Source organism: Streptomyces sp. NPDC047000, assembly GCF_040644295.1.
Taxonomy (GTDB): domain Bacteria; phylum Actinomycetota; class Actinomycetes; order Streptomycetales; family Streptomycetaceae; genus Streptomyces.
The window spans coordinates 54,086-109,510 of the sequence record NZ_JBEYWE010000003.1 but is presented as its reverse complement, the minus strand read 5'-3'; the positions used below and the strand labels follow the sequence as shown (position 1 = coordinate 109,510).

At 71.2% G+C, this 55,425-nt stretch carries 61 protein-coding genes and 2 tRNA genes (2 of these 63 only partly in view); 42 read left to right on the top strand and 21 right to left on the bottom strand.

All coding sequences use genetic code 11. The features are described 5' to 3' along the window. A protein-coding gene (locus ABZ862_RS06920) for a DUF5819 family protein (protein ID WP_360953499.1) crosses the window boundary here: on the bottom strand, window positions 1-254 show its 5' portion. 583 nt of this gene lie to the left of the window's left edge; only the first 254 of its 837 coding nucleotides appear in the window; its start codon is at window positions 252-254; its stop codon lies off the left edge, out of view. A gap of 433 nt (window positions 255-687) precedes the next feature. On the opposite strand from ABZ862_RS06920, the gene paaA reads away from it, so the two are divergent. From paaA to ABZ862_RS06890, 6 genes are all read left to right on the top strand, one after another. Beyond that, window positions 688-1,722, top strand: coding sequence for a 1,2-phenylacetyl-CoA epoxidase subunit PaaA (paaA, locus tag ABZ862_RS06915; protein ID WP_360953496.1), 1,035 nt, complete (start codon window positions 688-690; stop codon window positions 1,720-1,722). Further along, window positions 1,719-2,006 (top strand): 1,2-phenylacetyl-CoA epoxidase subunit PaaB, encoded by a 288-nt coding sequence (gene paaB / locus ABZ862_RS06910; RefSeq protein WP_360953493.1) that lies wholly within the window; start codon window positions 1,719-1,721, stop codon window positions 2,004-2,006. The genes paaA and paaB overlap by 4 nt, the downstream gene beginning before the upstream one ends. A 122-nt stretch (window positions 2,007-2,128) precedes the next feature. Continuing rightward, a complete protein-coding gene (gene paaC, locus ABZ862_RS06905; RefSeq protein ID WP_360954485.1) occupies window positions 2,129-2,791 on the top strand; it encodes a 1,2-phenylacetyl-CoA epoxidase subunit PaaC in 663 nt (220 codons plus the stop codon). After that, the gene (paaD, locus tag ABZ862_RS06900) at window positions 2,788-3,363 is read left to right on the top strand and encodes a 1,2-phenylacetyl-CoA epoxidase subunit PaaD (RefSeq protein ID WP_360954482.1); all 576 of its coding nucleotides are present in this window, start codon (window positions 2,788-2,790) and stop codon (window positions 3,361-3,363) included. Before paaC ends, paaD begins: the two co-directional genes overlap by 4 nt. Continuing rightward, window positions 3,363-4,427: a 2Fe-2S iron-sulfur cluster-binding protein gene (locus ABZ862_RS06895; RefSeq protein WP_360953490.1), complete on the top strand. Its 1,065-nt coding sequence runs from the start codon at window positions 3,363-3,365 to the stop codon at window positions 4,425-4,427. The genes paaD and ABZ862_RS06895 overlap by 1 nt, the downstream gene beginning before the upstream one ends. 151 nt (window positions 4,428-4,578) lie before the next feature. Then, the gene (locus tag ABZ862_RS06890; RefSeq protein WP_360953487.1) at window positions 4,579-5,763 is read left to right on the top strand and encodes an acyl-CoA dehydrogenase family protein; all 1,185 of its coding nucleotides are present in this window, start codon (window positions 4,579-4,581) and stop codon (window positions 5,761-5,763) included. 149 nt (window positions 5,764-5,912) lie between these two features. Here ABZ862_RS06890 and ABZ862_RS06885 read toward each other — a convergent pair whose 3' ends face one another. The 4 genes from ABZ862_RS06885 to ABZ862_RS06870 form a co-directional block, all read right to left on the bottom strand. Beyond that, window positions 5,913-6,260 (bottom strand): rhodanese-like domain-containing protein, encoded by a 348-nt coding sequence (locus ABZ862_RS06885; protein ID WP_360953484.1) that lies wholly within the window; start codon window positions 6,258-6,260, stop codon window positions 5,913-5,915. A gap of 101 nt (window positions 6,261-6,361) precedes the next feature. After that, entirely contained in the window at window positions 6,362-7,180 is an 819-nt protein-coding gene (locus tag ABZ862_RS06880; RefSeq protein ID WP_360953481.1) for a J domain-containing protein, read from the bottom strand. 120 nt (window positions 7,181-7,300) lie between these two features. After that, the gene (locus tag ABZ862_RS06875) at window positions 7,301-8,755 is read right to left on the bottom strand and encodes a DUF2252 domain-containing protein (protein ID WP_360953478.1); all 1,455 of its coding nucleotides are present in this window, start codon (window positions 8,753-8,755) and stop codon (window positions 7,301-7,303) included. A 294-nt stretch (window positions 8,756-9,049) separates the two neighbouring features. Further along, a tRNA-Leu gene (locus ABZ862_RS06870) sits at window positions 9,050-9,136 on the bottom strand. 480 nt (window positions 9,137-9,616) lie between these two features. On the opposite strand from ABZ862_RS06870, the gene ABZ862_RS06865 reads away from it, so the two are divergent. From ABZ862_RS06865 to ABZ862_RS06835, 7 genes are all read left to right on the top strand, one after another. Next, the gene (locus tag ABZ862_RS06865) at window positions 9,617-10,486 is read left to right on the top strand and encodes a DUF3662 and FHA domain-containing protein (RefSeq protein WP_360953475.1); all 870 of its coding nucleotides are present in this window, start codon (window positions 9,617-9,619) and stop codon (window positions 10,484-10,486) included. A 10-nt stretch (window positions 10,487-10,496) separates the two neighbouring features. Further along, window positions 10,497-11,018 carry an FHA domain-containing protein gene (locus tag ABZ862_RS06860; protein ID WP_360953472.1) on the top strand — a complete coding sequence of 174 codons (522 nt, stop codon included), beginning with the start codon at window positions 10,497-10,499 and terminating at the stop codon, window positions 11,016-11,018. A 131-nt stretch (window positions 11,019-11,149) separates the two neighbouring features. After that, window positions 11,150-12,697, top strand: coding sequence for a Stp1/IreP family PP2C-type Ser/Thr phosphatase (locus tag ABZ862_RS06855; protein ID WP_360953469.1), 1,548 nt, complete (start codon window positions 11,150-11,152; stop codon window positions 12,695-12,697). Between the two features lie 27 nt (window positions 12,698-12,724). After that, complete coding sequence (locus ABZ862_RS06850) at window positions 12,725-14,164, top strand: FtsW/RodA/SpoVE family cell cycle protein (protein ID WP_360953466.1); 1,440 nt, start codon at window positions 12,725-12,727, stop codon at window positions 14,162-14,164. Next, a complete protein-coding gene (locus ABZ862_RS06845) occupies window positions 14,161-15,645 on the top strand; it encodes a penicillin-binding protein 2 (protein WP_360953463.1) in 1,485 nt (494 codons plus the stop codon). The genes ABZ862_RS06850 and ABZ862_RS06845 overlap by 4 nt, the downstream gene beginning before the upstream one ends. Window positions 15,646-15,816: 171 nt before the next feature. Continuing rightward, a complete protein-coding gene (gene pknB / locus ABZ862_RS06840; protein WP_360953460.1) occupies window positions 15,817-17,796 on the top strand; it encodes a Stk1 family PASTA domain-containing Ser/Thr kinase in 1,980 nt (659 codons plus the stop codon). 219 nt (window positions 17,797-18,015) lie between these two features. Further along, window positions 18,016-19,083: a restriction endonuclease gene (locus tag ABZ862_RS06835; RefSeq protein WP_360953457.1), complete on the top strand. Its 1,068-nt coding sequence runs from the start codon at window positions 18,016-18,018 to the stop codon at window positions 19,081-19,083. 85 nt (window positions 19,084-19,168) lie between these two features. Here ABZ862_RS06835 and ABZ862_RS06830 read toward each other — a convergent pair whose 3' ends face one another. The 6 genes from ABZ862_RS06830 to ABZ862_RS06805 form a co-directional block, all read right to left on the bottom strand. Then, the gene (locus ABZ862_RS06830) at window positions 19,169-19,933 is read right to left on the bottom strand and encodes a class E sortase (protein WP_360953454.1); all 765 of its coding nucleotides are present in this window, start codon (window positions 19,931-19,933) and stop codon (window positions 19,169-19,171) included. Between the two features lie 6 nt (window positions 19,934-19,939). After that, window positions 19,940-21,061: a class E sortase gene (locus ABZ862_RS06825; RefSeq protein ID WP_360953451.1), complete on the bottom strand. Its 1,122-nt coding sequence runs from the start codon at window positions 21,059-21,061 to the stop codon at window positions 19,940-19,942. Then, window positions 21,058-21,732 (bottom strand): aminodeoxychorismate/anthranilate synthase component II, encoded by a 675-nt coding sequence (locus tag ABZ862_RS06820; protein WP_360953448.1) that lies wholly within the window; start codon window positions 21,730-21,732, stop codon window positions 21,058-21,060. The genes ABZ862_RS06825 and ABZ862_RS06820 overlap by 4 nt, the downstream gene beginning before the upstream one ends. Continuing rightward, entirely contained in the window at window positions 21,729-21,890 is a 162-nt protein-coding gene (locus ABZ862_RS06815; RefSeq protein ID WP_171060312.1) for a hypothetical protein, read from the bottom strand. The genes ABZ862_RS06820 and ABZ862_RS06815 overlap by 4 nt, the downstream gene beginning before the upstream one ends. 52 nt (window positions 21,891-21,942) lie before the next feature. Then, window positions 21,943-22,656, bottom strand: coding sequence for a class E sortase (locus tag ABZ862_RS06810; protein ID WP_360953445.1), 714 nt, complete (start codon window positions 22,654-22,656; stop codon window positions 21,943-21,945). A gap of 78 nt (window positions 22,657-22,734) precedes the next feature. Continuing rightward, a complete protein-coding gene (locus tag ABZ862_RS06805; RefSeq protein WP_360953442.1) occupies window positions 22,735-23,517 on the bottom strand; it encodes a DUF881 domain-containing protein in 783 nt (260 codons plus the stop codon). Window positions 23,518-23,659: 142 nt separating this feature from the next. On the opposite strand from ABZ862_RS06805, the gene crgA reads away from it, so the two are divergent. Next, window positions 23,660-23,914 (top strand): cell division protein CrgA, encoded by a 255-nt coding sequence (gene crgA, locus ABZ862_RS06800; protein WP_360953439.1) that lies wholly within the window; start codon window positions 23,660-23,662, stop codon window positions 23,912-23,914. Between the two features lie 267 nt (window positions 23,915-24,181). Here crgA and ABZ862_RS06795 read toward each other — a convergent pair whose 3' ends face one another. Both ABZ862_RS06795 and ABZ862_RS06790 read right to left on the bottom strand, forming a co-directional pair. Then, on the bottom strand, window positions 24,182-25,108 hold the full coding sequence (locus tag ABZ862_RS06795) for a rhomboid family intramembrane serine protease (protein WP_360953436.1): 927 nt from the start codon (window positions 25,106-25,108) through the stop codon (window positions 24,182-24,184). Between the two features lie 154 nt (window positions 25,109-25,262). Next, window positions 25,263-25,808 (bottom strand): peptidylprolyl isomerase, encoded by a 546-nt coding sequence (locus ABZ862_RS06790; protein ID WP_360953433.1) that lies wholly within the window; start codon window positions 25,806-25,808, stop codon window positions 25,263-25,265. A gap of 348 nt (window positions 25,809-26,156) precedes the next feature. Between ABZ862_RS06790 and ABZ862_RS06785 the strand changes: the two genes are divergently transcribed. Then, window positions 26,157-26,861: a DUF5324 family protein gene (locus ABZ862_RS06785; RefSeq protein WP_360953430.1), complete on the top strand. Its 705-nt coding sequence runs from the start codon at window positions 26,157-26,159 to the stop codon at window positions 26,859-26,861. Between the two features lie 303 nt (window positions 26,862-27,164). Here ABZ862_RS06785 and ABZ862_RS06780 read toward each other — a convergent pair. Then, window positions 27,165-27,237 (bottom strand) — tRNA-Ala (locus tag ABZ862_RS06780). Between the two features lie 180 nt (window positions 27,238-27,417). Between ABZ862_RS06780 and ABZ862_RS06775 the strand changes: the two genes are divergently transcribed. Both ABZ862_RS06775 and ABZ862_RS06770 read left to right on the top strand, forming a co-directional pair. After that, window positions 27,418-27,966 (top strand): DNA-binding protein, encoded by a 549-nt coding sequence (locus ABZ862_RS06775; protein WP_360953427.1) that lies wholly within the window; start codon window positions 27,418-27,420, stop codon window positions 27,964-27,966. Between the two features lie 132 nt (window positions 27,967-28,098). Next, window positions 28,099-29,790, top strand: a complete 1,692-nt coding sequence (locus ABZ862_RS06770) for a protein kinase (RefSeq protein WP_360953424.1) — start codon at window positions 28,099-28,101, stop codon at window positions 29,788-29,790. On the opposite strand, the gene ABZ862_RS06765 is transcribed toward ABZ862_RS06770, so the two are convergent. Beyond that, window positions 29,787-31,169, bottom strand: a complete 1,383-nt coding sequence (locus ABZ862_RS06765; RefSeq protein WP_360953422.1) for a hypothetical protein — start codon at window positions 31,167-31,169, stop codon at window positions 29,787-29,789. The two genes, ABZ862_RS06770 and ABZ862_RS06765, sit on opposite strands and share 4 nt — an antisense overlap. A gap of 316 nt (window positions 31,170-31,485) precedes the next feature. Next, a complete protein-coding gene (locus ABZ862_RS06760; RefSeq protein ID WP_003999697.1) occupies window positions 31,486-31,614 on the bottom strand; it encodes a DLW-39 family protein in 129 nt (42 codons plus the stop codon). 371 nt (window positions 31,615-31,985) lie between these two features. Here ABZ862_RS06760 and ABZ862_RS06755 point away from each other — a divergent pair, with 371 nt between their 5' ends. Then, window positions 31,986-32,354, top strand: a complete 369-nt coding sequence (locus ABZ862_RS06755) for a DUF6344 domain-containing protein (RefSeq protein ID WP_360953420.1) — start codon at window positions 31,986-31,988, stop codon at window positions 32,352-32,354. 316 nt (window positions 32,355-32,670) lie between these two features. Beyond that, on the top strand, window positions 32,671-33,450 hold the full coding sequence (locus tag ABZ862_RS06750; RefSeq protein ID WP_360953418.1) for a glycosyltransferase: 780 nt from the start codon (window positions 32,671-32,673) through the stop codon (window positions 33,448-33,450). Window positions 33,451-33,454: 4 nt separating this feature from the next. On the opposite strand, the gene ABZ862_RS06745 is transcribed toward ABZ862_RS06750, so the two are convergent. Further along, window positions 33,455-34,330 (bottom strand): FkbM family methyltransferase, encoded by an 876-nt coding sequence (locus ABZ862_RS06745; RefSeq protein ID WP_360954479.1) that lies wholly within the window; start codon window positions 34,328-34,330, stop codon window positions 33,455-33,457. Between the two features lie 259 nt (window positions 34,331-34,589). Continuing rightward, complete coding sequence (locus ABZ862_RS06740; RefSeq protein WP_360953416.1) at window positions 34,590-35,072, bottom strand: hypothetical protein; 483 nt, start codon at window positions 35,070-35,072, stop codon at window positions 34,590-34,592. A gap of 505 nt (window positions 35,073-35,577) precedes the next feature. Between ABZ862_RS06740 and ABZ862_RS06735 the strand changes: the two genes are divergently transcribed. Further along, complete coding sequence (locus ABZ862_RS06735) at window positions 35,578-39,822, top strand: hypothetical protein (protein ID WP_360953414.1); 4,245 nt, start codon at window positions 35,578-35,580, stop codon at window positions 39,820-39,822. Between the two features lie 482 nt (window positions 39,823-40,304). Here the strand turns inward: ABZ862_RS06735 and ABZ862_RS06730 are convergent, their stop codons facing one another. From ABZ862_RS06730 to ABZ862_RS06720, 3 genes are all read right to left on the bottom strand, one after another. Beyond that, window positions 40,305-41,732, bottom strand: a complete 1,428-nt coding sequence (locus ABZ862_RS06730) for a site-specific integrase (protein WP_360953412.1) — start codon at window positions 41,730-41,732, stop codon at window positions 40,305-40,307. A 16-nt stretch (window positions 41,733-41,748) separates the two neighbouring features. Next, complete coding sequence (locus ABZ862_RS06725; RefSeq protein ID WP_360953409.1) at window positions 41,749-41,982, bottom strand: hypothetical protein; 234 nt, start codon at window positions 41,980-41,982, stop codon at window positions 41,749-41,751. A gap of 236 nt (window positions 41,983-42,218) precedes the next feature. Next, a complete protein-coding gene (locus tag ABZ862_RS06720) occupies window positions 42,219-42,638 on the bottom strand; it encodes a helix-turn-helix transcriptional regulator (protein WP_360953406.1) in 420 nt (139 codons plus the stop codon). A gap of 233 nt (window positions 42,639-42,871) precedes the next feature. On the opposite strand from ABZ862_RS06720, the gene ABZ862_RS06715 reads away from it, so the two are divergent. From ABZ862_RS06715 to ABZ862_RS06610, 22 genes are all read left to right on the top strand, one after another. After that, window positions 42,872-43,366: a hypothetical protein gene (locus tag ABZ862_RS06715; RefSeq protein ID WP_360953403.1), complete on the top strand. Its 495-nt coding sequence runs from the start codon at window positions 42,872-42,874 to the stop codon at window positions 43,364-43,366. Window positions 43,367-43,447: 81 nt separating this feature from the next. Continuing rightward, window positions 43,448-44,059, top strand: a complete 612-nt coding sequence (locus ABZ862_RS06710; RefSeq protein ID WP_360953400.1) for an RNA polymerase sigma factor — start codon at window positions 43,448-43,450, stop codon at window positions 44,057-44,059. Continuing rightward, complete coding sequence (locus ABZ862_RS06705; protein ID WP_360953397.1) at window positions 44,056-44,364, top strand: hypothetical protein; 309 nt, start codon at window positions 44,056-44,058, stop codon at window positions 44,362-44,364. The genes ABZ862_RS06710 and ABZ862_RS06705 overlap by 4 nt, the downstream gene beginning before the upstream one ends. Further along, window positions 44,361-45,098: a BN159_2729 family protein gene (locus ABZ862_RS06700; RefSeq protein WP_360953394.1), complete on the top strand. Its 738-nt coding sequence runs from the start codon at window positions 44,361-44,363 to the stop codon at window positions 45,096-45,098. The genes ABZ862_RS06705 and ABZ862_RS06700 overlap by 4 nt, the downstream gene beginning before the upstream one ends. A 14-nt stretch (window positions 45,099-45,112) precedes the next feature. Next, window positions 45,113-45,697, top strand: a complete 585-nt coding sequence (locus tag ABZ862_RS06695; RefSeq protein WP_360953391.1) for a hypothetical protein — start codon at window positions 45,113-45,115, stop codon at window positions 45,695-45,697. Beyond that, a complete protein-coding gene (locus ABZ862_RS06690; protein WP_360953388.1) occupies window positions 45,694-45,990 on the top strand; it encodes a hypothetical protein in 297 nt (98 codons plus the stop codon). Before ABZ862_RS06695 ends, ABZ862_RS06690 begins: the two co-directional genes overlap by 4 nt. Further along, window positions 45,987-47,279, top strand: a complete 1,293-nt coding sequence (locus ABZ862_RS06685) for an AAA family ATPase (protein WP_360953385.1) — start codon at window positions 45,987-45,989, stop codon at window positions 47,277-47,279. The genes ABZ862_RS06690 and ABZ862_RS06685 overlap by 4 nt, the downstream gene beginning before the upstream one ends. 75 nt (window positions 47,280-47,354) lie before the next feature. Beyond that, the gene (locus ABZ862_RS06680; RefSeq protein ID WP_360953382.1) at window positions 47,355-48,827 is read left to right on the top strand and encodes a UvrD-helicase domain-containing protein; all 1,473 of its coding nucleotides are present in this window, start codon (window positions 47,355-47,357) and stop codon (window positions 48,825-48,827) included. 74 nt (window positions 48,828-48,901) lie between these two features. Continuing rightward, the gene (locus ABZ862_RS06675) at window positions 48,902-49,354 is read left to right on the top strand and encodes a hypothetical protein (RefSeq protein WP_360953379.1); all 453 of its coding nucleotides are present in this window, start codon (window positions 48,902-48,904) and stop codon (window positions 49,352-49,354) included. Next, window positions 49,351-49,692 carry a WhiB family transcriptional regulator gene (locus tag ABZ862_RS06670; RefSeq protein WP_360953376.1) on the top strand — a complete coding sequence of 114 codons (342 nt, stop codon included), beginning with the start codon at window positions 49,351-49,353 and terminating at the stop codon, window positions 49,690-49,692. Before ABZ862_RS06675 ends, ABZ862_RS06670 begins: the two co-directional genes overlap by 4 nt. 70 nt (window positions 49,693-49,762) lie before the next feature. Then, complete coding sequence (locus ABZ862_RS06665; RefSeq protein WP_360953373.1) at window positions 49,763-50,854, top strand: helix-turn-helix domain-containing protein; 1,092 nt, start codon at window positions 49,763-49,765, stop codon at window positions 50,852-50,854. Further along, entirely contained in the window at window positions 50,851-51,552 is a 702-nt protein-coding gene (locus ABZ862_RS06660; protein WP_360953370.1) for a hypothetical protein, read from the top strand. The genes ABZ862_RS06665 and ABZ862_RS06660 overlap by 4 nt, the downstream gene beginning before the upstream one ends. Beyond that, complete coding sequence (locus ABZ862_RS06655; RefSeq protein WP_360953367.1) at window positions 51,549-51,833, top strand: hypothetical protein; 285 nt, start codon at window positions 51,549-51,551, stop codon at window positions 51,831-51,833. Before ABZ862_RS06660 ends, ABZ862_RS06655 begins: the two co-directional genes overlap by 4 nt. Continuing rightward, window positions 51,830-52,123: a hypothetical protein gene (locus ABZ862_RS06650; RefSeq protein WP_360953364.1), complete on the top strand. Its 294-nt coding sequence runs from the start codon at window positions 51,830-51,832 to the stop codon at window positions 52,121-52,123. The genes ABZ862_RS06655 and ABZ862_RS06650 overlap by 4 nt, the downstream gene beginning before the upstream one ends. Next, on the top strand, window positions 52,120-52,347 hold the full coding sequence (locus ABZ862_RS06645; protein ID WP_360953361.1) for a DUF6011 domain-containing protein: 228 nt from the start codon (window positions 52,120-52,122) through the stop codon (window positions 52,345-52,347). The genes ABZ862_RS06650 and ABZ862_RS06645 overlap by 4 nt, the downstream gene beginning before the upstream one ends. After that, complete coding sequence (locus tag ABZ862_RS06640; protein ID WP_360953358.1) at window positions 52,344-52,601, top strand: hypothetical protein; 258 nt, start codon at window positions 52,344-52,346, stop codon at window positions 52,599-52,601. The genes ABZ862_RS06645 and ABZ862_RS06640 overlap by 4 nt, the downstream gene beginning before the upstream one ends. A gap of 2 nt (window positions 52,602-52,603) precedes the next feature. Further along, window positions 52,604-53,110 carry a single-stranded DNA-binding protein gene (gene ssb / locus ABZ862_RS06635; RefSeq protein ID WP_360953355.1) on the top strand — a complete coding sequence of 169 codons (507 nt, stop codon included), beginning with the start codon at window positions 52,604-52,606 and terminating at the stop codon, window positions 53,108-53,110. A gap of 9 nt (window positions 53,111-53,119) precedes the next feature. Continuing rightward, complete coding sequence (locus tag ABZ862_RS06630) at window positions 53,120-53,383, top strand: hypothetical protein (protein WP_360953352.1); 264 nt, start codon at window positions 53,120-53,122, stop codon at window positions 53,381-53,383. Further along, window positions 53,383-53,559, top strand: a complete 177-nt coding sequence (locus tag ABZ862_RS06625; protein ID WP_360953349.1) for a hypothetical protein — start codon at window positions 53,383-53,385, stop codon at window positions 53,557-53,559. The genes ABZ862_RS06630 and ABZ862_RS06625 overlap by 1 nt, the downstream gene beginning before the upstream one ends. 60 nt (window positions 53,560-53,619) lie before the next feature. After that, window positions 53,620-54,375: a hypothetical protein gene (locus tag ABZ862_RS06620; RefSeq protein ID WP_360953346.1), complete on the top strand. Its 756-nt coding sequence runs from the start codon at window positions 53,620-53,622 to the stop codon at window positions 54,373-54,375. Continuing rightward, complete coding sequence (locus ABZ862_RS06615) at window positions 54,368-54,742, top strand: hypothetical protein (RefSeq protein WP_360953344.1); 375 nt, start codon at window positions 54,368-54,370, stop codon at window positions 54,740-54,742. The genes ABZ862_RS06620 and ABZ862_RS06615 overlap by 8 nt, the downstream gene beginning before the upstream one ends. Before the next feature lie 80 nt (window positions 54,743-54,822). Continuing rightward, window positions 54,823-55,425, top strand: partial view of a hypothetical protein gene (locus ABZ862_RS06610; RefSeq protein ID WP_360953341.1) — the 5' portion only. The gene runs 393 nt beyond the window's last position; the window shows 603 of its 996 coding nt (coding positions 1-603); its start codon is at window positions 54,823-54,825; its stop codon lies off the right edge, out of view.

Genomic DNA, 55,425 nt, shown 5'->3' with positions numbered 1-55,425 from the left:
ACGAGCGCGACGGCCACGGCGGCGGCCGCCCGGTACGGGGCGGACAGACCGGCGAGGGCGGCGTACCCGGTCGGCGGATCCGGGGGCGGGACGGCGTGGCCGGTCGTCGGATCAGCCGGCGGGACGACAGGACCGGTCGGTGGCTCGACGGGCGAGGCCGCGGGGCCGGTCCGGGCGGCGGCGGGGCCGTCCGCGGACACGCGGGGCGCACTCGGATCCGAGCCGTACGCGCCCGTCGCGTCCGTCGATTCCATTCCGCCCCGCTCCCGATCCCGTTCCGGTGGTCCCGATCCCGCTCCGTTCCGCGGCCCCCTCCTGCGCGGCGCCCCCACCGCCGGTCACACCGTGCCACAGCGGTCGCACGGGAACGGTACTCAGCCCACCCCTCCGGCACACCCCATTCGGAGGACCTGGTCCGCGGAACACGACGACGGACGGACGGCGACCGCGTTGCCGCAGGTGAGGCGGGTTTCCGGAGCCGTCCGTGAGTTGTCCACAGGCCGTCGGTCATGTTTTCCACAACGGTTGACACCTTGCGAGGGCCCGCTTCACCATGGAATGACGCCGGACCGAACGATCGGTCGGCCGCGTTCCCGGGCAGACCCGGCCGGACCCGGAGGGGACGCCCTGCCCGCATCACGGACCACGACATCCAGCACGTCAGACACCGAGGTCGAGGGGGACCGCATGGCGACAGCAGCCGCCCACCGGACGGCCCGCGAACGGGCACGCGGCACACCGGACGCCACGGACGCCACGGGCACGGAGGAGCTCGAGCGCCTCTTCGACGCCACCGTGGCCGCCGACGAGCGCATCGAGCCGCGCGACTGGATGCCCGACGCCTACCGCGCGACGCTGATCCGCCAGATCGCGCAGCACGCCCACTCCGAGATCATCGGCATGCAGCCGGAAGCCAACTGGATCACCCGCGCGCCCTCGCTGCGCCGCAAGGCGATCCTCATGGCCAAGGTCCAGGACGAGGCCGGACACGGGCTGTACCTCTACAGCGCGGCCGAGACCCTGGGCGTCAGCCGCGACGAACTGCTCGACAAGCTCCACAGCGGGCAGCAGAAGTACTCCTCGATCTTCAACTACCCGACCCTGACCTGGGCGGACGTCGGCGCGATCGGCTGGCTGGTGGACGGTGCGGCGATCACCAACCAGGTCCCGCTGTGCCGCTGCTCCTACGGCCCCTACGCACGCGCGATGGTCCGCGTCTGCAAGGAGGAGTCCTTCCACCAGCGCCAGGGCTACGAACTGCTGCTGGCCCTCAGCCGCGGCACCCCGGAGCAGCATGCGATGGCGCAGGACGCGGTGAACCGGTGGTGGTGGCCGTCGCTGATGATGTTCGGCCCGCCCGACGACGAGTCACCGCACTCGGCCCGGTCGACGGCGTGGAAGATCAAACGCCACTCCAACGACGAGCTGCGCCGGCGTTTCGTCGACATCTGTGTCCCCCAGGCCGGGTTCCTCGGCCTCACCCTCCCGGACCCCGACCTGCGGTGGGACGAGGAGAGCGGGCACCACACCTTCGGCGCGATCGACTGGACGGAGTTCCGGGAGGTGCTGAAGGGCAACGGACCCTGCAACGAGCAGCGGATCGGCCGGCGCAGAAAAGCGCACGACGAAGGCGCATGGGTGCGGGAGGCGGCCGCGGCCCACGCGGCGAAACACGCCGGGGCGGCAGCCACACCGGACGGGACGGGAGCGACACGGGCATGAGCACCACCGAATGGCCCCTGTGGGAGGTCTTCGTGCGCTCACGCCGCGGCCTCTCCCACACCCACGCCGGCAGCCTGCACGCCCCGGACGCGGAGCTGGCCCTGCGCAACGCGCGCGACCTCTACACCCGGCGCGGCGAGGGCGTCTCCCTCTGGGTCGTCCCGTCGTCCGCGATCACCGCCTCCTCACCGGACGAGAAGGACCCGTTCTTCGAACCGTCCGCCGACAAGCCGTACCGGCACCCGACGTTCTACGAGATCCCCGAGGAGGTGAAGCACCTGTGACCCCGGCATCCGAAACCCACGGAACCACAGCCCGCAGGACCACCGCCCTCGGCCCGGAGCTCCTCGGACCCGGGGCACAGGCCACGCCCAGGACGGCCGCCCTCAGCCTCGGTGACGACGCGCTGGTGCTGTCGCACCGTCTGGGGGAGTGGGCCGGCCACGCCCCTGTCCTGGAGGAAGAGGTCGCCCTCGCCAACATCGCCCTGGATCTGCTGGGCCAGGCCAGGATCCTGCTGTCGACGGTCGGCGACGAGGACGAACTGGCCTATCTGCGCGAGGAGCGGGCCTTCCTGAACCTCCAGCTGGTGGAACAGCCCAACGGCGACTTCGCCCACACCATCGCCCGCCAGCTGTACTTCTCCACCTACCAGCAGCTGCTCCACGACCGTCTGGCCACCGGGAACGGCCCGTTCGCCCCGCTGGCGGCGAAGGCCGTGAAGGAGACCGCCTACCACCGCGACCACGCCGAGCAGTGGACCCTGCGGCTCGGCGACGGCACCGACGTCAGCCATGCGCGCATGCAGCGGGCCTGCACGGCGCTGTGGCGGTTCACCGGCGAGCCGTTCCAGCCGGTGGAGGGCCTGGAGACGGAGCTTCTGGACGCCGCCTGGCTGGAGTCCGTGGCCGATGTACTGGGCCGGGCCGGACTCACCGTCCCCGACGGCCCCCGCACCGGGGCGTGGACGGCGGGCGCCGGACGTCAGGGTCTGCACACCGAGCCGTTCGGGCGGATGCTCGCCGAGATGCAGCATCTGCACCGCAGTCACCCGGGGGCGTCGTGGTGACCGCCGCGGCCACCCCGCTCGAGGCGGAACTGCTCGCGGTCGCCGGTTCCGTGCCCGATCCCGAACTGCCCGTGCTGACCCTGCTGGAGCTCGGCGTCGTGCGCGCGGTGCACGCCCGTGGCCCGGACACGGCGGAGGTCGAGATGACCCCGACCTACACCGGCTGCCCGGCCGTCGAGGCGATGGCCCTGGACATCGAGCGGGCACTGCACGCCCACGGGGTGCGTGAGGTGACGGTGCGGACCGTCCTCGCACCCGCCTGGTCGACGGACGACATCACGGACGAAGGACGCCGCAAACTCAGGGAGTTCGGGATAGCACCGCCACGCGAGCGGGCACACGCGGCCGCAGACACCGCCACCACCGGTGCCGGTGCGACCGCCGCGGGCCCGGTCTCCGTGGCCCTCGGCCCGACCCGGACGGCAGCCGCCCCGCCGCCGGAGCCGGTGCGCTGCCCGCACTGCGGATCGGCCGACACCGAGCTGCTCAGCCGGTTCTCCTCCACCGCCTGCAAGGCCCTGCGGCGCTGCCTGACCTGCCGTGAACCGTTCGACCACTTCAAGGAGTTGTGATGGCCCGCTTCCACCCGCTCCCGGTGGCCGCGGTCGACCGGATCACCGACGACGCCGTCGCCCTCACCCTCACCGTGCCGCCCGCGCTGCGCGAGGAGTACCGGCACGCCCCCGGCCAGCACCTCGCGCTGCGCCGCAGGGCCGGCGACGGGACGGAGACACGGCGCACCTACTCGATCTGCTCCCCCGCACCCGATCCCGGCGGCGAGGGCCCGCGCACGCTGCGGGTGGGGGTGCGGCTGGTGGAGGGCGGCGTCTTCTCGACGTACGCGCTGAAGGAGATCGCCGTCGGGGACGAACTGGAGGTCATGACTCCGGCAGGCCGCTTCACCCTCGACCCCGCGCCCGGCCTCTATGCCGCGGTCGTCGGCGGCAGCGGCATCACCCCGGTGCTGTCGATCGCCGCGACGCTGCTGGCACGGGAGCCCGAGGCCCGGTTCTGCCTGGTCCGCAGCGACCGTACGACCGCCTCGACGATGTTCCTGGAGGAGGTCGCCGACCTGAAGGACCGCCACCCGCAGCGCCTTCAGGTGGTCACGGCGCTGTCCCGGGAGGAGCAGCAGGCGGGGCTGCCCACCGGACGCCTCGACAGAGAACGGCTGACCGCACTGCTTCCGGCACTGCTGCCGGTGGAGCGGGTGGCGGGCTGGTTCCTGTGCGGACCGTACGGGCTGGTGCAGGGCGCCGAGCGGGCGCTGCGCGGGCTGGGAGTGCCCCGCACCCGGATCCACGAGGAGATCTTCCACGTGGACACCGCCCCGCCGGCCGCGCCCGCCCCGGCCCCCGCGCACAGCACGGTCACCGCCCGGCTGGACGGCCGCGGCGGCACCTGGCCGGTTCTGGACGGCGAGTCCCTCCTGGAGACGGTGCTGCGCAACCGCCCTGACGCCCCCTACGCCTGCAGGGGCGGCGTCTGCGGCACCTGCCGGGCGTACCTGGTCGCCGGCGAGGTGCGGATGGACCGCAACTTCGCGCTGGAGCCGGAGGAGACGGAAGCCGGGTATGTGCTGGCCTGCCAGTCGCATCCGGTGACCGAGGGCGTGGAGCTGGACTTCGACCGCTGACCGGCGGAGCCGCCGCCCCCGTTCCCTTCTTCTAGAACCTGTTCTATCTTGACGCTCCGTCAGACCGGTCCGCCGGGCTGCCGGTCCTCCGGTCCGTCCCGGTCCGGTCGTCGGCCGGTGCGTGCGTCGGAGTACTGGAAGGACAGGGACCGTGGACTTCACCTTCACCGAGGAGCAGCAGGCGGCGGCCGAGGCGGCCGACGGGGTGTTCGCCGGGGTCGCTCCGGACGAGGTACCGAGCCCCGCGCTCACCAGGGGCCCGGTCGCCGACACCTTCGACCGCGACCTGTGGACGAAGCTGGCCGAGGCCGACCTGCTGAGCCTGCTGCTCGACGAGGAGTACGGCGGAGCGGGCCTGGACCCCATCGCCCTGTGCCTGGTCCTGCGCGCGTCGGCGAAGGTGCTGGCCCGGGTGCCGCTGCTGGAGCACAGCGCGGCCGCGGCCACCGTCCAGGCACACGGGAGCGCGGAGGCGAAGTCGGCCCTGCTGACCCGGGCGGGGCGCGGCGAGCTGGTCCTGACGGTGGCCTCGCAGGGCCGCACCGGCCACGACGGGGCCGAACTCGCGGTGACCGCACGCCGGGAGGGCGACCACTGGGTCCTGGACGGGATGCAGACGGCGGTGCCGTGGGCCTACGACGCCGATGTCATCGTCGTACCCGCCCGCACGGACGACCGGAACGGCCCGGACGGCTCCGTCGGTACGGGCGGCGGGGACACCGGCCGCACGGTCCTCGCGCTGGTCACCCGCGGCCACGAGGGCACCGTCCTCGCCGAGCAGGTCTCCACCACCGGTGAGCGGCTGGGCGAACTGCGCCTGGAGTCGGCCCGCGTCCCTGCCCGGGACGTCGTCGAGGCCGACGGCGCCTGGGAGCGGCTGCGGCTGCTGCTGGCCACCGGCACCTGCGCGCTCGCCCTCGGCGTGGGGGAGCGCGTGCTGCGGATGAGCAGTGAGTACACCGGCAAGCGCGAGCAGTTCGGGTATCCGGTGGCGACCTTCCAGGCCGTCGCCGTGCAGGCCGCCGACCGCTACATCGACCTGCGCGCGATGGAGGCCACGCTCTGGCAGGCCGCCTGGAGGATCGGCACCGGCTCGGGCACGCCCGGCGCGCTGCCGGCCGCCGCCGATGTCGCCGTGGCGAAGATCTGGGCCGCGGAGGGCGTCCGCCGAGTGGTGCAGACCGCGCAGCATCTGCACGGCGGCTTCGGCGCCGACACCGACTATCCGCTGCACCGCTATCACGCCTGGGCCAAGCACCTGGAACTGTCGCTCGGCCCGGCCGCGGCCCACGAGGAAGCCCTGGGCGACCTCCTGGCGGCCCACCCCCTGGGCTGACACCCGGGAGCCGCCCCCGACGTGACGCCCCGGAGCGACGGCCCCAACCGGACCACCGCACCGGCCGAACCGACCCGGCGTTCAGACCACCACACGAGCCGAGCCAACCCGCCGGTCGGACGACCGCACCGGCCGAACCGACCCGCCGGTCAGACGACGGCGCCGGGCTGCCCCTGCCCGTCGACGACGGGACGGCCGCCGGCCTCCCAGGCCGTCATGCCGCCGGCGACGTTCACCGCCTCGATGCCCTGCTGGGTGAGGTACATGGTGACCTGCGCGGAACGCGAGCCCGAACGGCAGATCACATGGACCCGCCCGTCCTGCGGCGCGGCCTCGGTCAGCTCGCCGTAGCGGGCGACGAACTCGCTCATCGGAATGTGCAGCGCGCCCGCGGCATGGCCCGCCTGCCACTCCTCGTCCTCCCGGACATCCAGCAGGAAGTCGCCGTCCTTGAGATCAGCGACCGCGACCGTGGGTACACCAGCTCCGAAAACCATGCCCCGACGCTACCCGACGCACCCGCCGGCCCACCGGGGGGCACGGTGGTGCCGCTCGGCACGGTCCGGCCGGCCGTCGCAGACACGCCGCCCCCGGCACCTCAGCCGAACAGCGCGGCCAGTTCCGCCTCCCGCTCGGCGAGCTGCTGGTGGAGCTGACCGGCGATCTCGTCGAGGAGGCCGTCGGGGTCGTCCGGGGCGAGCCGGAGCATCGCGGCGATCGGACCGTCCTCCAGCTCCCTGGCGACGAAGGTGAGCAGTTCCTTGCGCTGGGCGAGCCATTCGAGACGGACGTAGAGCTCCTCGCTGCGGCTCGGGCGCGGCTCGGCCGGCACCGGTCCGGCGGCCCACTCCTCGGCGAGCTCACGCAGCAGCTTCGCGTCACCCCGCGCATAGGCGGCGTTGACCCGCGTGAGGAACTCCTCACGCCGGTCCCGCTCGTTGTCGTCCTGTGCCAGATCGGGATGGGCCTTGCGGGCCAGCTCGCGGTACAGCTTGCGGGCCTCCTCGCTGGGACGCACCCGGGCCGGCGTCTGCACCGTCTGGTCGGTGAGCATGGACACGGCCTCGGGGAAGAGCCCGCCGCCGTCCATCCAGCCGTGCATCAGTTCCTCGACGCCGGGAATGGGCATGACCCGCGCCCGCGCCTCCTGCGCCAGCCGCAGATCCTCGGGATCTCCGGTACGGGCCGCCTTGGCCTCGGCGATCTGAGCGTCCAGCTCCTCCAGGCGGGCATACATCGGGCCGAGCTTCTGCTCGTGCAGCCGGGAGAAGTTCTCGACCTCCACACGGAAGGTCTCCACGGCGATCTCGAACTCGATCAACGCCTGCTCGGCGGCCCGAACGGCCCGCTCCAGCCGTTCCTCGGGCCGGGACTCCGCGCCGACGGACTGGGGCTGCTCAGCTTCCGGGGTCGTCACCCGACCAGCGTAGGCCACACCCGGGGGGAGACCGCCGCACGAAGACCCCCCACGCCTCCGGGCCGCCTCCGCGGGGGGGGCTCCCCCCTCCCCCGTCCCCCGCCTCCACCCGCCTTCCGCTCACACCCCCGTCTCCGCCGCGACCCTCCCCGCCCGCACCGCCGCGACCAGGTCGGCGTGGTCGGCCTCGGTGCGGTCGGCGTAGGCCATGGCGAACGCGCCGATCGCCTCGTCCAGCTCGCCGTTCTTGCCGCAGTACCCGGAGATCAGCCGGGGGTCCGCGCTGTGGGAGTGGGCGCGCGCCAGGAGGGCGCCGGTCATACGGGCGTAGTCGTCGACCTGGTCGGCGGCCAGCGCGGCGGGGTCGACGCTGCCCTTGCGGTTGCGGAACTGCCGTACCTGGAAAGGCCGTCCGGCGACCGTCGTCCAGCCGAGCAGGATGTCGCTGACGACCTGCATCCGCTTCTGCCCCAGGACCACCCGCCGCCCCTCGTGCTCCACCGCCGGTGTCTCGAAACCGGCCGTCAGCAGGTGCGGCAGCAGGGCCGAGGGCCGTGCCTCCTTGACCTGGAGCACCAGTGGCTCACCGCGGTGGTCCAGCAGAAGCACCACATAGGACCGCGTGCCGACGCTGCCCGTGCCGACCACCCGGAACGCCACGTCGTGCACGGCGTGACGGGCCAGCAGCGGAAGACGGTCCTCGGAGAGGGTCCCGGCGTAGTGCTCCAGAGCCGCGGCGACCTCGGCCGCCTCGGCGTCCGGTATGCCCCGCAGCACCGGCAGGGCCTCGACGAAGCGGAGCCCGCCGTCCTCCGTCCTCTCCGTGGACTTCGCCGCGAACCGCCCGCTGGTGTTGGCACGGGCCTTCTCGGAGACCCGCTCCAGCGTGCCGAGCAGATCATGGGCATCGGTGTGGGAGACGAGTTCCTCGTCGGCGATGGCGTTCCACGCGTCCAGCACGGGGAGCCTGGCCAGCAGCCGCATGGTGCGCCGGTAGGAACCGACCGCGTCACGTGCCGCGTCCCGGCAGCCCTCCTCGCTCGCCCCCGCCTCACGGCCGGCCAGCACCAGCGAGGCGGCGAGCCGCTTCAGATCCCACTCCCAGGGACCGTCGACGGTCTCGTCGAAGTCGTTCAGATCGATGACGAGGCCGCCGCGGGCGTCGCCGTAGAGACCGAAGTTGGCGGCGTGGGCGTCACCGCAGATCTGCGCCCGGACCCGGGTCATGGGGGTGCGCGCGAGGTCGTAGGCCATGAGCCCCGCCGATCCGCGCAGGAAGGCGAACGGCGTGGCCGCCATCCTGCCGACGCGTATGGGCGTCAGCCCGGCGATACGCCCCCGGTTCGACTCCTCCACGGCACGGACCGCGTCCGGCCGGGAACCGTCCAGGTCGAGAGTGGCGTGCGCGCTGCGCGGCACACCGCGCCGCAGCGCCTTCCCCTCCTCCTTCGGCGTGACACGACCGTCCGCCGCCCCGGAACCCGGACCGCCGCCCGGCCACGGCGCGAACCCCCGCACAGGGGGCAGCCTCCGCCCGTTCCCGGCATCCGCCGCCCCCGCACCGGCCTCGGTCATCACGACCGCCTCCCCCGCTTCACACGACCCGCACGAACATCAACTCGTGCAGACGGTACAGCCGCCCGCCGAACCGTGTCAGACCCTGTGGACAAGACCTGTGGACAACTCTCCGGCCGCCGAGAACCCCGGCTTCCCGCCGCACCGGACAGCCGTGCCGCGCCCCCGCCCGGGACGTGAGATGCCTCACGCGCCGCCGGCGCCCGGACCCCGCGGACCACCGCCGGGAACAACGAGAAACGGGCCCCTCCATGACTTCCGTCACTGTGAGGGACCCGTACCATCGGTACTTCGTGGTGCGCGAGGGGGGAGTTGAACCCCCACGCCCTTGCGGGCACTGGAACCTGAATCCAGCGCGTCTGCCTATTCCGCCACCCGCGCATTGGGTGTGTCTTCCGGTTCCGTTCCTTCGCGGTGCGGCGCCTTCCGACACGCAGAACATTAGCACGCCGGTGGGGGCGGGTTCACATCGCTTTCCGCGGGCCGCGGGACCGGCCCGCGGCACCCCTCACCCCGTCGAACGCACCGCCGCCGTATTCGACGGAGGCCGGTTCACGTATCAACCTCGTACCGGTAACCGCCATCTCCCCAGGAGGCGGACCGTCCGCACAGTCAGGTGCGGGACACTGGTCGGGGCCCACCTCTACGATCCAGGGCAGAAGGAGTTCGAAGGGGAACGGCTCAGGGCATCCGGGAGGGGAAACCGGTGCGGACGACGACAGCCGCCGGCACCCGCCGACGCTCACCGGCACCTCCCTCTGCGGCATGGTGCAGGGGGAACCGGCTGTTCGCCGGACGCGTGGATACGATCAACAAGCGGTACGAGAAGCTGCAGCACGTCAACGTCGGAGGAGGTGCCTCATGGGAGTCCTGAAGAAGTTCGAGCAGCGCCTCGAAGGTCTGGTCAACGGCACCTTCGCGAAGGTGTTCAAGTCCGAGGTCCAGCCCGTCGAGATCGCCGGTGCACTGCAGCGCGAGTGCGACAACAACGCGACCATCTGGAACCGCGAGCGGACCGTCGTACCCAACGACTTCATCGTCGAACTGAGCGCGCCCGACCACGAGCGCCTCAGCCCCTACTCCGGCCAGCTCGGCGACGAACTCGCCGGCATGGTGCGCGACTACGCCAAGCAGCAGCGCTACACCTTCATGGGCCCCATAAAAGTCCACCTGGAGAAGGCCGACGACCTCGACACCGGCCTCTACCGGGTCCGCAGCCGTACGCTCGCCTCCTCCAGCAACCAGCAGCAGGGCGGCGGCCCCGCACCCGCCGCGGGCCGCACCGCCGCGCCCGGCGGCTACGGCTACCCGCCGCAGCCCGCGGCCGCACCGCCCATGCCGGCCGCACCGCCGCCCGGCGGCCGCCCCGGCGCCCCGCCCTACGGCGGTCCCGGCGGCCAGGGCGGCCACCGCTCCGGCGGCCCCGTCGGTGTCCCGGCCGCCGGAGCCCGCACCCGCTACTGGATCGAGATCAACGGCGCCCGCCACCAGATCTCCCGCCCCACCCTCGTACTGGGCCGCAGCACCGAGGCCGACGTGCGGATCGACGACCCCGGCGTGTCCCGCCGGCACTGCGAGATCCGGACCGGAGCGCCCTCGACGATCCAGGATCTCGGCTCCACCAACGGCATCGTGGTGGACGGACAGCACACCACCCGCGCTACGCTCCGCGACGGCTCGCGGATCGTCGTGGGCAGCACCACCGTTATCTATAGGCAAGCCGAAGGGTGAAGCGGGGGCAATGTCAGAGCTGACCCTCACGGTCATGCGGCTGGGTTTCCTGGCCGTACTGTGGCTGTTCGTGATCGTGGCCGTGCAGGTCATCCGCAGCGACCTGTTCGGAACGCGCGTCACTCAGCGCGGGTCCCGCAGGGACACCGGCCGGCCTCAGCAGCAGGCCGCCGCCCGGCAGGCGGCACCCCCGCAGCAGCGCGGCCAGCAGCAGAGCGGCGGCCGCCAGCGCCGTAACGCGCCCAGCAAGCTGGTCGTCACCGAAGGCACCCTGACCGGCACCACCGTCGCGCTGCAGGGCCAGACGATCACCCTGGGCCGCGCGCACGACTCCACCATCGTGCTGGACGACGACTACGCCTCCAGCCGCCATGCCAGGATCTACCCGGACCGCGACGGCCAGTGGATCGTCGAGGACCTCGGATCCACCAACGGCACATACCTGGACCGGTCCCGGCTGACGACCCCCCTGCCGATCCCGCTGGGCGCCCCGATCCGCATCGGCAAGACCGTCATCGAACTGCGGAAGTAGTGCTACGTCATGGATAGGCGCGAGCGGAGCGAGCACGCGGAGAAGGCGGTCCGCATCCCGGACCCCTGCGCGCTCCCGACCGGAGGGTGGGCACCGTGCGGATGTATCCGGAGCCGACGGGCGAGGTGCGCATGAGTCTGTCACTGCGCTTCGCCGCCGGATCGCACAAAGGCATGATCCGGGAGGGCAACGAGGACTCCGGCTACGCCGGACCACGCCTGCTCGCCATCGCCGACGGCATGGGCGGCCAGGCCGCCGGAGAGGTCGCCTCCTCCGAGGTGATCTCCACACTCGTCACCCTCGACGACGACGTGCCCGGCTCCGACATCCTCACCTCCCTCGGCGCCGCCGTGCAGCGGGCCAACGACCAGCTGCGCGCCATGGTCGAGGAGGACCCCCAGCTCGAAGGCATGGGCACCACCCTCACCGCCCTGCTGTGGACCGGACAGCGGCTCGGCCTCGTCCACGTCGGCGACTCACGCGCCTATCTGCTGCGCGACGGCGTCCTCACCCAGATCACCCAGGACCACACCTGGGTGCAGCGGCTCGTCGACGAGGGCCGCATCACCGAGGAAGAGGCCAGCACCCACCCGCAGCGCGCCCTGCTGATGCGCGCCCTCGGCAGCGGCGAACGGGTCGAGCCCGACCTGTCGATCCGTGAGGTGCGCGCCGGGGACCGCTATCTGATCTGCTCCGACGGACTGTCGGGCGTCGTCTCCCACCAGACGATGGAAGACACCCTCGCCAGCTACCAGGGCCCCCAGGAGACCGTGCAGGAGCTGATCCAGCTCGCGCTGCGCGGCGGCGGCCCCGACAACATCACCGTGATCATCGCCGACGTCCTCGACCTCGACACCGGCGACACCCTCGCCGGGCAGCTGTCGGACACCCCGGTCGTGGTCGGCGCGGTCGCCGAGAACCAGGCCCACCTGAGCGACAACGGCATCATGCAGACCCCGGCCGGACGCGCCTCCGGACTCGGCCGCCCGCGGCACGGACAGGGCGGCGGAGGCGGCGAGTTCGGCCCGCCCGGCTCCGGCGACACCACCGGATACGTGCCCGCGGGCAGTTTCGGGAACTACTCGGACGACGACTTCGTCAAACCGGGCAAGGGCCGCCGATGGCTGAAGCGGTCGTTCTACAGCGTGCTCACGCTCGCCGTGATCGGCGGCGGCCTCTACGGCGGCTACCGCTGGACGCAGACGCAGTACTACGTCGGCGTCAACGACGCGCACATCGCGCTGTACCGCGGGATCAGCCAGGACCTGGCCTGGCTGAAGCTGTCGAAGGTGGAGAAGGACCACCCCGAGATCGAACTCAAGTACCTGCCGCCGTACCAGCAGAAGCAGGTGAAGGCGACCATCGCCGCGGGCGGACTCGCCTCCGCCCAGAACAAGGTGCAGGCCCTCGGGGTACAGGCGTCCGCGTGCAAGAAGCAGCAGCAGCGCGAGGACGCCGAGGCGAACAACAACGCCAAACCCCAGTCGGGCCAGGCGAAGGGCATCACGGGAACCACCCGGGCGGCCCTCACGTCCAAGGCATCGCCGACGCCCGGCGCGTCGGCATCGACGGGGACCCCGTCGACGTCCCCGTCCACGACCCCGTCCGCGACCCCCAGCCCCGGCCCCAGCCTCTCGGAGGATGAGCAGAAGGTCGTCTCGCTGTGCGGTAAGCAGTAGGCAAGCCGTGAGAGGCCCCGTCACACGATGAGCAGTACAACCAACCCGCCGACGCACCACACGTCCACGATCGGCTCCATCGGCGCGCCGAGCCGCCGCAACACCGAACTCGCCCTGCTGGTGTTCGCGGTCGTCATCCCCGTGTTCGCCTACGCCAACGTGGGCCTCGCCATCGACGACCACATCCCGTCGGGCCTGCTGAGCTACGGCCTGAGCCTCGCCGCCATGGCCGCCGTCGCCCACCTCGCCATGCGGAAGTTCGCCGCGTACGCCGACCCCCTGCTGCTGCCGCTGGCCACCCTCCTCAACGGCCTCGGACTGGTCTGCATCTGGCGACTGGACCAGTCGAAGCTGCTCCAGTCACTGCCCAACTTCGCCCCGGCCGCACCGCGCCAGCTGCTGTACACCGCACTGGCCATCGCCCTGTTCGTCGCCGTGCTGTTCTTCCTCAAGGACCACCGCGTCCTGCAGCGCTACACCTACATCTCCATGTTCGGCGCGCTGGTCCTGCTCGTCCTGCCGCTGGTGCCCGGCCTCGGGGCCAACATCTACGGCGCCAAGATCTGGATCAGGGTCCCCGGCATGGGCTCCCTGCAGCCCGGAGAGTTCGCGAAGATCGTCCTCGCCATCTTCTTCGCCGGCTACCTCATGGTGAAGCGGGACGCCCTGGCCCTGGCCAGCCGCCGCTTCATGGGCCTGTACCTGCCGCGCGGCCGCGACCTCGGACCCATCCTGGTCGTCTGGGCGATCTCGATCCTCATCCTGGTCTTCGAGACCGACCTCGGCACCTCGCTGCTGTTCTTCGGAATGTTCGTCGTCATGCTGTACGTCGCCACCGAGCGCACCAGCTGGATCGTCTTCGGTCTGCTGATGTCCGCGGCCGGCGCGGTCGGCGTGGCGAGCTTCGAACCGCACGTCCAGCAGCGTGTCCAGGCCTGGCTCGACCCGATGAAGGAGTACACGCTCAGCCAGCAGGGCGTGGTCGGCCACACCGAGCAGTCGATGCAGGCCCTGTGGGCGTTCGGCTCCGGCGGCACCCTCGGCACCGGCTGGGGCCAGGGCCACTCCGACCTGATCAAGTTCGCCGCCAACTCCGACTTCATCCTCGCCACCTTCGGCGAGGAACTGGGCCTCGCCGGCATCATGGCGATCCTGCTGATCTACGGGCTCATCGTGGAGCGCGGCGTACGCACCGCCCTCGCCGCCCGCGACCCGTTCGGCAAGCTCCTCGCCGTCGGCCTGTCCGGCGCCTTCGCACTCCAGGTGTTCGTCGTCGCCGGCGGTGTGATGGGCCTCATCCCGCTGACCGGTATGACCATGCCGTTCCTCGCCTCCGGCGGATCCTCCGTGCTGGCCAACTGGACACTGATCAGCATCCTGATCCGCATCAGCGACACCGCCCGCAGACCCGCGCCCGCCCCCGCAGCCAACCCCGACGCCGAGATGACCCAGGTGGTCCGCCCGTGAACAAGCCCCTGCGCCGGATCGCGATCTTCTGCGGCCTGCTGGTCCTCACCCTGCTGATCCGCGACAACTACCTCCAGTACGCCAAGGCCGACAGCCTGCGCGAGGACCCCCACAACCGCCGCGTCACCATCGCCCGCTACTCCACCCCGCGCGGCGACATCATCGTCGACGGCAGCCCGATCACCGGGTCCACCGAGAACACCAAGTCCGGCGTCAACGACCTGAAGTACAAGCGCACCTACAAGAACGGCGACATGTGGTCGCCGGTCACCGGGTACGCCTCCCAGGCGTTCGGCGCCAACCAGCTGGAGTCCCTCGAGGACGGTATCCTCACCGGCAACGACGACCGGCTCTTCTTCCGCAACACCCTCGACATGTTCACGGGCAAGCAGAAGCAGGGCGGCAACGTCGTCACCACCCTCAACGCCTCCGCCCAGAAGGCCGCCTGGAACGGTCTGAAGGCCCAGGGCGGCAAGGGCGCCGTCGTCGCCCTCGAACCGTCCACCGGCAAGATCCTCGCCCTGGCCTCGTACCCGTCGTACGACCCGTCCGTCTTCGCGGGCAACACGGACACCGACGCCAAGGCGTGGCAGAAGCTCCAGAAGAAGTACGACCCGAGCGACCCGATGCTGAACCGGGCGCTGCGCGAGACCTACCCGCCGGGCTCCACCTTCAAGGTGGTCACCGCCTCGGCCGCACTGGAGAACGGCCTCTACACCTCGGCGGACCAGGCCACCGACTCGCCGCTGCCCTATGTGATGCCCGGCACCACGACCGAGCTCAAGAACGAGGGCAACATCCCCTGCAAGAACGCGACCATGCGGACCGCGCTCAGGGTCTCCTGCAACACCGTCTTCGGCAAGATCGGCGCCGACCTCGGCAACGACAAGATGCTCGCCGAGGCCAAGAAGTTCGGCTTCACCTCCGAGCAGTTCACCCCGGTCCGCTCCAGCGCCTCCGTGTTCTCCAGCGACATGAACAAGTCGCAGACCGCGCTGTCGTCGATCGGCCAGTACAACACCGCCGCCACCCCGCTGCAGATGGCCATGGTCGCCTCCGCCGTCGCCAACGGCGGCAAGCTGATGAAGCCGTACATGGTCGACTCGCTCCAGTCCTCCAACCTCGACTCCGTCTCCAAGACCGAACCGCAGGAGCTGAGCCGGCCGCTGTCCGCCGAGCACGCACAGATCCTGCAGTCGATGATGGAGACGGTCGTCAAGGACGGCACCGGCAAGAACGCCCTGATCAACGGCGTCACCGTGGGCGGCAAGACCGGTACCGCCCAGCACGGCGTCGAGAACAGCAAGAACCCGTACGCCTGGTTCATCTCCTACGCCAAGCTCGGCGACGGCAGCACGCCGGTCGCCGTGGCCGTGGTCGTGGAGGACGAGAACGCCAACCGCGGCGACATCTCCGGCGGCGGCCTCGCCGCCCCGATCGCGAAGAACGTGATGCAGGCGGTCATCAACTCCAAGAAGTGACACGGCTCACGTCCGCTTCACATCGGTGCACGTTGCGATACCGGTCCTGTATCGGGTCACGCGCTTGGCCAAGTCACAGGAAACGATCCGGGTACCGTAGGCCCGGACGGCAGCCTCCGGCAGCACGCCCTGTGCCGACCGGGACCGACGGAGAGGGCTGGTAGGTAGCTTATGGAAGAGCCGCGTCGCCTCGGCGGCCGGTACGAGCTGGGCCAGGTGCTCGGCCGTGGTGGCATGGCCGAGGTCTACCTCGCTCATGACACCCGCCTCGGCCGCACCGTGGCGGTGAAGACGCTGCGCGTGGACCTCGCGCGCGACCCGTCCTTCCAGGCCCGGTTCCGCCGGGAGGCCCAGTCGGCCGCCTCGCTCAACCACCCCGCGATCGTCGCGGTCTACGACACGGGCGAGGACTACATCGACGGGGTCTCCATCCCGTACATCGTGATGGAGTACGTCGAAGGGTCCACCCTGCGCGAACTCCTGCACAGCGGACGCAGACTCCTGCCTGAGCGCTCGATGGAGATGACCATCGGCATCCTCCAGGGCCTGGAGTACGCCCACCGCAGCGGCATCGTCCACCGGGACATCAAGCCGGCCAACGTCATGCTGACGCGCACCGGCCAGGTCAAGGTGATGGACTTCGGCATCGCCCGCGCCATGGGCGACTCCGGGATGACGATGACCCAGACCGCGGCGGTCATCGGCACCGCGCAGTACCTCTCGCCGGAACAGGCCAAGGGCGAACAGGTCGACGCACGCTCCGACCTCTACTCGACGGGCTGTCTGCTGTACGAACTGCTGACGGTCCGTCCGCCGTTCGTGGGCGACTCCCCGGTCGCCGTCGCCTACCAGCACGTCCGCGAGGAACCCCAGCCGCCGAGCGTCTTCGACCCGGAGATCACGCCCGAGATGGACGCGATCGTCCTGAAGGCGCTGACCAAGGACCCGGACTACCGCTACCAGTCCGCCGACGAGATGCGCGCCGACATCGAGGCGTGCCTCGACGGCCAGCCGGTCGCGGCCACCGCCGCCATGGGCTCCGTCGGCTACGGCGGCTACCCGGACGACCAGGCGACCACCGCCCTGCGCGCCACCGACGCCGGCGCCACCTCGATGCTGCCCCCGATGAACCCGGACGACGGCGGCTACGGCTACGACGAGCGCCCCGACCGGCGACGCCAGAAGAAGAACAACAACACCTCGACGATCCTGCTGGTCGTCGCGGGCGTCCTGGTCCTCATCGGCGCCATCCTGATCGGCAAGTGGATCTTCAGCGGCGGCGGTGCCGGCGACAGCAGCGTCTCCGTCCCCAACTTCGTCGGACAGACCAAGGCCGAGGCACAGCAGCAGGCCTCGAACGTCGACCTCGTCCTGGCGTTCACCAGCAAGGCCTGCGACAGCCAGCCCAAGGGCAAGATCTGCTCGCAGGACCCGGCCGCGCAGACCCAGGCCAAGAAGAACGACACGATCAACCTGGTGGTCTCCACCGGCGCGCCCAAGGTCCAGGTGCCGAGCGTGATCGGCCTGAGCCTGGACGACGCCCAGTCGAAGCTGGAGGGCGACGACTACAAGTTCGTCGTCAAGACCAAGACCCGGGAGTCCACCGAGGACCCGAACACCGTCCTCGACCAGACGCCGATCGGCGGCAAGGAAGTCCAGAAGGGCTCCACCATCACGCTGACGATCGCCAAGGCCGCGGAGAAGTCCACGGTCCCGGACGTCTCCAACAAGACCTGCGACGAGGCCAAGGCCCAGATGACGCAGAACAACCTCGTCGGGAACTGCACCGAGGTGGAGACCCAGGACTCCAACCTGGACGGCAAGGTCGTCTCGACGACACCTGGCGCCGGCACCCAGGTCGACAAGAACTCGACCGTGCAGATCCAGATCGGCAAGCTCAAGCAGCAGGAGCAGACCCAGGTACCCACCGTGGTGACCCAGACCCTGAAGAACGCCAAGAAGGCGCTCGAGCAGGCCGGCCTCACGGTCGGCACCGTCACCGGCTCCCAGGACGACAACTCCATCGTCGTGAGCGCCGACCCGGGCCAGGGCAACACGGTGAACAAGGGAAGCGCGGTCAACCTGACCACCGTCCAGACCGGTGGCAACAACAACGGCGGCGGCGGCTTCTTCGGAGGCAACAACGGCTGACGCCACACATCCACGACGTGGGCCCCTGCCGGGATGCGGACCTCCCGGCAGGGGCCCACGGCGTTCCCGGCGGGACGGCGCCCGCGATCACGCCCGCGATCGCACGGCAGTTCTTGCGCCAATCGTGTCTTCCCCCCACCAGCACTCGTTGATCGGATGGGGTGGGGAATCGGATCTCCGCCCCGGCTGTACGGCCACGGCACGATCCGAGGGGAAAAAATGATCAACGAAACGGTGCTGCTGGAATCGAAGACCCTGCGCGACAGCGTCCTGGACCGCACGCACGTCCTCGACAAGGTGAAAGCCCTGTCCCTGCTGCCGGACGGCATGCATGTGACGACGGCGATGGTCGCGGCCTACTTCGAGGTCACCGCCGACACCGTCCGGCAGGTCAAGGCACGGCACCACGACGAGCTCACCCACAACGGAATGATGACGCTCCAGGGCTCTGAACTGGCACGATTTAAGCGTGACATCCTGTCACGCTATCCCGGAAGTTATCCACAGCCCCGGTCGAGCCTCACTCTCTACTCCCGCCGAGCCGTCCTCAACATCGCCATGCTGCTCCGGGACAGCACCGTCGCGCAGGAGGTACGCGTGTACCTCCTGGACATGGAGTACCTGGCGCGCACACAGCCTGTGGAAAACTCGGGAAACCCGTCCCGGCCGGACACCCGCTCCCTCGACGACCGCATCGACCAGCGCATCACCCAGGTCCTCGGCACCACCGTCGTCCCCCTGTTCAACGCGCTGATCGAGACCTCCGGCGAGCACCGGAGGGAGCTGATCTCGTTGCGCGCGGACGTCCAGCGGGTCGAGCACCGGCTCACACAGCACCACGCCCGGCTGCGGCGGCTGGAGGCCCTGCGGGCGGACCGGGCCGTCGCCGGGGGCATGGCGTCCCTGGACGTCATGAACGGCCGCGAGTTCGAGCAGCATGTCGCGGCCCTCCTGCGCCGCGACGGCTGCGCCGAGGTGGCCGTCCAGGGCGGTCACCGGGACCGCGGGGTAGACATCGCGGCCCGTACGGCCGACGGCCGGCGTGTCGCCGTCCAGTGCAAGAGGTTCGCCGCGCACAGCTCGGTCGGCAGCGCGGACGTCCAGAGGTTCATCGGCTCGGCCAAGGTCCTGCACCGCGCCGACGTGGCCCTCTTCGTGGCCACCTCCCCCTTCACCCGGGACGCCCTCGCCCTGGCGGCCGAGTGCGGTATCACCGCGGTGCACCGCGGGCTGCTGGAAAGGTGGAACGCCGGAACAGCCCTGCAGGTCCTGCAGGACCTGCGGTGACGGTCATACCCCGGGTGCTGTCCAAAGGGCCCGAAGTCGCAAAGAGAGGTTGCGGCTTCGGGCCCGGCTCATGTGCGCCGTGGTGTCAGCGCAGTTCCTTCGGCGGGGTCCGCCTGCTGTCGACCTTGTCGACGCGGACCAGTTCGCCCCAGACCACGTAGCGGTAGCGGGAGGTGTAGACGGGGGTGCAGGTCGTCAGGGTGATGTAGTGGCCCGGCTTCTTCCTGCCGGACTCCTCGGGCACCTGGGCCAGGACCTGGACGTTGTACTTCGAGGTCTCCGGGAGGATGTCGTAGACCTTGTAGACGTACCACTTGTCCCTGGTCTCGAAGACGACCGCGTCGCCCTTCCTGACCTTGTCGATGTTGTGGAACTTGGCGCCGTGGCCGTCACGGTGCGCGGCGAGGGTGAAGTTGCCGTCCTTGCCGGTCGTGGGGAGGGCCGATTTCACCGGATCGGTGTAATACCCGGCGACGCCGTCGTTGAGGACCTCCGTCGAGGTGCCCTTCTCGACCAGCACCTCCCCGTTCTTCATGGACGGCACGTGCAGGAACCCGACGCCGCCCTTGACGTCGAGCGCGCCCGGCCCCGAACTGCCGCCGTGCGCCCAGGTGTCGCGGACCTCGTCGCCCTGCTTGTCGGCCGCCCGGTCGGCGATCACGTTCGTCCACCACAGGGAGTACACGACGAACAGACCGAGGACCAGGCCCGCGGTGATGAGGAGTTCGCCGAACACGCTCACCGCCGTCGCGATCCGGCCCGGCCGGTGACGCCCCGGCCCCTCGGGAGACCCGGGCCCGGCGGTGTGTCCGTGCCGGTCCGTGCCGTCGGTGGTCGCTGCCACGTTCATCTGCCCCTACTCGACGAGCGCATCCGGCTTGCCCTTGCTGCGCGGCCGTTCCTCGACCATCTTGCCCCAGACGATCATCCGGTACTTGCTGGTGAACTCCGGCGTGCACGTGGTCAGCGTGATGTAGCGGCCGGGTCCGGTGAAGCCCGAGCCTTTCGGGACGGGGTCCAGCACACTCGTGTTGCTGGGCGGCGTCACCGGCAGGATGGACGCCATCTTGTAGACGTAGTACGTGTCCTGCGTCTCCACCACGATGGCGTCGCCGGGCTTGAGCCGGTTGATGTAGCGGAACGGCTCGCCGTGCGTGTTGCGGTGGCCCGCGAGGCCGAAGTTCCCCGTCCTCGCGTCCGGCATGGCCGTGTTGAGGTCGTCCTCGCCGTAGTGGCCGACCATGCCCTTGTCCAGGACCTTGGTCTTGCTGGTGCCCTCGGCGATCGGCACCACCACATCGAGCTTGGGGATGTGCAGAATGGCGAAACCCTGCCCGGGCGCGAAGGTGCCGGGGGCCCGTTTTCCGCTCGCCCAGTCGTCCTGCAGCTGGTGCGCCTCGCTGCCGGCCTGCGCGTGCGCGCGGACGTTCGTCCACCACAGCTGGTAGGTGACGAACAGCAGCATCAGCACGCCGGTGGTGATGAACACCTCGCCGATGACCCGGCTGGCCAGCACACCGGCGCCGGGTTTGTTCGCCCGGGCGCGGCGGCGGGCCTCCACACGGGAGAGGGGGGCGGCCGGGACGCCGTCGCCCGCGCTCCGGCCCGACGGCTGCCCCGACGGCTGCCCCGGTGACTGGTCCGGTGGCTGTTCCGGTGCCCTGCTGCCCGGGCCGCCATGGCGCCCGTGACGGCGCTTGGCGGCCTTTCTGCGGGCCGCCCGGCCGCCGGGTGGGGGTGGCGTGGCGGAAGCGTCCGAAGGGGCCTCAGAGGCGGACGGAGGCGGTTCGTCCTCGTCGACGGGCGGCGGTGCGGGGGGAATCCGCAGCGCCATCGTCTCCTCGTGGAGATGCGGCTGCGATTGCTGCTGCGGCTGCGGCGGGGTCTCGCCGTACCCGGCCTCGAACGCGCCGGGCTGCTCGTACGGCAGGGTGCCGTACGAGGTCCCCGTCTCGCGCTCGGGGCGCAGCGCGGTCACGCCGTGGCCCTGCCCACCACCGGGGCGAGCCCCGCCGACCTCGCCACCGCTTCCTGGTCGCCGCACTCCACCAGCCAGTTGGCCAGCATCCGGTGGCCGTGCTCGGTCAGCACCGACTCGGGGTGGAACTGCACGCCCTCGACGGGCAGGTCCCGGTGGCGCAGGCCCATGATGATGCCGTCGGGCGTCCGGGCGGTCACCTCGAGCTCGGACGGCACGGTGGCCGGTTCCGCGGCCAGCGAGTGATAGCGCGTCGCCGTGAACGGGGACGGCAGCCCGGCGAAAACGCCCCGGCCCTCGTGCAGCACCGGCGAGGTCTTCCCGTGCAGCAGCTCCGGCGCCCGGCCGACCACACCGCCGTACGCCACCTGCATGGACTGCATGCCCAGGCAGACGCCGAAGACGGGCACCCCGGTGGCGGCGCAGTGGCGCACCATGTCGACGCAGACGCCCGCCTCCTCGGGGGTGCCGGGGCCCGGGGACAGCAGCACGCCGTCGAAACCTCCCCCGCTCTCGGCTTCGCTCGAGCGGGAGGTGCCCCCATGGACGTACGCCGTGGACACCTCGTCGTTGCGCAGCACCTCGCACTCGGCGCCCAACTGGTACAGGTACTGGACCAGGTTGAAGACGAAGCTGTCGTAGTTGTCGACGACGAGAATGCGCGCGCTCACTGGTTGTCCACCGTCACATCGTTGAAGGGCAGCAGCGGTTCCGCCCACGGGAAGACGTACTGGAAGAGGACGTAGACCACGGCGAGGACCAGGACGAGTGAGATCAGCGCCCTCACCCACGCGTTCCCCGGCAGATGCCGCCAGATCCAGCCGTACATGCCGTCCCTTCCCTCGCACCACGGCACCGGACTCACGCCGTACCGCACCAGACTAACGGCGCAGCGCCTCCGGTTTCCCGGCCTCCACCGGCAGGGTGGAGTCCAGATGCGCCCAGGCGATCAGGCGGTGGCTGTGCCCCCACTCGGGATCGCAGGTGGTCAGCGTCAGATAGCGGCCCGCACCCCGGTACCCGGACTCACGGGGCACAGGGTCGATCACGCCCACGTCGGTGGGGACTGTTTTGTAGGGCCCTTTGTCGATCCGATACGTGAACCAGGTCGTCCCGTCGGTGAGCACCACCGCGTCACCCGGACGGAGCTCGGGGAAGTCCTTGAACGGGTCGCCGTAGGTGCGCCGGTGACCCGCGACCGCGAAGTTGCCGAGCCCGCCCAGCCGCGCGGTGCGGGTGTAGTGGGCGAGACCCTTCTGCAGCACGTCCGTGCCGGTGCCCTCCAGCACGGGTTTGTGCCATGTGAGACCGAGCCGGGGGATGTACATGATCGCGAAGGGCCTGCCGTAGTGGTACGCGGCCGGAGCCACCTGCCGCGCCGGATCCTTCGGGCTTCTCCTCGGGCTCGCGGACGAGCCGGGGCCGGCCGGCCGCACGGTGTGCTGCGTCCACTGCCGCTGGAGCCGGTCGATCTGGTCGTGCATCGCGGAATCGGCCCGCACCCCGGTCCAGAACAGCACGTACACCACGAACAGCACGATCACGCTGCCGGCGGTGATGCAGAGCTCGCTGACGGTTCTGACGATCACGCGCACCGGCAGCTCCCGTGAGGACGGCTACGTGCGAAGGGTTTACGCGCGAAGGGCCACGTGTGAAGGGCTACGTGCGAACGGCTACTCCACCGGCTTCGCGTAGTGCAGATCCACTGTGCCCGAGTAGCCCGGAAGAGTCACCGTCCCGTCATCGGTGACTTTCCAGCCGAGGCCGTAGACGTTGACGTACACCATGTAGTTCTGGATCGCCGGGGAGTCGGCGAGCGCCTTCTGCAGCGTGCCGGTGTCACCGATCGCCGTGATCTTGTACGGCGGTGAGTAGACCCGGCCCTGGAGGATCAGGGTGTTGCCGACGCAGCGCACCGCGCTGGTGGAAATCAGCCGCTGGTCCATGACCTTGATGCCCCGGGCCCCGCCCTTCCACAGGGCGTTGACGACGGCCTGGAGGTCCTGCTGGTGGATGACCAGGTAGTCGGGCTGCGGCTCGGGATAGCCGGGGAGTTTGGCGGTGGCGTTCGGCGGGGCGTCGTTCAGGGTGACGGTGACCGCCTCACCGCTGAGCGGCGCGGTGCCCGCGGTCTTCTCCAGACCGGTCAGCTTCTCGTCCTGGGTCCTGGTGCGGCCGTCGTCACCGGCGGCTGCGAGCGATTCGACGTCGCCGCGCAGGGCCGCGTTGGACTCGTCGAGCCCCTTGTTCTTGTGACTGCGTTCCTGGACCAGGTCCGACAGCTTCAGCAGGGAGGCGTCCGTACGGATGTTGGTGCCCTTGGCCGTGTTGAAACTCGTGAAGAAGAGCAGCCCGGCCAGCGCGAAGACGCCCACGGTGAGAACGCGCGCAGGACGGATCCGCCCCGTGCGTTCGGGGCTGGCACCCGTACCGGGGGAGTCGGCAGAATAGCTCAACGTACCCTTACTCTCCTTCGGCGCCGCGGAAGCACTACGCTAACCGAAGCTCGGAGGAGCGCTCAGTGTCCCCTTGTACGCTGCCCCGGACCACCCCAGTTTCCCTGCGCGGCCATGCAGCGCATCGACAGGAGAGACCCTCGTGCCGAAGTCACGTATCCGCAAGAAGGCCGACTACACGCCGCCGCCGTCGAAGCAGGCCGCTCAGATCAAGCTGGCCAATCGCGGCTGGGTCGCGCCTGTGATGCTCGCCATGTTCCTCCTCGGCCTGGCGTGGATCGTCGTCTTCTACGTGACCGACGGCTCACTCCCGATCGACCAGCTGGACAACTGGAACATCGTGGTCGGCTTCGGCTTCATCGCGGCAGGATTCGGCGTCTCCACGCAGTGGAAGTAAAGCCCGTCCACCGAGTTATCCACAGTTTCCGCAGCCCCCTGGGGACAACTCGGGCGGGCAGCGGAAAGTCTGTGGATAACTCACCTCCCGGTTGACGCCGGTACGACTGACACATCGGCTGACGGCTCTCCCAGCCCCCTGCCTGACCTGCGAAGACACGGGTCAGCGACAGGGGGCACACCTGTTCCCTGACCTATGCACAAGATCAGCGACTCACTGTGGACAACATGACCGCTCCCAGTGACCCTGTGTCTCCGACGGTGCCCCTCAGACGAGCTGCGCCGTTCTCAGCAGCGCCATCACCACGACCGCGGCCAGGACCAGCGCACAGCTTCCATACTGCACGAGCACCCGCCGCTGCCGCGAGGCGTGGACCATCGCGTAGCCGACGATGCCACCGGCCACCAGGCCGCCGATGTGCGCCTGCCAGGCGATGTGGGGCACGCCGAAGGTGATGACCAGGTTGACCACCAGAAGGGCGATCACCGGCCGCATGTCGTAGTTCAGGCGGTGCATGAGGACGGCCGTGGCGGCGAAGAGCCCGAAGATCGCGCCCGAGGCTCCGAGCGAGGGCGTGTTGGGCGGGGCGATCAGATAGGTGAGCGCGCTGCCCGCGAGCCCCGAGACGAGGAAGAGGGCGAGATAGCGGGCCCGGCCGAGGGCGGCCTCCAGCGGGCCGCCGATCCACCACAGGCTCAGCATGTTGAACAGGATGTGGATCAGACCGCCGTGCAGGAACATCGAGGTCAGCAGCCGGTAGTACTGGCCCTCCGCGACCCCTTCGAACTGCCCGGCGACGACCGCGCGGCCGAACAGCTCATAACGGGTGTCGAACGCGTCACCCATCGACTGCTGGAGCAGGAAGACGACGACGCAGACACCGATGAGGATCTTCGTGACCAGCCGGGGGTCGGCGGCCACCGTACCGCCGGCCAGGGTGCGCGGTCGGGCGTCGGCCGGCGGACGACCGGTGCCGGTTCCTCCCGAGCGGGAGCCGCCGTCGTGCACGCACTCGGGACACTGGAAGCCGACGGAGGCGTTGACCATGCACTCCGGGCAGATCGGCCTCTCGCAGCGGGCGCAGCGGACACCGGCCTCCCGGTCCGGGTGGCGGTAGCAGACCGACGGGACATGGCCGTCCTGCGGAACCTGGCCGCTGTACGGGCCCTGTGGATCGCCTGGCGCCTGGTCCATGGAATCCCCTAAGTCGTCGTTCGCACTGCGTTCGCCCTGCTCATCCTTACGGACGAGCAGGGCGAATGGTTCCCTTCGGGGATTCCGGACGCATCAGCGCCCCGGTCCGGTCCGGGCGTGTCAGCCCCGGAGCGTCCAGGTCACCGGTTCCAGGTCACCGGTTCCTGTTCGTCTCGCGCCGCTCGACGACCACCGACTCGAGGACGACGTCGTCGACCGGGTGGTGGTTGGGCAGAGTGACCGGGACACCGGCGACGGCGTCGACGACCTTCTGGCTCGCCGGGTCGGTGACCTCGCCGAAGATGGTGTGCTTGCGGTTGAGCCAGGCCGTCGGGGCGACGGTGATGAAGAACTGGGAGCCGTTGGTGTTCGGTCCCGCGTTGGCCATGGCGAGCAGATAGGGCCGGTCGAAGCGCAGGTCGGGGTGGAACTCGTCCGCGAACTCGTAGCCGGGTCCGCCGAGGCCGGAGCCCAGCGGGTCACCGCCCTGGATCATGAAACCGCTGATCACCCGGTGGAAGAGGGTGCCGTCGTAGAGCCGGTTCGTGCCCTTGACCCCGGTGGCCGGGTCGGTCCACTCACGCTCGCCCTGGGCGAGCTCGACGAAGTTCCTGACCGTCTTCGGCGCATGGTCCGGGAACAGCCGCACCTCGATGTCGCCGTGGCTGGTCCTCAGGGTGGCGTACAGCTGTTCGGCCACGATCTGCCTTCCGTCGTGCTCTGTGTTCCCCCCGAATGTCCCCGATCCTTCCACGGCCGGTGCCCTCCGTCGCCCGGCGACCGGAAAACCTGCCGGGAGCGTCCCCGACGGAAGCGCACGGCGGCGATCCGTGGCATTGTCGGCGACAAGGTCCCGTTGCCCTGTATTCATCCGATTGCACTGGAACGGCCGTCGATCAGTCGTCGGTCCTGTACCGCCGGGTGCGCAGCGGCCGGCCCGCTGTTGCCCCGGATGCCCGTCCGCACATGCCCGGGAGCAGTCCGCCAGGCATGATCCGCAGAAGGGCGGAAAGTCGAAATACCGTACGCCACCGAGGAGGAGGAACCCGTGACCCGCATCGACAGCGTGCGTGCCGCGACCGGTTCGGCGAAGGACAGCGTGCTGCACGCCGCGGAAGTGGTGGCGCCCTACGCCGACACGGCCAAGGACAAGGCCTCGCACTACGCGCACGAGGCACGTGTGCTCATCGCGCCCAAGGTCTCACAGGCCGCCGAACAGGCCCGCGTCCAGTACGGCGCCCATGTCGCACCCCGGCTGGAGCTGGCCCGCACCCATGTGCCGCCGATGGTCGACCAGGCGGCCCAGGAGGCCGCCGCACGCACCCTGAAGGCCGCGCGGCAGGCCGCCGACTACTCACGCCCCAAGATCGAGCAGGCCGTCGCCGCGGCCGGCCCCGTGCGCGACGAAGCCCTCGCACGGAGCGCCGCGGCACTGGTGACGCTGCGCGGCCAGGTGAGCCCCGAGGAGGTCCGCAAGCTGGCCCGCAGGCACCGGCGGCGGAATCGGGCCGGCCGTACGGTCAAGGCGGTGGCCGTACTGGGCCTGCTGGCCGGGGGCGCCTTCGCCGTATGGAAGTGGTGGGACAAGCAGGCCAACCCGGACTGGCTGGTCGAGCCGTCGGCCGCGACGGAAGTACCCGAGTCGGGCGCCCGGCTGAGCTCGGTGGACGGCAGCGACCCCGCCGCGCTCGATCCCGAGGTGGTGGCCAAGGAGGCCCAGGAGGACGCCGCCCACCGCGAAGAGGGATGGTGACACGACACCGGCGGAACGCCGCTGCGGGACAGGGGACTTGAGGGTTCCCCGCCCCGCAGCGGCGTTTCACACAAAGGGGTGATGTTTCACGTGGAACATCACGAGGTGCCGCTCCCTCACGACCGGACCGTCCGCGCCGACAGGTAATGCTTTGCTGAAGCGACCATCCGCGGCAGTCATGCATGGTCAAAACCGAAAAAGAGACCTCAGTGCAAACCGCTGCAATCTTCGCGTGGCTACTGAGCACCGAGAACGACGATGCCCCCGGTGGCGCGGCTGCGCGGACCGGGGGCATCTCGGCTGTGGAGCCTAGGGGAGTCGAACCCCTGACATCTGCCATGCAAAGACAGCGCTCTACCAACTGAGCTAAGGCCCCAAAGGGAAACGTCCGGACGGGCACGGAACATACCCGCGGGCGTCGCAGACCAGCGTACCGGGTCACCCCCGGGATCTCGCAAAAAAGTTAGGGCTCCCCGTAGTCGACCACTCTCCGTAAGATGCTCGTCGTGGTTCGCTGAAGCGAACCACGGTTTTGGGGAAGCGATGGGGAGACGCAATGGACGCCGCACAGCAGGAAGCCACCGCACGAGCGCGGGAGCTGCAGCGGAACTGGTACGGGGAGCCGTTGGGGGCGCTCTTCCGTAAGCTCATCGACGATCTGGGGCTCAACCAGGCCCGGCTCGCCGGAGTGCTGGGGTTGTCCGCTCCGATGCTGTCGCAGCTGATGAGCGGCCAGCGGGCGAAGATCGGCAATCCCGCGGTGGTCCAGCGGGTGCAGCAGCTGCAGGAGCTGGCGGGGCAGGTCTCGGACGGCAGCGTGAGCGCGGCCGAGGCCACCGAACGGATGGAGGAGATCAAGAAGTCGCAGGGCGGCTCGGTGCTGAGCAACACCACGCAGACGACCAGTGGTTCGGGGGCGCCCACGGTCAAGCGGGTGGTCCGCGAGATCCAGTCGCTGCTCCGCTCGGTCGCCGCCGCGGGGGACATCATCGACGCGGCGGAAACCCTCGCCCCGTCCTACCCGGAACTGGCAGAGTTCCTCCGGGTCTACGGCGCCGGCCGCACCTCGGACGCCGTGGCGCACTACCAGTCCCACCAGAACTGACCCGTGGGGCCCGGCCGTCGCGGGGGCGGCGGCCGGGCCGCGCGGTTTCCGGCGGGTTCGCCACGCGGTTTCCGGCGGCTCCCCGGAGGCAAGGCAAGGGGGTAGCCGAAGGGGGAGGAGCGACGCACGGCCATGGGTGAGGTCTTCGCCGGCCGGTACGAACTGGCCGATCCGATCGGACACGGCGGTGTGGGTGCCGTGTGGCGTGCCTGGGACCGGCGGAGGCGCCGTTATGTCGCCGCCAAGGTGCTCCAGCAGCGCGACGCGCACTCCCTCCTGCGTTTCGTACGGGAGCAGGCATTACGCATCGACCACCCTCATGTGCTCGCACCCGCGAGCTGGGCCGCCGACGACGACAAGGTCCTGTTCACCATGGATCTGGTGGCGGGCGGCTCGCTGGTCCACCTGGTCGGGGACTACGGCCCCCTGCCGCACCCGTTCGTCTGCACCCTGCTCGACCAGCTGCTGTCCGGGCTCGCCGCAGTGCACGCGGAGGGCGTGGTGCACCGGGACGTCAAGCCCGCCAACCTGCTGCTCGAAGCCACCGGTACGGCACGGCCCCGGCTCAGACTGTCCGACTTCGGCATCGCGATGCGGCTGGGCGAGCCGCGGCTGACGGACACCAACCTGGTGGTCGGGACGCCCGGTTACATCTCGCCCGAGCAGATGATGGGCGCCGAACCCGACTTCGCGGCCGACCTGTTCGCGGTGGGTCTTGTCGCCCTGTATCTGCTGGAGGGCGCCAAGCCTGACACCAAGGCTCTCGTGCAGTACTTCGCGGAGCACGGGACGCCGGGGGCGCCCAAGGGCATCCCGGAGCCGCTGTGGGAGGTCGTGGCCACGCTCCTCCAGCCGGACCCGCAGGCCCGGTTCCGCACGGCGACGGGGGCGCGCAAAGCGCTCGCCGCGGTCCGGGAACTGCTGCCGGAACCGGGACCCGACGACGAACTGATCGAGATCTTCGACCAACTGGGCCCGCTGCCTGCCGGGTTCGGCGCGGACGGACCTGTCGGCAAGGACCCTCCGGCGGACGGCGGGGACACGGGCGGCGCTGCTGAGGCCCAGGGCGCGGAGCCGCTGCACGGAGGCGGCACGGCAGGATCCGTACGGCCCCTCCCGTCAGAACCGCCCGCCCCACCCGTACCGCCGGGTGCGCCCGTCCCACCGGGTGCGCTGGGACCACCTGGTCCGCCCGGGCCGCCTTCCGGGGCATCGGGACCGCCCGGCCCGGCCATGCCGCAGGGGCCAGGCACATCGTCCTCGGAATCTTCGGGGTCTTCGGGGTTTTCGCAGTCGGTGCCCGCGCAACCCTCTTCCCCTGCGGCCCCCGCCCCCGCGGGGCCGGCCATGTCGGACACCGGAAGCTTCCACCTGCCGCCGCCCCGGCCCACCACGTCACCGGCCGGCCGGTCCACGGCCTCACCGCACCCTCCGATCCGGCTTTCCCCTCAACCGGGCACCCTCCTCCCTCCCGCCGACCCCGAGAAGGCGCCCGTCACACCGCCCACCCGGCCGCAGACCGAGCCCCCGGCCGCGGCGCCCTGGCCCGGTCAGGAGCCGCGGGCCGAGGTCCCCACCGCCCCGTACACCGCCCAGGTACCCGCGGCACCGTGGCCCGGGGCACCACCGCAGCCACCCCCACACCTGTCGCTGTCGGCACCGGTGCCGGCACCGGCAGCACGGCCGCACGGGCGGTCACGGCCGGCGCGGGGGACGCGCCGGGGCCGCCGCAGGCCGGGCCCGCCCGCCGGGGTCGTGGTCCCTGTCCTGCTGCTCGCTCTGGCCTGTTACGCCGTCGGCTTCTGGGCACTGGCCCGTCTCTAGGGCACCCGTGCCGCCCTGCGCCGTGCGATCACCGTCCACACACCGAGGCCGAGAAGCAGCGCCGTCCCGGCTCCGATACCGCCCGCTGCCAGTGCCACCGGGGCCGGACGACGGCCGTCGCGGGCATCGATGTCACCGGTACCGGTACCGCCGGTGCCGCCGGTACCGGCTGCGGCGGCCTCCCGGTCGCGGGCGCTCACCTCGAACACGCCGGACGGTACCGGCGCGCCGTCGTAGGCGGGCCCGGACGCGGGCGAGCCGCGGAGTCCCACCCGCAGCGTGACCTCGAACGGGCCGGTTCCGAAGGAGTCGGCCATCCGCGCGCCGAGATGGACGACGAGGTAGTAGGACCCCGCGAACCGCATCCCGCTCACCTGGTCGAGGACGGCCTGGCGGTTGCCGTAGCCGACCGGTGGCAGGGGGTCGAGGGCGACGGCCTTGCGGACACCGCTGTAGCCGAGGGCGGCGTCGGTGACGGGCCCGCGCGCGGGGTTGTCCAGGTCCAGGTCGAGCGCACCGCTCACATAGCCGTGGCCGTCGGCCGCGTCGCTCAGCTCGGCCTCGGCCGACAACTGCTGTCCCCAGTCGACCGGAACCTTGTAGAACAGCGTCTGTCCCGGCCGGAGACCGACCCGCCACACGCCCGGCCCCAGAGCCCTGGCCCCGCTGTACCCGGAGCCGCCGCCCCGGGTACGGGCCTCGCCCGTGACCGGTTCGGGCGAGGAGGAGTCCCAGGAGCCCGGCGTCCCGGTCCCGGAGGACGCCGAGGCGGTCTCGAGGGGGGGCTCGGAGACGGGCCAGAGTTCGAGTCCCCAGTCGTCCGGCGAGGATCCGGACGAGTCACGGCGCTCGACGACCACGTAGTACGTCCCGGCGGTCCGGCACAGGGTCTTGCCGGGCGCCACCTCGCGCGCCGCGAGCGCCGTGACGGGACGCGGGCTGCCTCCGGCGCCGTAGGACGCGCTGGAGAAGGAACAGGGTCCGCCGCTCGCGTCCTGCATGGAGACCTTGATGCCGTCGGTGGCGGAGACGGTGGCACCGGCCGGCGGTATCGCGGTGACGGAGGTGTACGTCGTGGTGGTGGCGTCGAGGTCGAGGCGGTAATAGACCTTGCCGCCCTTGGATATCGAACTCCTGTATGTCGTGCCCGGTTCGAGCGTAGCCGCGTCCGCCGCCGCCGTCGCTCCGCCGATCGGGTGAGCCCCGGGGGCATACGCATAGGTACCGCCGACGCCCGCCGTGCCCGCCGCACCCGCCGGTGCGGCGGAGAACGCGGAGAGTAAGGCCGTGAGGACGGCGACGCATCCCGAGGCCGCCCTGCGCGTCCCGCCGCACGCCGCCCGGCGCCCCGGCCCCCAGGAGCACAGCCCCCAGAACAACGGCCTCCGGGACCACGGCCTCTGCCGCGTCGCCGTCCACAGCCTCGTGGTCCACAGCCTCGCCGTCCCTCGCCACGCCGTACGCCGCCGCCCCATCGCCCGCCGCCCCTCGTCGTCGCCGTGTCCCCGGCCGCCCTCGCCGTTTCAGCAGCAGTGGCCACCGTGGTCGTCGCCGTCACGGCCGCCCGTGGCCGCCCTCGCCCGGACCGCCGTCCATCCTGCCCCGGGCAGCCCGCGTCCCGCACGGGCCCCGGACAACACGAAGCCCCGACCGCGAGGCGGCCGGGGCTTGTTCAGAACCGGATGTCTGCTGTGGTCAGGAACCCGTGGGCACGGAGTCGGTCGCCTCCGTCCACAGATCCTGCTCGGCGCGATCCGCCTGGATCTGGCGGTACACGAGGAGCCCGCCGATGGCGGCCAGTGCGACCAGGAGAAGCTTCTTCACCGCGCGACCTCGTCTTTCCTTGACGTAGGGGACCTCTGGCGCCCGACTATACACACCGGCCGATATCGGCCGGTGACCTGCGCGAGGCCCCGGCCCGGGCCCGGGCGCGAGCCCTGACGGCCGCCCGGGGAACGGCCGTTGCCACCCCGTCCGGAGGGTGATCGCACCCCGACGCAACGTCACTTCCCGCCCCTCTTCCTCCCTCTTCCTCCCCGTCCTCCGCCGCTTCACGGCCCAGGCGGCCCCGTGCGACCAACCGGGTGGTGTTCATCCGAAGATCGACGCGCCACGGGCGTCGGTCCACCACTTCGCACGCCTCATACACATCATGAGGAAAGTACGCAAATCGCCCAACCTGAAAGCGAGGGGACATGGCCGCCCAGAACAAGGTCATGAAGCTGTGGACCAGCTTGATCACCGCTCTCCTGGCGCTGTGCACGGCGCTCGGACTCATCACGACGACCGCCGCCACCGCCGCGGCCCGGACCGAGCCGGCACACGAGGGCACCGCGCACGCCAAGCGACCCGCGCCGAGGAATCCCACCGTCCACCACCGCGTTCCCCGCGCCAGGGCACTGCCCCCGACGATGAAGCAGCGCATCGGAGCCGAAGCCCACGGAAAGTCCCCCAGCTGCCGCCACCGCCCGCTCGGCGACGCCACGGAGGCGGAGGAAGCGGCGACCGGACCGGAAGCCAGGATCCCCGCTCAGGCCCAGGCCCAGACACTCCAGCGCTGCTGACCGGCACCTCGCCCCGGTGACCCCCACGGCGCCGTACGACATGGCACCGCCTGCCCCTCCGCAGACGTGACACCGCTCGTCACTCCGCAGACACTCCTTGCCTTTCCGTAGACGTGACACCCCTTGCCTTTCCGCAGACGTGACACCGACGGCCATTCCCACCACGACGTAACGGCGATCTTGCGTACCGCACGTACAGACCTCCGGCCCCGCGGGCCGGAGGCCGTCGCCGTCCCCGGCCCCTTCGCCTCTCCACCGCCCGCTCCTCCACCGCCCCGCCTCATCAACTCCTCTGCACAGCACGTACGCTGAGGCGGTGTCAAAGGCGTACGAGGGCCCGCAACGGCGCGTCATCACCGTCGTCACCGCTGTGCACGCCCCCTCGGCACGGTTTCTGCCCGAGGCCTACGCCTCCCTGTGCGCGCAGCGCCTCCCGGACGGCTGGGAGTGGCGCTGGCTGATACAGGAGGACGGCGCCACCGACGCCGTACGCCCCCACGTTCCCGACGACACGCGGGTCACGTTCCACCAGGGGCGCCCCGGTGGTCCCGGTGTGGCGCGCACGATCGCCCTGGCGAACGCCGACGGCTCGTACGTGAAGATCCTGGACGCCGACGACCTGCTCACCCCCGGGGCCCTGGCCCGCGACCTCGCCGTCCTGGAGGCCGACCCGGAGATCGGGTGGACGACCTCCCGCGCCCTCGACCTGCTGCCCGACGGCTCGACGGCCGGATTCCCCGGCGATCCTGCGGAAGGACCGGTCGAGTACGGCACCGTCCTCGGCCACTGGCGGGCGAACGGCTTCCGCGCCCCCGTCCACCCGGCGACCCTGTGCGTCCGCCGCGACCTGCTCCTGGCACTCGGCGGCTGGATGGCGCTGCCCGCCTCCGAGGACACGGGTCTGCTGCTCGCGCTCAACGCCGTCAGCCGGGGCTGGTTCACCCGGCAGGCCGGGCTCCTCTACCGCAAGTGGGACGGTCAGGCGACAGGACAGCCCTCCCACGTGGACCCCGCCGAACGCGCGGCCCGTGCGGCGGTGGCGGAGGCCAGGGCCGGAGCACTGGCGGACCTCGGCTGGCGGTACCCGGAGCGCTGACGCCTCAGGGAAGCGTCTCCGCGTCCACCCGGGAGAAGATCAGGTCACTCTCCCCGGTGACGGGACCGCGCCAGCGCACCGGGGCCACGGGCGGCCGGCTCAGGGCGCGCGGATAGCTGCCGGGGGAGTAGTCGTTCGCCAGGCGGTACACATGGAACCCGGCGTCGGCCATGGTGCGCAGCAGGTCCGAGGCGCGGTCACCGAGCCGGGCCATCCGGTCCGGGGTCACCTCGACGGTGATCTCGGCGTCGGGCCGCAGCCGGTCCAGCACGGGGGCGAGACCGCGTACGGCGCTTCCCTCCGCGCCCTCCACATCGATCTTGATCACCCGGGCTCGGGCGATCTCCTCCGGCTCCAGCAGCTCGGCCAGCGGCCGGGCCTCGATCGCGAACGTGGCCTCGGCGGGCCCGTCGTAGGGAACGATGCTGTTCGCCCCCATGTTGTGGGAGCTGGCCAGTACGAAGGTCAGCGTGGTGCGACCGTCCGACACGGCGGTGTTGAGCGCGCGGATGTTGTGACAGCCGTTGAGACGGGCCTGCTGCACCAACCGGGTGTGGAAGTCGGGCGACGCCTCGATCGCCACGACCCGCCCCCGCTCCCCGACGAGCCGCGCCGCCAGGACGCTGAACACGCCCACATTGGCCCCGACGTCGACGAAGACGTCACCGGGCGCCAGCCTGCGCCGCAGCCAGTGCGTCAGGTGGGGTTCCCAGACCCCGAACAGATAGACGTACCGCTGGATCAGATCCCGGGTGTCGACGGCGAACCGCGTTCCGGCACGGGTCTCCACGACCCGCCGGCGCGGACACTCGCGCAGATACGGGTTGAGGAGTCGTACGGCGAGCGCACTCTTCCCGAGACCGCCGGGCGCCCGCCGCACATAGGCGCGCCCCAGCGTGACCAGCGTCTCCCTGACGGTACGGGCAGTGGCAGTGGCAGTGGCAGCACCTGCGCCGGAACGCGAACCGGCACCGTTCACCGCGCGGCACCGCGTCCGTCATCGGCGGAGATCCTCATCTGCGCTCCTGTCCGCGGGAGGGGAGGGCTCCGAGGGTGCCTGCCCATCCGGCACCGGCTTGAACCGGCGGCGTGCCCCGTCCCTGCGGGCCGCCCGGACCCGACCCGCCTGTCAGCGCCTGTCAGCGGGCCGCGGCCGTCGCCAGCCAGTGGGCCACCCTGCGCACGGTGGTCTCGTCGAGCCGCTCGACGAGGGCGCCCAGGGCTGCCTCGTCGTCGGGGACCAGGTCGTAGAGGCCCGCCTTGCTCAGACCGGCCATGAGCACCTGGTGACGGCGGTCGGTCATGCGTTCCGCGAGTCTCGCCGGTTCCGCCGCGCCGTTGCCGGAGGACGAGGACAGGGAAGTGCCGGGGGCGACAGAGGTGTCGGGGGCGACGGGGGCGTCGTAGCGGTGCCAGGCGCCGTCCTTCGGTCCCCACAGGGCCACCGTCACCCGGTCACGGCGCGCCCGCAGCGTCTGGGTCATCTCGCCCACCGCGTAACGGACGGGTCCCTCGTACGGGGACTCGGCCCCCGGGATCCAGGCGCCCGCGGAGGCGTCGTGGAACAGCGCCACCCAGCGCACGTCACCGGACGGCTGCGGGCTCTCGAGAGACGTTCCCACGGAGATCACTCCCTACGGCAGCGGCGGGGGTGACCGACCTTAACTGACGGTCCATCAGATAACCAGACCGGTGCAGCGCCCAAGAACCGCACACCGAAGCCGCTCACGGAACCGCACACCACGCCGTCCCCGGCGCCCGGCCCCCGCACCCCGCCGCTCGGTACCGGTCCCTCCCCTCGTGGGGACCGGTACCGAACGGTGGGGTGGTTCCAGGTGATCGTCCCCGCCCCGACTCGGGCCCCCGGCACCCGGCACCCGGATACCGCCCACCGGCCGCGCCTGCTGCAAAAGCTGACCGAGAACGTGCGGTGGCACGGACCGTCCGGACTGGCAGGGTGAGGCTGGCCTGTGTGAACGGGGCGTGACGGCACGGCTACTGCATCGAGATCCTGCCATTCCGGATCCCAGAAGAGGAGATTCCGGACTGTGGACGACGGCTTCGCCGCAGGTCAGCCCTATAAGGTGAGTTTTCCGGACCGGACGCCAGCGGCGGGAACAGTGAGGAGTGGATGCCTTGAGTTCCGGCTCAGGGGCACGCACGGCCCTGGCAGAACGTCTCGCGCTGCTGTACCGGGAGGCGGGGAATCCGCCGCTCAAGCGGGTGTCCGAGGCAGTCGTCCGGCTCCAGCGGTTCGACGAGCGGGGACGCCCCGTACGCGTGTCCGTGCAGCGGATCAGCGACTGGCGGCGGGCCAGGAACGTACCGGCACAGTTCACCGCGCTCGCAGCGGTGCTGCAGGTCCTGATCCCCGACGCCCGGCGCGCCCAGCCCACCCCCGTCTCCCCGGGCCTGTACGACCTGGCCCAGTGGCAGCTGCTGTGGGAACGGGCGATGGCGGACCCGGCCGGCGAGCATCCCGCCGCACCGACAGGGGCGGGTACGGAGCCGGAGGACGACGGCAAGGCGAACACGGCGGCCGTCACCGGTGTGTGCCCCTACCGAGGCCTCGCCCCGTACCGCCACGAGGACGCCCGCTGGTTCTTCGGCCGGGAACGCAGCACGGCCGCCCTCGTCGCCCAGCTCCGCGCGGCCGGGGCGAACGGCGGGCTGGTGATGCTGGTCGGGGCCTCGGGCGCGGGCAAGTCGTCCCTGCTGAACGCCGGGCTGGTGTCCGCCCTGCGCGGCGGCGCACTCGGCAGCGGCGCGGGGGACGAAGCCGTCCCCGGCACCGGCACCGGTGCGGACCGCGCCGGGGACCCCCGGACACCCGAGGTGCTGCAGCTCGTCCCGGGCCCCGATCCCCTCGCCGAACTGACCGCCCGTGTCCCGGACCTCGCCCCCCTCCTCCCGGTCGCCGGCACCGACACGGACAAGGACACGGACACCGACACCCCGGCCTTCGGGGACGCCGTACGGGACGCGCTCAGGGCATGGGCAGGCCGACCGGCTCCCCCGGTCGCCGGCGTCCCGGGAAACCCCCGCCCGGTGATCATCGTGGACCAGTTCGAGGAGACGTTCACCCTCTGCCAGGAGGAGGCGGACCGGCGCGCCTTCGTCCGGGTGCTGCACGCCGCCTGCACCCCCGCTCCCGGCGAGGCCTCCGGCACGGCCCCGGCCCTCGTCGTCCTCGGTATCCGCGCCGACTTCTACGAACAGTGCCTGCGCCACCCCGAACTGGCCGACGCGCTCCAGCACCGCCATATGGTCCTCGGCCCGCTGACCAGCGCGGAGCTGCGCGAAGCGGTGACCGCCCCGGCCAGGGCCGTGGGACTCGAACTCGAACCGGGCCTGGCCGAACTGATCCTGCGGGAGGTGAGCGCGGACGGGTCGCACGGCGGCCACGACGCCGGGATGCTGCCCCTGCTGTCCCACGCCCTGCTCGCCACCTGGCAGCGACGCAAGGCGGGCCGCCTGACACTGGCCGGGTACCGCGCGGCCGGCGGCATCCAGGGCGCCGTGGCGGCGACCGCCGAACGGGCCTGGTCCCGGCTCGACCCGGCGGCCCGTACGGCGGCTCGGCTGCTGCTGCTCAGGCTGGTACGGCTGGGCGAGGACACCCAGGCCACCCGGAGACGGGGTACGCGGCGCAGACTCGCCGCGGAGTCGGCCGACCCCGGCAAGACCGAGGAGTCGCTGGAGGCGCTGGTGCGCGCCCGGCTGGTCACGCTGGACGCGGAGACCGTGGAGATCACCCACGAGGCGCTGCTGCACGCCTGGCCCCGGCTGCGCGAGTGGATCGACGAGGACCGCAAGGGCCATCTGCTGCGCCAGCGGCTCGAGGAGGACGGCCGGTCCTGGGAGGACTCGGGCCGCGACAGCTCGCTGCTCTACCGGGGCTCACGGCTGGAGCAGGCCCACACCTGGGCGAAGAACGGCAGACCCGCAGGCCCCACCGACCCCACGCCACCTCACCCCACCGCCCCCGACCCCGCCACCACACCCAAACCCACCCAGCACATCAGCCCCACCGATCCCGCCGCCCCCTCCGCGCCCGCCCCCATCCCCACCCCCACGGACCACACCGTCCTCACCCGCACCGCGACGGAGTTCCTCGCGGCATCGCTCAGGCTCCGCCGCCGTACGGTCTGGATCAGCCGTTCCGCGGTCGCCGCCCTGGTCGTCCTGGCGGTGCTGGCCGCCGGGACGGCGGTGGTGGCGTGGCGCCAGCGGGACGACGCGGTGTTCCAGCAGGTCCTCGCCGAGGCCGACCGCGTCCAGTACACGGACCCGTCGCTGTCCGCCCAGCTCGACCTGGTCGCGCACCGCCTGCGCCCGCACGACGAGGGCACCGACGACCGCCTGGTCTCCATCGTGAACGCGCCCCTCGCCACCCCCCTCCTCGGCCACACCGGCGCCGTCTACCTCACCTCGTTCAGCCCCGACGGCCGGCTCCTGGCGACCGCCTCGTACGACCGCACCGTCCGCCTGTGGAACGTGGCCGACCCGGCCCGCCCCGAGCCCCTGGGCAAGCCGCTCACCGGCCACACGAGCTGGGTGAGCACCGCGGTCTTCAGCCCGGACGGCCGCACCCTCGCCAGCGCGTCCGACGACGGCACCGTCCGCCTGTGGAACGTGTCGGACCCGGCCCGTCCGCGGCTGCTCGGCACACCGCTGAACGGCCACGACGGCACGATCTACCTCCTCGCGTTCAGCCCCGACGGCCGCACTCTGGCCGCCGCCACCCAGAACGGCGTCGTACGGCTGTGGAACACGGCCGACCCGGGCCGCCCCGCCCCGCTCGGCGTTCTGAGCGGCCACCGGGCCGCCGTCCGCTCGGTCGCGTTCAGCCCCGACGGACGCACCCTGGCGGCGGGCGGCGACGACGACACGATCCGCCTCTGGAACGTCACCGACCCCCGCCGCCCCGCCCCGATGGGCCGCGCGCTCACCGGGCACACGGGCACGGTGCACTCGGTGGTCTTCAGCCCCGACGGCCGCACCCTGGCCACCGGCAGCGCCGACGACACGATCCGCCTCTGGAACGTGACCGATCCGGGACACCCGGCCGCGCTCGGCGTGCCCCTCACCGGTCACACCGGCCCGGTGTGGTCGGTGGCGTTCAACCATGACGGGAGCATGCTCGCCGCGGGAAGCGCCGACAGCACGGCCAGCCTGTGGAACGTGGGTAACCCGGCCTACCCCTCCCAGGTCGGCGAACCCCTCGCGGGGAGCAGCGGGGAGATGTACGCGGTCGGCTTCAGCCCCGACGGCCGCACCCTGGCCACCGGGACCGGTGACAACAAGGTCCGGCTGTGGTCGATCCCCACCTCGGACATGATCGGCCGCATCGGCGTCTTCCGCCCGGACGGCCGGGTACTCGCCACGGCCGCCCGCGACGGCCGCGTCCGGCTGTGGGACGTCACCACCCCCTCCCGTCCCGTCGCCCTGGGCACACCCTTCCTGCCCGGCACGGGCGACCTGCGGTCCCTGGTCTTCTCCCCCGACGGCCGCACCCTGGCGGTGCTCACCGGCAGCAGCGCCGTCCAGCTGTGGAACGTCTCGGATCCCCGTCACGCGGTCCCCTGGGCGCGGCCGGTCACCCTGCCGACCCGCTTCGCCGGCCCGGACGCCCTGGCGATCAGCCCCGACGGCCACACACTCGCCACGGCCGCCGACCACGACCGCACCATCCGGCTGTGGGACGCCACCGACCCGTCCCGGCTGCGCCCGCTCGGCAAACCGCTGACCGGACACAGCGGGTACGTCAACACCCTGGTCTTCAGCCCGGACGGCCGCACCCTCGCCAGCGGCAGCGCGGACACCACCGTACGGCTGTGGAACGTCACGGACCCGCGGCACACCGTCCGCGCCGGCGCCCCGCTGCGGGGCCACCTGGGCCCGGTCAACGCGCTCGCGTACAGCCCGGACGGCGCCACCCTGGCGAGCGGCAGCGACGACGGCACCGTACGGCTGTGGAACGCCGCCGAACCGGGGGCGCCGAAGCGACTCGCCACCCTCACCGGCCACACGGAGGCGGTGGTCTCCCTGACCTTCAGCGGGGACGGCCGCACCCTCGCCAGCGGCGGCAACGACGACACCGTACGGCTGTGGGACGTCACCGCACCGTCCCGCACCTCACCCATCGGCCGGTCCATGAGCCCGAACGCCAAGACCGGCAACTTCCTGTCCTTCGGCCCGGCCAGCCGGCTGCTCGGCGTCTCCAGCGGCGCCGACACCGTCCGGCTGTGGAACCTGGACCCCGCCGCGGCGGCCACCCGCATCTGCGCCACCACCCGGGGCGTCCTGACCCCGGAGAAGTGGCACGAGTACCTCCCACGCCTCTCCTACGACCCCCCGTGCGCCGAATGACCCCGCACACCCCCTACGACCACCCCCACGAGCCCGTACACCCCCTCCTGATACACGTGATCCCGCTCACAACTCCATCCCCCGCCCGACCACTCGCTCCCACCGGCCGGACACCCTTGTTACTGTTGGCCACAGCCCGATCGCTGGTGCATCCCCCGTCGCCAGCGATCGGGCGTTTCCATACCCTCCCCCACCTGCTCCCCCCGAGGGCCCCGCACCACCACGGCACCATCCATCGCCCCGCAAACGCCGAAGACCCCCGATCCATCCGGACCGGGGGTCTTCCACACTGGTGGGGCTAATAGGATTTGAACCTATGGCCTCATCCTTATCAGGATTCAGGCCTAAATAGATGATCTCTGCTGGTCAGGAATGCCGCAGCATAATCGATGATCTACAAGGTTCTACAGCCTGAATATCCGCCCGACCCCTACGCACCGTACGCCTTTCCCGGGGTAATTCCGGGGTAGTTCCGGGACACCTCACGCCGCCGGCACCGCGCGCAACCGACGTCCCGGCTTCCCCGCCGCGGCTCCCGGCTTACGCTCCTCCAGCGCTGCCAGGACCTGGCCCGCGTAGTCCGCGGCTGCGTGCGTGTAGATCCACGTCACCTCGCCCGCGCGCTCGTGGCCGAGGATCTCCTGGGTGATGACCTCCGGGACACCGCGCGCGTGCAGGCGCGAGGCGAAGGCATGCCGGGTGTCATGGAAATCGGGCCACCAGTCCGTACGGTCGACCTTCACCGCCCGGGTGCGGCCGGTGGCCTCGTCGGTCTGCTGGACGGTGACCGTGCGGACCTTCTTCCGCACGACGCCGGCCTTCTCGATGGCGTCCGTCCACACCCGTCGGAACGCCGACCGCCGCAGGGGAGCGCGGTACGCCTCCCCCACCCCGTCGACCTTCTTCGTCCCACGGCGAACCTTGTTCCGGCCGTGGAACACGAGCTCCTCTTCGCAGAGTCCGTCCTTCGGCTCCGACACGGCCCGGCTGGCACCCGGCTCCTCGGCCCACAGCTCCCGAAGCACCCGGGCGGCGAGGCCCGTGAGTGGAACCGACCGCAAGCCAGCATCGCTCTTCGGGTACTCCTTGCGCTTGATCTTCCCGCGCGGCTCCACCAGGACCTCGCGCACATGGATCCGCCGGCCTTCGAAGTCGACGTTGCACCACCGGAGTCCGGCGAGCTCCTGGAAGCGGAGGCCGGTCTCCTGGGCGACGATCAGCAGGGCCTGGAAGTGGTCGGGCAGCTTCTGCCGGATCAGCCACAGCTGCGCGTACGTCGGCGGTCGCCGGTCCTCCGGGTGCTGCTTCTTGATCGTGGGCAGCTTGACGCCCTCGGCCGGGTTGAACGGGATGCGCCGGTCGCGCTTCGCGTCCTCCAGCATGCGGTCCAGGACCTGGAAGCACTTCGTCACCGAGCTGGCGGCGAGCGGGCCGCCGTTCTCGTCGTGCAGCGCGTTGACCCAGAGCTGGGTCTGGCGCCACTCCATCTCGAACAGCTTGACGCTGGCGAAGGTGGGCGCGATGTGGTTGCGCCACATGCCCTCGTCGCGGAGCTGCGACTGCGTCCAGTGGTCGATCCGGGTCTCGCCCCGGGTCTGGGTGGGCCACCACAGCCGCCACCAGGTGGCGAGGGTGATCTCTCCGCGGGCGGGGTCGATCCACGTGCGCTGACGCATCGCGGTCCGCGTCTCCTCGAGGAAGGCGACCGCCTCGTCGTACGTGGGCTTGGTCTTGCTGCGATCCTTGCCGGAGGGGTCGGTGTAGCGGGCTTCCCACGGGCCCGTGTGCTCGTCCGTCGGTGTGCGGTTGCCGGGGTGGCGGGTCAGGCACACCGGGCAGCCGCAGCGCATGGACGGGTTGGGGCGTGGGTTGTTGGTGGCGGCCCTGGGGGCCGTCTTCTTGCGCACCATCAGGTAGTGCTCCTGATCAGAGAATGTGCGCGCCGTTCGCGGTGGGGACCTTTCTCAGCTCGTCGGGGAGCGTGATGGGAGTCCCGCAGAAACACAGCAGACCGGCGCCGGGGAGGTCGGGTGCGCCGAGGTCGATCGTGAGGATCGCGTGGAGTTCTCTGATCAGGTCGTGAGGGTGGGTGCCCCTGGATACGAGGATGCTGACCTCGTCTGGGTCCCAAGTGGCGGTCTTCGTGAGGTGATCGGCCACGGCGATGCGAATGCACACAGGTGTCCCCCAAGGCAGCACAAGAACGCGGTTGCAGAGCGCCGCTACGGGAGGACAGCGGGTGACTGATGGTACCCAGCCGTGCACATGGTGTGGAGATCGTTTGTCGTATCCAGTGGTGCTTTTGTTGTGCAGTGAACTAGATCGCGCGCCCCCTAATTCCGGCAAACACCGCAAACTTCGCTGATCGTGAAAAGTAAGGCAACCCTTACCAAAATTCACGAGACGCGGGAAACCCGCAACATGGCCTCGGCATCCTTCACCAGGTCCCGCTGTCGGTCCTCCGGAAGCTGGCGATAGAGCTTCAGCAGCCGCGCCTCGCGCTCTTCGTCCGTGCGCCCCGGGACTGGGCGGCCGGTCGCCTCGAAGAACTCGCGCGGCGACGTGTCCACGCCCCAGGCCTGGAAGGTCTTCGCGAGGGCCCGGAGCACTTCCAGCTCTATGCGGGAGGTACCGCGCGTGCGATTCAGCCAGGCGTTCAAGGTGGGGTATTTGACGCCGGCCTCTACAGCGAGATCCTTCTGCGTCTTGTCCGGGACCTCCGCGAGGAGGCGCTCGAGCAACGCCGCCAGGTCCTCGCTCTGATGGGCGCGGGCCTCGGCGGGGCGCTCACCGGGTGTGGTCTGGTGGCTGGTCATCACAGTCAGAGGATCCGGCATTTCCATCTACATACGCAAGTAGATCGCGGACCGATGACCGGTATTTGACGCTGCACCGGCGCATCTACATGACCCCTGCGCACCCCTCTGTGACGTAACTACGCCCCTGCACACCGGCGCTTGACTCAATCCACATCTACACGTAGATTGTAGATCGAGCAGGTCAGACCCGACCCGCCACCCCTATTCGGCCACGCGCCGGAGGTTTCACCATGCGACGACTGGACAAGGGTGCTCCGCTGCGAGCCGCCATGGAGGCGGCCCAGCTGGACATCCCGCGCCTCGCCGCCCGGACGAGAGAGATCGACCCAGACGGCGCCGGCCTCTCGAAAGCCCTGGTCGGCTTCATCGTCGGCAAGGGCAAGACGGCCCGCGAGGAATGCAGCGACCGAGCCGCCGACCTGATCGCCCACGCGATCGGCCGGGAGGTCACCGAGCTGTTCGAGGCACCCATCTGCATGCCTACGGAATCTACATCTACGCGTAGATCGAAGACCAAGGATCGGCGAAAGCCGCTCCCTGACCGGCTGATGGACCAGCGCGAGCTCGCCGAGTTCCTGCGCAAGTCGATGAGCTGGATCGACAGGCAGATCACCGAGGCCAAGGAGCGTGACGAGCTCTGGCCCGGACTGATCTACGTCGGCAGCTCCCGGCGGTTCGACCTGCACGCCGTCCTCGACGGTCTGCGGCAGCGCACTCAGGCGTGACACACGAGAGCCGCCCCGGATGCGACCCGGAACGGCCCTCAGCACCAACCGAAATCCCACTGCAAGGAAGGAGATCTGGCTGTGTCTTCCCAGGCTAACGCCAAGATCACCCCGCGGGGAGGCCGCACGGCCGCCCTGGTGGCGGCGGCGGCCGCGGGTGACCGCGACGCCTTCGCCTCCCTCTACAACGAGCACCGGCCCACCGTGTACCGCTACCTCTGTCGGCGTACCCAGAGCGCAATGGTGGCCGAGGACCTCACCAGCGACACCTTCGTGCGCGCCCTGCGCACGATCAGCGCCTTCGCGGACCGGCCCGGCTCCGGCGGATTCTCCGCCTGGCTGACCGTCATCGCCCACAACCTCCTCGTGGACCACTACAAGGCCGCCAGCACCAAGCGCGAGGTGCCCGTCGGCGAGTTCTTCGACGCTGATCAGCTGCTGCTCAACGACGCCGCCGACGTGGATGTCCTGCGGCACGCCGAGGCCGTCGAGACCGTGAAAAGCATCCGGGGCGCGATGGCGGGCCTGACCGAGTACCAGCGTGAGTGCATCCGACTGAGGTTCTTCCGCGAGCTGTCGTTGCCGGAGACGGCGGCGCGGCTGAACACCACGCAGGGCGCGGTCAAGACCCTCACTCACCGGGCCCTGCGCTCCATGCAGCGGACTCTCACCGAGGACGGAGCGGCGGCATGACGAGGACCATCGCCTTCGGCCACATGGCGCCCGCGCTGGCCTTCGCGGCCCGCCTCGCCGAGTCCCACCCGGCGTTGCCCGCGCCCTCCGTCACCTGCACCGGGATCTTCGCGGAGCGTCTGAGCCTGGCCCTCGACGCGCCCGGCGAGGTGGAGGCCTGGCGCGAGGTGCTGCACGTGCCCGTGGAGGAGGTCGACGTCACGCCGCTCGCGGACGGCTTGGCGCGGATCGGCTTCGACGTCCTGGTCGGCGGCTTCGAGATCGACGTCTACGCCCACTTCGAGCTGGCGGGAGGCGCCGCGTGAACCGGAACATCCCGCACGCCATCAGCATCGTCCGCGAGAAGCTGGCGTCCGGCGGCAGCGACCCCGCGGTCGACGTCGTCCAGGCCCTCGAGGACGCCGGCGTCCTCGTCGACCCGGAGCGGTCGTACGACGCGGTCCAGTTCCAGGGGCAGCCGGAGCTGACCGAGTTGGAGACGCAGGCGCGAGCCTGGGACGCCACCTGCAAGCGTGCCCGCGAGCTGGCGGCCGCCATCGAGCGGGCTCTCGGCGGGCACCACGGTTTCCAGCGGGCGCAGGCCGACCGTGACTCGGTCCTGGTCGCGCTCCACATCACCGACCAGTCGCAGTGGGGCGAGTGGCGCCGCTGGTTCGGGATTACGCACGACTGCGAGGTGTCGCAGCCGTACATGGTGGCTGGTGAGGGCTACCGGGACGGGATCCGGGTGTCGGTGCTGGCGTACCACCTGCCGCAGGCCCGGGCGCTCGCCCGGGAGATCGCCCGGCAGCCGTACGAGTTCGAGGGCATCGTCTACGACCTGGCCCGGCCTCAGCGGGACGGCGAAGGCGAGACCTGGTTCTACAAGGGGATCCGGACGTCGGACGGGATGCCGCTGCTGTCGATGGCGGCCCGGCCGGAGCGCTGCTCGCTGGCGAACCTCGTCCAGCAGGTGGGCCCGTTGGCGGCCGTCACGGACGACCCGTCGACGCAGGTCACGCCCGTCACGACGGGTGCCGAGGGCGGTGAGACCGCATGATCTCGTCCCTCGCAATGCTGGCGAAGCGTGTGATCGAGTCCGCGTGGTTCAACGAGCCGTCGTGCGACCTGGCGACGCAGGCGGCGGAGGCCTTGGAGTCGGCCCAACTGCTCCAGTCGCCGGAGACCGCCGCCGAGCTGGCCGACTTCCAGAAGCTGGACTTGGGCGACGTCGACGGCCGTGTGTCGGCGGCGTGCGGGAAGCCCGAGCACCCGACCTGGCTCCGCGCGCCGGACGACACCCGGGGCTGCCCCTGGTGCCGCGTCGCCGAGCTCGCCGGCGCGGAGGAGATCGAGCCGAAGTCCGCTTCGGTCCCCGGCTTCTTCCGCCCGGGCCGGACGTACACCCGGGACCTCCCGTTCCGGGCCCCGGAGGACCGACCCAGCTTCGACTGCGTCGGCATCGGGGTTCACCCGACGAAGGGCGGGCTGCGGGCCTTCGGGTTCCAGCAGCCCGGAGCCGGACGTCCGTGGGAGTCCACCTCGCAGCGCAGGGAGGAATGGCTGGAGGGCTGGATCGACATCGGCCCGTCCCGGCCGGACCGGCTGACCCGGACGTTCGCCCCCACGCAGGTCCTGCGGGCGGAGGCCGGCCGGTGAGCGCGTACACCGCGGCGTTCAAGGCCCTCACCGCCGGTCGGGCCCTGCGCCCCTGCGAGGCCGCGCAGTTGCTCGCCGACCTCCGCCGCGAGACCGGTGAGGAACTGGCGGACGCCGTCGAGAGGCAGCTGTCCGGCAAGTTCCGGCGGGCCGACACCGACACCGACGGCGCCTTCCGGAAGAAGCGGATGCACTACGGCGCCTCGATGCGTGTCGTCAACGCCTTCCGCGCCCTCGCCCGCGCCTCCCACCCCGACTTCCCGAACCAGCGCACCGACCGGAGCACCACATGACGTTCACTTTCGCCCCTGCCACCCGCGAGGCCGCCAAGGCCCGCATCGCCCTCCAGGGCCCAGGCGGCTCCGGCAAGACGAAGACGGCCCTCCGTATGGCCGAGGGCCTGGCCAAGGGCGGCCAGATCGGCGTCGTCGACACCGAGCGCGGCTCCGCCCTCAAGTACGCCCCCGTCCCGGGCCGCCCGGACATCGAGGCGCACGAGTTCGCGCACCTGCCGATGGCGTTCTGTTCCCCGGAGAACCTGATCGCCGCGGTGAAGGCCGCCGAGGAGGCCCGGCTCGCCGTCCTCATCATCGACAGCTGGTCGCACTTCTGGGCTGGCCGGGGCGGGCTCCTCGCCCGCGTCGAGGAGGAGGGCAAGAAGATCTCGGGCGGGAAGTTCTCCGCCTGGGCGCCGGTGAACGAGATGGAGCAGGAGATGCTGGACGCCCTCCTCGGCTTCCCCGGCCACGTCATCGTCACGATGCGGACGAAGAACGACTACGAGATGACCGGCTCGAAGGTGAAGAAGGTCGGTGTCAAGACCGTCCAGCGGGAGGGCGCCGAGTACGAGGTCGACGTGGTCATCGACATGGTCGAGGGCGTCGGCACCGTCACCAAGACCCGGTACTCCGCTCTGGACGGTGTCGCCGTCCACCACCCCGGTGAGGACTTCGCCGAGGCGATCCTGGAGCAGTTGGGCCAGGGCGTCGACCCGGTCCAGGTCATCGTGGACGAGCTGGTCGGCGAGGGGCTGACGTACGAGCGTGCGCTGGAGCTGCACGCCCGGGCCCGGGCGCGGAACCTCCTCGGCGCCAATCTCCTGCACCCGAAGACCGGCGAGCCCGCGACGCTCGGGCCCGTCATCGCCGAGTACGGGCAGGCCGTCAAGCCCGTCATGACGGGCGCCACGGGCACCCCGTCGGCCCCGCCCGCGGGCTCGGGGAACGAGGAGCACACCGGCCCGTCGGCGCACTCGCTGGCCGACGCTGAGGCATCCGCCCCGGCCGTCCGCCCCTCGCCGGCAGAAGCCAGGGAGGACCAGGGGATGACGCCCGTCACGGCGCCGCAGATGCGGATGATGCACGCCTGCTTCACCAAGGTCGGACTCGGCCACAAGGACAGCCGCGCCGAGCGACTCCGGGTCACCTCGCTGATCATCGGCCGCGACATCGGCTCCGCCAACGAGCTGACCAAGGACGAGGCCCAGACCCTGCTCGACACCCTGACGAACTACGGCGAGCGCGAGGACGCGGCCGTCGAATTCGCCGCCATGGTCGACGGCCTGGCCAAGCAGCCCGCCTGATTCACCACTGACCGCGGGCCCCGCCGCCGACTCCCGGCGGGGCCCGCACCCCCGGAAAGGAGGTGCACCACAGTGGTGAACCCCACCCTTGAGCAGGCCGACGCCATCGCCACGTACGGCGACGGGCTCGACTTGGTCCTCCAGGCCGGCGCGGGCTGCGGCAAGTCGAGCACGCTGAAGATGATCGCCCGGTCCGACCGGCGGCGCCGGATGACGTACGTCGCCTACAACTCGGCCATCGCGTCCGACGCCCGCCGGTCCTTCCCGTCCAACGTGATGGCGAAGACGGGCCACGGCCTCGCCTTTGACCAGCGGTACGGCGCCCGGCTCAACCGGCCGCGCCAGACCGCGCACCAGGCCGCGCAGGCCCTCGACGTCCGCGCGATCCTCGGCATCATCGGCGCGACCCCGACCATCCCCACGGACCTCGGCCACCCGAAGGCCATGACGTCCAAGATCATCATGCGGATGGCGCTGGACACGGTCACCCGGTACTGCCACAGCGCAGACGACGAGATCACCGCGCGCCACATCCAGCGCTACGACGGCCTCACCAAGAAGCAGACCCGCGCCGAGTTGGAGAAGCTCGTGCTTCCCGTCGCCCGGGCCGCGTGGGAGGAACTGAAGCGCGACGACAGCGTCCTCAACCTCTCCCATGATCACTACCTGAAGATGTGGGCCCTCACGCGGCCCACAATCCCGACGGACGTCGTCCTCCTCGACGAGGCGCAGGACACCAACGACGTCCTCTCCGCCGTCCTGCTCGCCCAGGAGCACGCGCAGCGCATCGCCGTCGGCGACTCCGCCCAGCAGATCTACAGCTGGCGCGGCGCCAACGACGCCCTGGCCAAGTTCAGGAACGAACTCGGCTGCCCCGAGCTGACGTTGTCGCAGTCGTTCCGGTTCGGGCCAGCCATCGCCGCCCGCGCGAACATCTGGCTGCGGCTGATCGACGCACCGCTCCGCCTTACCGGCTGGGAGGCCGCCGAGTCCACCGTCGGCCCGCTGGATGCCCCGGACGCGATCCTCTGCCGCTCCAACGCGGGCGCCATGGGCATCGTCATGGAGGGCCTCGCCTCAGGGCGGAAGGTCGCGCTGGTCGGCGGGGGCAGCGACATCAAGCGCCTCGCCTGGGCCGCCGAAGCCCTCCAGGGCGGGCAGCCGACCGACCACCCGGAGCTGTGCGGCTTCGCCTCCTGGGACGACGTCCGCCAGTACGCCGCCGAGGAAGACGGCTCCCTCGAGGTCCTGGTGAAGCTCATCGACGAGCACGGGCCGGACCGGATCGTCGCGGCCGCCGACGGGCTGTGCTCCGAGCGGCAGGCCGAGCTGGTGGTGTCGACCGCGCACCGCAGCAAGGGCCGTGAGTGGCCGGCCGTCCGCATCCACGCGGACTTCCGGGCACCGAAGCCCGACCAGAAGAGCGGCCTCGTGATCCTGCCGCGCGAGGAGGCCCGCCTGGCGTACGTCGCGGTGACCCGGGCGCGCGAGCACCTCGACGACACCGCCCTCGCGTGGGTGAGCACCGTGACGGCGGTGAGCGAATGAAGCGCCCCACGACTCCCGTCCGCGGTGTCCCTGTCGGTCGCCGGCGGGGCTGGATTCCGGTCACGACGCTCGCCGTGCCCACGGTGTGGCTGGCCACCGCGGAGGGCCTCGTCTCTCTCGACCTGGTCGCCGTCGAGCTGGCGGTCAACGGGCTCCGGAAGGGCTGGACGCTCACCTCGCACGAGGCGGCCTACGCGGCTGCCTATCTGTTCCCGCGCGGCGTGGAGTACTCCGTGATCGCAAACCGGGTCGGGGTCAGCGGCGCGACGCTCCGCAGGTGGTTCCCCGCCGATGACACGCCGCTGGGCGAGGCCATGGCCCGGATCCGGACGCGGCAGGAAGCGCTGAAGGTGGCCGTCGCGAAGACGGTCCGGCCGCGGGTGCGGTGCGGCACGTATCAAGGTGCCCGGGCCCACCGGCGGCGCAAGGAGCCGCTGGACGAGGCGTGCCGGGAGGCGCTGCGCGTCGCGGACCGCCATTACCGCGAGCACGGCACGTACATCGGTGCCCCGGAGATCGCGTCATGACGGCCGTCACGACGCCCGTCACCAGCCCGGATTCGTTTGATCACGACCGACCGTACGGAGGCCCCGTGATGAAACGGGACTGGGAGCTCGAGGCCGTCTGCCGGACCCGTGAGCCGGAGATCTGGTTCACGAGGAAAGGCCGGGCGGAGGCCAGGCTCCTGTGCGGCGCCTGCCCAGTGCGCACGGACTGCCTGGAGGCGGTGCTTGAGCACGAGGCGGGCCTGTCGGCGGGGTACCGGGCCGGGATCTTCGCCGGCCTGACCGGCGAGGAGCGTGCCGAAATCGCGCAGCAGCGCAGTGAGGCCGCCGAGTCGGACCCCGTTTCTGCTGGCCGATGACCGCCGGTGGCCCGGCGGATGAGACCGGCCGCCGGGCCACCGGCCACCACCCCTACCGAATGAGGAGCGCGTGAGCACCGAGGCTTTCTCCTGGGCGATGGACGACGCCCCGATGCTGCGGACCGACAAAGGCCGGCCCGACAGCACGGCGCGGCACGTCCTCCAGGTCCTCGCCGAGCACGCGCGCCCCGACGGCTCCAACAGCCACCCCTCCGTGCTCCGGATCCAGTACCGGACCGGCTACGACGAGCGGACCGTTCAGCGGGCCCTGCGTCGGCTGGAGACCGGTGGTCTGATCAAGCAGCAGGGCGCCGTCCAGGGCCGCAAGAAGTGGCGGCTCCAGATGCAGCTCCAGCGGCCGGAGTCCGACTGGGCGGAGCTGGAGGCTGAGGCCGAGGACGCGAAAATGCAGGCTGCGGAGCGTCAGCGGCGTGCCCGTGCGAAGCGTGTCACGCAGTCAGAATCCGTGACGGTCACGCACGGAGAGTCCGTGACCGTCACGCACGGAGAGTCCGTGACCGTCACGCACTCAGACGACGTGACAGAGGGAGATGTCACGCACTCAGAGTCCGTGAGTCACGCACTCCCTGTGCGTGACGTCACGCACTCTGCGTCCGAATGTCACGCACTCAGTGCCCCCCTAACCGTCATTAACCGCCAGGGGAACCGCCAAGAACCTCTCGCGGGCCAGGCCGACGCCTCCGGTGCTGCCGCCACTCCCACCCCCGGTGACACAGGAGACGTACCGGACGAGGTCCTCGAGGGAGAGCCCGTCGACGACGTCCAGGCCGACGCTCCCGACGCACCCGTCACCGCCCAGACGATCGTCGGCGAGTGGCTCGACCGGTGCACCGAGCGACCGCCGTCCCGCGTCGTCGGCCAGATGGCCAAAGAGATCCGGATCCTCCTCGATGAGGACCGCATCCACCCCGACCACATCCGCCGGGGCATCGCGCACTGGATGCAGCGCGGTCTCCACCCCGCGACGCTCCCCAGCGTCGTCAACGAGGTCATGAACGCCGCCGGGCCCGCAGGCACCGCAGCAGCGCGCCAGCAGCCCACGAACTCCCTCTACGACCAGGCGACTGGCACGACCGTCTTCGACCGCGCCCGTGCCCGCGCCGCCGCCCGCACCGCCGCCCAGGAAGGACAAGGCCAGTGACCCAGGACGAAGCGATCATGCTGCTCGAATACGTCGCCGCGGCCTGCCCCGCGCAGCGCATCGGCGAGTACACCCCAGACGTCTGGGGAGAGATCCTCGCCCCGTACAACCTCGACGAGGCCCGCGCCGCTGTCCTCGTCATCGCCGGACAGCAGGCCTTCATCGCCCCGGCCGACATCGTCACCGAGGTCAAGGCCCGTCGCGCCGAGCGCATCGAGCTGGCGAACATCGTCATCGACGGCGACCCGGCCCACACCGGCGCCGAGTCGGCCGCTGCCCTCCGCGAGATCGTCCGAGCCGCTGGAGACGGCCTCATGGGCCCCAGCAGCATTCGGGCTGCTCTCGGGGCCGGTGATCGCCTCGCACTGCCTCCAGGCACCGATAACGGTCCGTACGAGGGCCGTGCAGCCGCCGTCCGTGCCGCCATCGGCAAGATGCCCGCCGGACGCGACACCACCAAGGACCCCCGCGGCCGTGCCTGCCGCCGCTGCGGCGCCGGCCCCGGCAGCAGCTGCACCACCAACGGCCGTCGACGCCGCGACGTCCACCCCGTCCGGCTGGAGGACATGAAGCGCGCGGCCGCTGGCCTCCCGCTGCTCGACCACGACCAGGCCGAGGCCCGGATCAAGGCCGCCTCCGCCGCCGCCCTCGCCCGCGGCGAGGACCAGGAGCCGGAAGAGGAGGTGACCGCGTCATGACGAACCTCCCCCGCCAGCGCAGGCCGTACCGGTTCGCCGCGATGGCCGTGCAGTGCACCTGGTGCCGTGCGCGCGTCGGCGAGTTGTGCACGAACCAGCGCGGCACGCAGGACCGCCGTCGCGACGTGCACTCCGCCCGCGTCATCGACTGGGACAGGGTCATGTCAACCCAGTGCCCCGAGCGTATCTGCCAGGCCGCACCCAACCAGCCCTGCACCCTCACCCCCGACGTCCACCAGGCCCGCATCACCGCGGCCAACACCCCCACCACCACGCCATGAAGCGAACCATCCTGTGCCGAGACTGCCGCCGCCCCGTCCTCTGGACCATCACCGAGGCCGGGAAACGCCTCGCCGTCGACCCCGACCCCGACCCGGCCGGGAACGCCGCCATCTGGCGCGACGGCACCGGCGCCGTACGGTCCCGCCGCCCCAGCGCGGACCTCCCCCTGACCGGCTGGGAGCGGCTCCACATGCCCCACGTCGCCACCTGCCCCGCCCACACCGAGCAGCTCGCGCTCCCCGTGGGCGTGACCAGCCTCGCCGAGCACCGTCGAAAGAGACGCCGATGAAGTGCCGCTACTGCCCGCGGCCCCTCCGCACCGCGGAGTCCAAGGCCCGCGGCTACGGCCTGATCTGCGGCCGCAAGCGGGGCCTGATCCCGCCCGCGCAGACCCGTCAGCAGCGAGCGATGACGCAGGTCACGCCCGGCATGACGCCCGACATCCACCCCGGCCAGACCGCCATCCCCATCCCCATCCAGCCCCAACTTCCCTCGGAGGACCTGACCCCATGAACGGACCCGAGCACTACCGCGAGGCCGAACGCCGCCTGCTCATGGCCTGGGAGGACGACAGCACCCCCCAGCGCTCGGCCCACCTCGTCGCCGAGGCCCAGGTTCACGCCACTCTCGCCCAGGTCGCCGCCTTCGTCTCGGCCCAGCCCATCGAGGGCCACGACAGCCGCGGCGGCATCCCGGCCGAGGACTGGGACCAGTGGACCGAAGCGATCTACACGGGCGAACTGCCCACCGTCCCGAAGGAGATCTGACCATGTCCCTGCCCACCCTCACCGGCGTCGGCCGACTCACCGGCGACCCCGAACTCCGCTTCACCCAGGCCGGAAAGGCCGTCACCTCCATCCCGCTCGCCTTCAACTCCCGCCGGCTCAACCCGCAGACCCAGCAGTGGGAGGACGGCGACACCTTCTTCATCCGCGGCACCGCCTGGGAGCGCCTCGCCGAGAACGCCACCGAAACCCTGTCCAAGGGCCTGGAGGTGATCGTCACCGGCGAACTCCGCACCGAGCGCTGGGAGAAGGACGGCCAGAAGCACGAGCGGCCCGCCCTCCTCATCCGCTCCATCGCCCCGAACCTCGCGTACGCCGTCGCCACCGTGTCCAAGGACGCCGTCGGCCAGCAGGGCCAGAACGGACAGCGCACCACCACCCAGCGGCCCCAGAACCAGGGCCAGGGCCAGCACCGCCAGGGCCCGCCGCCCGCCGACGACCCCTGGGCCGTCGACCAGGCCAACGGCTACAGCACCGAACCCCCCTTCTAGGAAGCCCAGATGCGAACCACCGCACTCCTCGGCGCCGGCATCCTCACCGCGGCGCTCCTGACCGGCTGCAACACCGGCCCCGCCTGCGCCAGCACGATGCTGCCCGCGCCCACGGCCCAGGCCGCGCCCCTCGCGCCGGACAAGCCGCGCCCGCCCCGGACCAGCCTCACCAAGCCGAAGACCCGGTCCGCGGCGAAGAGCAGGACCAAGCCCAAGCCCCGGACGAAAGCCGGGCACACCCACCACCACGACGACCACGACTGCGACGACTGATGGCCGCCCTCCTGCGACTCCCCGGCGGGCCCGACGACGCCGGAGCACTCGTCGAAGCGCTCCTCACCGCGGCCGACACCCGGGAGACCGCGGCACCGGCCCTCGCAGCCCGATGGCGTCAACTGGCCAACGACATCGGCGACGCACTCGACCAACTCCCCACACCGAGAAACTGACCACAGCGGACAGGGCCCCCACGCAGGGACCCGCCCCGGCCACCACACCGGAGCATGTCCATGACCAGCAAGACCCCCAGCAGGAACCAGGAACCGGAACCGGTTCGCCGCCGGTTCGCGCGCCTGTTCCGCCGCCGCCCGACGCACACCGAGATCGCCCTGAAGGCCGACCTGGCCGGTGGCCTCGTCGCCGGGCTCCGCCAGGCCCAGACCCTCGCCGCCGCCCGAGCCGAAGCCGCTCGATGGAAGCGGCACGCGGACGACTTCGCCCGCGAGGCCGAGGACCGTGAGAAGGAGCGGGACGGCGCGTACCGCGAGCGGGCGCAACTCCTCGCCTGGCTCACCGCGCTCCACCCCGCGACCAGCGTCATCACCGCCTCCCCGGACGTCGACGAGGACGGCTGGCAGCTCCTGTACCTCGTGGCCGGCGGCTGGCAGATGTCCTGGCACATCCACCCCCGCGACGCGGACCTCTTCCGGCACGTCACCGTCGTCGACGTCACGGACCCGCAAGCCCAGTGGGACGGGCACGGCACCGTGCAGAAGTACGAGCGGATCAGGAACCACGTCCGGCTCCTGGTGCTCGACGAGCCCCGCGGTGACGAGGCGGTGACGGGCGTCAGTGACGACCTGACGGCCACCGTGCGCGGCCTCAAGGCGGACTGCGCGGGCTTCCGGGGCCTGGTCCTGCACGAGGTGTGGGAGGCGCTGCGCGACGCCGAGAACGGCCCGCTGACCGACGGCATGACCGTCGTCAACCGGCTGATGGAGCGGGCGCAGCACAGCGCGGACGAGCAGGAGCAGCGCAGTGCCTGACCCGACCGCGCCCCGGCCGCGCTGGAAGTCCCGGCTCCGCTGGGACAGCAAGGACCAGGTCGTCCACGAGGGCCGGACCTACCAGCTGGAGACGCACAGCTACCGGCTCGGGAACGGCCAGTGGTCCGGCACGAACGACCACCACGTCTACAAGGTCACCGGCGCCGGCGCGTCCGGTCAGCCGTTGTACGGGCCGCTCGGCGAAGGCCGCCGGCGCGCGGTCCGGCTCGCCGAGCTTCGGATCCTCGGCTGGACGCCCGCGCAGGCCATGGACCGCGAGCCCGAGACCGGCCGGGACCGGTGGCGTTCCCCGGACGGGCAGCTGCACGCGCTTGAGGACGTGCTGTCCGGCGCCGTCCCGCACTGACCCCGGACACACACCGGCCGCCCCTGAACGGACCAGGGGCGGCCCCGTCCGCCAGCCCACCACACCACCAGGAGCAGCACGTGAGACCCATCGCCTTCGTGGACTGCGAGACCACCCACCTCTCCGCCGAGATCGGCGAGGCCTGGGAAGTCGCCGTCATCCTCCGCGAACAGGACAGCGACCAGACCACCGACACCGAGTACGTCTGGGAGTTCTCCATCAACCCGGAGACCGTCGACCCCGAGGCCCTACGCATCGGTCGCTGGCACGACCGCCACCAGCTGCCCGCGCGCACCACTCAGGCCGCGTTCACCGGCTCCGTCCCGGCCGTCCTCATGCCCCGGGCCGACGCCGTGGCCGCCATCGTCAACGTCCTCCGTGGCGCCGTCCTCGTCGGCAGCAACCCCGGCTTCGACGACCGCTTCCTCCGCAAGCTCGTCGGCCCCGGCGGCGCCCAGTGGCACTACCGGCCGTACGACATCGTCCAACTCGCCGCAGCCAAGCTCGGAATCCGAGCGGCTGGTCCACTGCCCTGGCCCACGCACGCCATGTCCCGGGCCGTGGGCGTCGAGCCCCCGACCAAGGACACCGCGCACACCGCACTCGGTGACGCCCGCTGGGCCCGCGACGTCCACGACGCCGTGATGATGACGATCCGGGAGAAGTTCCCGCTGTCGTGGGAG

Bases quoted from the DNA above. Each gene is read 5' to 3' on its own strand.
- paaA (WP_360953496.1), top strand. From the start codon at position 688: ATGGCGACAGCAGCCGCCCACCGGACGGCCCGCGAACGGGCACGCGGC.
- paaB (WP_360953493.1), top strand. From the start codon at position 1,719: ATGAGCACCACCGAATGGCCCCTGTGGGAGGTCTTCGTGCGCTCACGC.
- ABZ862_RS06895 (WP_360953490.1), top strand. From the start codon at position 3,363: ATGGCCCGCTTCCACCCGCTCCCGGTGGCCGCGGTCGACCGGATCACC.
- ABZ862_RS06885 (WP_360953484.1), bottom strand. From the start codon at position 6,260: ATGGTTTTCGGAGCTGGTGTACCCACGGTCGCGGTCGCTGATCTCAAG.
- ABZ862_RS06875 (WP_360953478.1), bottom strand. From the start codon at position 8,755: ATGACCGAGGCCGGTGCGGGGGCGGCGGATGCCGGGAACGGGCGGAGG.
- ABZ862_RS06865 (WP_360953475.1), top strand. From the start codon at position 9,617: ATGGGAGTCCTGAAGAAGTTCGAGCAGCGCCTCGAAGGTCTGGTCAAC.
- ABZ862_RS06860 (WP_360953472.1), top strand. From the start codon at position 10,497: ATGTCAGAGCTGACCCTCACGGTCATGCGGCTGGGTTTCCTGGCCGTA.
- ABZ862_RS06855 (WP_360953469.1), top strand. From the start codon at position 11,150: ATGAGTCTGTCACTGCGCTTCGCCGCCGGATCGCACAAAGGCATGATC.
- ABZ862_RS06850 (WP_360953466.1), top strand. From the start codon at position 12,725: ATGAGCAGTACAACCAACCCGCCGACGCACCACACGTCCACGATCGGC.
- pknB (WP_360953460.1), top strand. From the start codon at position 15,817: ATGGAAGAGCCGCGTCGCCTCGGCGGCCGGTACGAGCTGGGCCAGGTG.
- ABZ862_RS06835 (WP_360953457.1), top strand. From the start codon at position 18,016: ATGATCAACGAAACGGTGCTGCTGGAATCGAAGACCCTGCGCGACAGC.
- ABZ862_RS06830 (WP_360953454.1), bottom strand. From the start codon at position 19,933: ATGAACGTGGCAGCGACCACCGACGGCACGGACCGGCACGGACACACC.
- ABZ862_RS06815 (WP_171060312.1), bottom strand. From the start codon at position 21,890: ATGTACGGCTGGATCTGGCGGCATCTGCCGGGGAACGCGTGGGTGAGG.
- ABZ862_RS06795 (WP_360953436.1), bottom strand. From the start codon at position 25,108: ATGGACCAGGCGCCAGGCGATCCACAGGGCCCGTACAGCGGCCAGGTT.
- ABZ862_RS06775 (WP_360953427.1), top strand. From the start codon at position 27,418: ATGGACGCCGCACAGCAGGAAGCCACCGCACGAGCGCGGGAGCTGCAG.
- ABZ862_RS06770 (WP_360953424.1), top strand. From the start codon at position 28,099: ATGGGTGAGGTCTTCGCCGGCCGGTACGAACTGGCCGATCCGATCGGA.
- ABZ862_RS06755 (WP_360953420.1), top strand. From the start codon at position 31,986: ATGGCCGCCCAGAACAAGGTCATGAAGCTGTGGACCAGCTTGATCACC.
- ABZ862_RS06730 (WP_360953412.1), bottom strand. From the start codon at position 41,732: ATGGTGCGCAAGAAGACGGCCCCCAGGGCCGCCACCAACAACCCACGC.
- ABZ862_RS06720 (WP_360953406.1), bottom strand. From the start codon at position 42,638: ATGACCAGCCACCAGACCACACCCGGTGAGCGCCCCGCCGAGGCCCGC.
- ABZ862_RS06715 (WP_360953403.1), top strand. From the start codon at position 42,872: ATGCGACGACTGGACAAGGGTGCTCCGCTGCGAGCCGCCATGGAGGCG.
- ABZ862_RS06705 (WP_360953397.1), top strand. From the start codon at position 44,056: ATGACGAGGACCATCGCCTTCGGCCACATGGCGCCCGCGCTGGCCTTC.
- ABZ862_RS06695 (WP_360953391.1), top strand. From the start codon at position 45,113: ATGCTGGCGAAGCGTGTGATCGAGTCCGCGTGGTTCAACGAGCCGTCG.
- ABZ862_RS06685 (WP_360953385.1), top strand. From the start codon at position 45,987: ATGACGTTCACTTTCGCCCCTGCCACCCGCGAGGCCGCCAAGGCCCGC.
- ABZ862_RS06670 (WP_360953376.1), top strand. From the start codon at position 49,351: ATGACGGCCGTCACGACGCCCGTCACCAGCCCGGATTCGTTTGATCAC.
- ABZ862_RS06655 (WP_360953367.1), top strand. From the start codon at position 51,549: ATGACGAACCTCCCCCGCCAGCGCAGGCCGTACCGGTTCGCCGCGATG.
- ABZ862_RS06650 (WP_360953364.1), top strand. From the start codon at position 51,830: ATGAAGCGAACCATCCTGTGCCGAGACTGCCGCCGCCCCGTCCTCTGG.
- ABZ862_RS06645 (WP_360953361.1), top strand. From the start codon at position 52,120: ATGAAGTGCCGCTACTGCCCGCGGCCCCTCCGCACCGCGGAGTCCAAG.
- ABZ862_RS06640 (WP_360953358.1), top strand. From the start codon at position 52,344: ATGAACGGACCCGAGCACTACCGCGAGGCCGAACGCCGCCTGCTCATG.
- ssb (WP_360953355.1), top strand. From the start codon at position 52,604: ATGTCCCTGCCCACCCTCACCGGCGTCGGCCGACTCACCGGCGACCCC.
- ABZ862_RS06630 (WP_360953352.1), top strand. From the start codon at position 53,120: ATGCGAACCACCGCACTCCTCGGCGCCGGCATCCTCACCGCGGCGCTC.
- ABZ862_RS06625 (WP_360953349.1), top strand. From the start codon at position 53,383: ATGGCCGCCCTCCTGCGACTCCCCGGCGGGCCCGACGACGCCGGAGCA.
- ABZ862_RS06620 (WP_360953346.1), top strand. From the start codon at position 53,620: ATGACCAGCAAGACCCCCAGCAGGAACCAGGAACCGGAACCGGTTCGC.